Below are 57,671 nucleotides of genomic sequence, written 5' to 3'. Positions count from 1 at the left end.
CATCAGCCATAATGCCGATATCGCGTTTTGGTTCTTTGATGGCAGCTATCTCTTCTTTGCTTTTGCCGGCATCAGATGCATAGTGTCTTAAGCGCTCTACCGATGTTTCTTTCACTTTAGCCTTACCTTCAACCACTACGGTTTTGCCCACAATGTTCTGCGGCATAAAATAAGCGTAATCGGTAAACTGTACCATTATCGGCGTGCCATTCGCTTGCTCTAATTTCATAAAGCAGCCTTTCTTTTTGCAAACCTCAACCACGGTGCCGGTAATTTTACCATTGTAAACAGAATCGGTTGAAAGGGTTTTGTTCAGGTCGGCAGTGCTAACTGCGTTATCGGCAGTTACAGGGTTGCCGTATGTTACACCCGCTTCGGCAGGTTTAATAGTTGATTGAGCAAATGCAATGGCGCTAAAGCCAAAGCAAATGGCAAAAAGGATCAGTTTCTTCATAGCTTTATTGTTTGTAAAACAAATATAGGCCTTTATTTCAAATCTTTAAGTGCCTGCTGATATGCTTGCTCCAACTCATAATCAGCCACCGACTGCATTTTTTTGACGCTCAGCTTTATTTCTTTATCCAGTTTTACACCCTGCCCCTGTTTAAAACTACCATCAGAGCCAACCACTTTTACGGCGGTGTAAGCCGCGCCGATGCCGCCCGGATAATCAGTAAAGAACATATTGCCAGTTGCACCGGCAGTCTGCCTGCCTATTACAATCGTGTTGGGGCGGCTTTTTAACGCTGCTGCTACACTTTCTGCCAGGCTTTGGGTATACTCATTCACTAATACGATTAAACGCCCCTTGTAGCGCGGCAAATTCAACGTGTCTGTTGGTGCAGCGTCATGGTCGGTATGGGCGCGGTAGGTACCGGGGTAAAACAGGTCGGTGTTGTAATTGATCTCCTCGCTGCGTTGGTTGCCAAATATACCCGGGCGGTAGATCTGCGTGGTAGGGAAGTAGGGATAATCGCGCATTTCCCATATCACGGTTTTGGCGTTTTGGATAGAATCGTACATCTGTTTAAGTTGTTTGCCATCGGTTATCTTACAGAAGCGTACGTAGAAAATACCGTTGCCCATATCTTCCCAAAGTTTGGGTTGATGCTTTAAACGGTATTGGTAAAGCTCGCCGTATGAGTAGAGCTTCAGTTGCTGCGTGATGAGCTTTCCGTTACGGCGAACAGTCAGCTGAATGCTATTAGCGGTATCCATCCGGAAGAGGTTACGGCCTATCTCGCGGTGCAATACGGCGTTATTGCTACCGGTACAGTATTGCTTTATATAATCTTCACAAGCCTTTATATTTTTATTGTTTATAGAAATTATCTCATCACCCTGTTTAATACCTTGTTTGTTCATAAGCTCACCATACTGGTCATTCGCGACTATGTATTTCCCATCAATGTAATACAGTAAAAAGGGTGCATTTTGCAAACGGTGAGCATAAAACTCTTCCTGTTTAAAGAACGAGTGGCTGTCTTTTATCCTCGCGGTCAGCTTCAGAAATACGCTACGGTACTCGTCCTTATCAGCTGCGTTGATGAACTGCGGAATAAAATCTGCAAGTACCTTATTCCAGTTTGGCGCAAAACCCTGCTTAAACGGATAGAAGTAGTTGATTATATTCCAGTATCTTACCAGAGCCAGCAAGCGATGAGCCTCGTCAGGGTAATCGGGGTTGGTGTATTCTTCTTCTTTAAAATAAACATAATCCAGCGTGTACTTTCCATAACGATTGTCTACATACCGGTTAGAATCGGGGCGATGATGCAGGTACAGATCTGTAAATTCCTGCTTCATTTGAGCAGGGATAGCAAAGGTTTTAATGTCCCCTTCATCAAACACATGGAAAACAGAATCACCTGATGGCTGGCTTAAACTATAATCAACTTTTTGTTTAGGTAATTGGCTGTACCATCTGGTTATAAAACTTTTAAACTCTTCATTATTTTCAATTTTCTTTATAGTTAATAGCGAATTTAACCACTGTTTATCCCAATTGGCAGTGTCATTGGCTACTGCCGGATGATAGAATTTCAAAAATCCCCACACCCTGGCAAAGGTGGCAAGGTTGTTAACCTGCTGCCGGTTTTGGGCCTGCAAAACTCCGGCAGCAAGGGTTAACGGTATGATGATAAGTAAGGCGCGTTTTTTCATGCTACAAAGATGTTTCGCATCCGGCAACGCAAGAAAAGTTTTCGACGAAGCCCTGCCCCTGCCCGTTAAACAAGCTGCGATCTTATTCAACGTGCAAAAGCGTGCGTTCATCGAAAAACTGATTATCTTCATACCGGCAACCTTACTTTTGTACCTATGCCCCGCTCCTACCCTCAGCTCACATACAATCAAAAAAGCCTCATTGCCGAGGCGGCTTACCTTGTGTTCGTTTGTATCGTTAGTCCGTTTGCAACAGGCATGCAGATCTGGGGAACTTTGCCGTTTACATTGAGTCTTGTGTTTCTTAACATCATAAATGCACCCGTAATTATGCTTTATTACAGGGTATATCTGCCTTACACCATCGGTCAAAAGCGCTACCTACTGTTCGCTTTGCTATTTCCTGTTTATATACTGGTTTATGAGCTATGGGGGCGTATTACTATGCTTACTACGATAAGCTTACCATTTATCCCATCGGGCTACCGCGATAACCTGCGATCCGGTCACCCCGAAGATTTTTCACACGGCTATTTCAATCAAACCCTGGGTTATACCAGTTTGGTTTTACTGGCTGCAACGTCTGTTTATGTGATACGCCTGCTGTTTAAAAATCAGCATAACCTCAGCACTGTTGAAACAGAAAAGCTGCGCCTTGAACTGGACCATCTGAAACAGCAGGTACAGCCCCATTTCTTTTTCAATACGCTCAATAATATGTATGCGCTGAGTGTGCAGGCATCACCCAAAACGCCGCAGATGATAGCCGACCTATCGGCCATTATGCGCTACGTACTTTACGATAGCCGGCACGAACGAGTAAGCCTTGAGCGCGAGGTGAATTTTATAAAAAGCTACATTCACCTGGAGAACGTACGCCATGATAAACCCGAAGCCATTGAGTTTTTGATACAGGGCGACATCAGCAAAACAGAAATAGAACCCCTGCTTTTTTTGCCGCTGATAGAGAACACCTTTAAACATTCGCTGCAAAAGAATCTGCCCGATAAATGGGTACGTATGGTGCTGGCTATTGATGAGGATGAACTGATATTCCAAACCAGTAACCCTGTTGCATGGGATGCCAATGACGAACGGCCCGAGGGCGGTGGCATAGGCCTAAAAAACGTAAATAAACGCCTGGAGTTGTTATACCCAAACCGCCATACTCTATCATTGCAGCAGGCAGACAGAATCTATACCGTAACTTTAACGCTACAGCTTAACAAATGATCAATTGCCTTATAGTTGACGATGAACCACTGGCCCGCCAGTTACTGGAAGGCTACATTAGCCAGTTGCCGGGCCTTAATTGCCTGGCTACCTGCCAAAGCGCGGTAGAGGCCTTCGGGATGCTGCATGAGCATAGGGTGGATGTGATGTTTCTGGATATACAGATGCCCGGCATTACTGGCGTTAACTTTATGCGGTCGTTAAAGAATGCCCCGAAAGTGATATTTACCACTGCCTACAGCGAATATGCGGTGGATGCCTTTGAGCTGGAAGCTGTGGACTACCTGCTTAAGCCCATCACTTTTGAACGTTTCCTGAAAGCCATCCAAAAGATAAAACCCGACAATGGACTACCTGTTGATAAACCCGCCGCACCTGCCCCGCCTGATAACACAGGCCATATCTTCCTGAAGGTTGACCGCCGTTTGGTAAAGCTTGACCTAGCTGATATAATCTACATTGAAGCCTACGGTGATTATCTTAAAGTGCATACCGCTCCACAGACCTACGTTACGTACATGACGTTCAACAAAATTGAGCAGTTACTACCGGCCACGGGCTTTATGCGCATCCACCGCTCTACTATGGTGAACACCGCTTATATCCGCTTTATTGAAGGCAATTTTGTGCGCGTAGGTGAACAGGATCTGGCTATAGGGCAATCGTACAGGGAAAGGTTGCTGGGGAGTTTGAATCAGAAGGATGTATCATAGCAATTACTACCTCTTGTCATTTCGAACGAGCGACAGCGAGGAGAAATCTTCTACGCGCAATACTTACGGTGTAGAAGATTTCTCGTCGCCCTTACGCAACACCCCACCCTTCTGCTCGCTCGAAATGACATAGTTGGTTGTTTCCTTCTCCGTTACTGGTCGAAGTTTTCAACTTCGACCTAAAATGCTTCAAGGATTCTCCTTGAGCGTTAAGCTGAAAGCTTAACGCATTTTTGGTCTAAGTTACGCTTCGCTAAACTTAGACCAGTGTTTGAAATGACAGGTTTATTCCTTCACCCTATCACCCTAAACGTCAAATTAACCCTTTCCTTTAACATCTTGGTTGATTTGGGTACCTGGTGCTCCCAGTTGTGCTGCAGGTCGCCTTTCATGATGAGGAGCGAGCCGTTCTCCAGCTCTACCGAGTGGCGCAGCTTATGATCTTCTTTGTGGCGAATATCAAACCGGCGTGCCTGCCCGAAACTTACCGAGGCGATAACAGGGTTACGCCCAAGTTCAGGCTCATCATCGGCGTGCCAGGCTACCGAATCGTTGCCGTTGCGGTAGTAGTTTAGTAACACGCTGTTGAAACGGATACCGGCAGCTTCGTCCACACGTTGTTTTATCTGCAATAGTTCGGGTGTCCAGGGCATGGGGTGATATTTGTTACCGCTGAAGGCATAGGTTCGTTCATTATCGCCGTACCAGGCAGTGAGGCGGGGCGTGTTCAAGGTTTTGCCATACATCTGGATAGTTTCCTGTTTCCAGTCGATGTCTGTTTTAAGCTTTTGGATGAACGAGGTGCTCTCATCCAACGTAAAAAAATTGGCGCGATAGTCCAGTAACTCCAGCGGGAGATGCCTGGTGCTTTGCAAACCGCCATCAAAAAAGCTTAATTGTTCCATCAAAATAATAACAGCATTTCGGCACGAATAGTGTTGTACCTAAGGCGTAAAAATATAAGATAATGAGTTCAGCATTTGTTAAAGAGGGCGACAGTATATGGCTACACGAGATAGGCCCGTCTATGAACGCCCTGATGGTATTCCTTCAGCGCGAAAACAATGGCATACGTGTGTATGAAAGGCGCAATTATTACAGCAGTGTTGAAGGCCGCGATGTTCACCAGATGAGCGATGGCCTCAGCTACGCTAAAACCGACGAGGGCAAATGGTATATTGTTTGGGACTGATCAGGCGGCGTCAACAGCCACATCTTTTTTTATAGTGAAAGTAAATGCAGAACCTTCACCCAAATTGGATTGAACGCTGATAGTGCCCTGGAGTTTCTCTACCAAAAGTTTCACGGTGTACAAACCCAAACCTTTGCCGGGTTTGTTAAAGCAGTCTACCGTGCTTAGGGTTACGGCCTTCTCAAAAATGCGATCGATATCTTTATTAGCAATCCCTACCCCGTTATCGGTTACGGTGAAACTGTGGTGCTCGCCGGCATCGGTAAAGCTTACTTTTATCTGCCCTCTGTCCTTATCGTTATAACGAACTGCGTTGTTCAGCAGGTTCATAAAGATCTGCTCCAAAGCCACGCCCGACGTGGATATGATATGCGTACCTTCTGGTATGCGGATATCAATATTAGCCGGAAATTCGCTCAGGTCTACTATATTTTTCAGCAAAGTGCTCACGCAGATATCCTGCTGGTTCATCAGCAGCATTGATGGCTCTTTAGAGTAGTCGAGCATCTCGTTAAGCAGGTTAATGAGGCGTTTAGCTGCTTTAGATACCATAAGCGCGAGGGCGGTGCTTTTCTCGTCGCCGATATTTTTCAATCTTGCCTCAAGCGCCTGTGCAGTAAGTAAAATACTGCTCATAGGGTTCTTGATATCATGGGCCGCCATGTGCGCAAACTTCTGGATAAAAGTATTAGCCTCTGTTAAGGCCTCATTGCTACGCTCTAACTGGGCAATTTTGCGGCGCAGTTCCATTTGCGTAAGCACCTGCCTGCCAAGGGTATTTAAAGCCTTCAGTTGGGTTTCAGTAAGCTGTTTAGGCTCATGGTCTATCACACAAAGCGAGCCAAGGGCAAAGCCTTCGTCATTAACCAGCGGAACACCGGCATAAAATATCACCTGCGTATCGCCGGTTACCAGCGGATTGTTTTTAAAACGATCGTCCTTACGGGCGTCATTAACCACAAGCGGCTGCGATTGGTCTACTATGGTATGTGCACAGAAGGCATGCTCGCGCGGGGTTTCGGTAAAATCAGTCCCGTGTGCCGATTTAAACCATTGGCGGCTGCCATCTAAAAGGGTTACAAGGGCAATTGGTGTTTGGGCTATCTCAGATGCAAGTGCAGTAAGTTCATCAAAAGCGGCATCTGCTTCCGTATCCATTATATCATAAGTAACGAGCGATTCAAGTCGACCCGCTTCGTTTTGGGGAACAGGATAGGGCGTATTCAAATTAATAGTTTAAAAAGTATTCTAAAGGTAAACTATTTTATTGGTAAAGTAAACCAGAAAGTGCTGCCTTCTCCCGGGGCACTATTTACCCCTATCTGGCCATGGTGTTTCCTGATGATTTCGGCGCTGATGTACAACCCAAGGCCAAGGCCTGAGTTTTTATAACCCGACGCATCTGTTTGATAATAGCGTTCAAATAAATACTGCTGCTTATCTTTTGGAATGCCGGGGCCGGTATCTGAGATAGAAACCCTTACCTCATTGTTGTTTTTCTCAACGTTTAAGATAATATCTTTCGAGTTTGGCGCGTACTTAACTGCATTATTTACCAGGTTAACCACCACCTGATCTATCCGGTGTTCGTCGGCAAAAACTTCCAAATGCTCTTCGCCGGTTAATACCAGGTTATGCTTACCCGCTGCGCGGATATGGCTACAGCAATCATGCATCAGTTTAACAATATCAAAACTTGTTTCTACCAATTGCAACTGGCCCTCGTTCATGCGGCTAAGATTAAGCAGGTCTTCTATCAGGCTGCTTATCTTCTCCATGCTGCGGTTGCTTTGCTCTATTAAACGCGCCATCATGCCCGGCGATGGATTATCCTTCATCCTATCCAGCAATTGCAAAGCTGCCTTTAAACTGGTTACAGGCGTTTTAAGCTCGTGGCTGGCAATACTTATAAAATCGTCTTTTTGTTGATCATAAGCTTTACTCTCAGTAATATCCATCATGGTACCGGCAATGCTCAGCGCTGTGCCGTTGCCATCATAGTAGGCCTGCCCTGTTGAGCGCAACCAGCGTGGGCTGCTGCCATCCATGGGGTTCATCCTAAACTCTATCTGGAAACTCTCTTGGGTTTCTATCGCTTTTTGAATGCTGTTGCGTACGCCGTCAACATACTCCGGCAATATCATCTTAAAAGAATCATCAAAACTCAACGGATGCCCTTTGGGGATGGATTGCAGGCGCAGGGCCTGGTCAGAGAATTTTACTACGCCTGTTTTAATATCAACAGACCATGTACCAATATCTGCCGAATCAATAGCGAGGCGCAACGTATCGCGCGCCTGCTGCAACTCGCGGCGCGAGTTTACCTTATCGGTAATATCTATCACGGTTGCCAATATGGCCTCTACATTACCTTCAGTATCAAACAAAGGGTCATACGAAAAATCAACCATATAATTTACCATACCCATGGCGGTTGAAACGTCAACAGGTATCTCGGGCAGGGCCAGTTTTTTACCTGTATCAAACACACCCTGCAACATATCAGGAAATGGCTGCCCTATCAGTTCGGGGAAAACATCCAGCAATTTCTTGTTGATGACCTGGCCCGGTGTACGGCCCCATATCTCAAACATTGGTTGGTTGGCCAGTTCTATCACCAGGTCGCGCCCTTTTAGTACCGTCATGGCTATAGGGGCTGTCATCACCATGCTGCTGAGGCGGTTTTGGCTTTGTTGCAGGCGCTTGCGCGAGTTTACCTGCTCGGTAACCTCGGTAGCTACTATCAATATGGCATAAACCCCGTCGTTATTATTTTTTAGCGGATGGTATATAAAATCGTAATAGCCCTGATAAAGCTGCCCCTCATGCATGGTCATGGCAGGTGCCTCAGTACCATAGTATTCAACGCCGGTAGTAAATACATCATCCAACAGGCGCAGAAACTCTTGTCCCTGCAACTCGGGTAATGCCTCAATAAGCGGCATCCCGATGATCTCATCCGTACGGCCCCATATATTTAGCACACGTTCGTTAGCCGCTTCAACTACCAAATTGCGCCCGGTAACCAGAGAGATGGCTACCGGTGCCTGCATGATCATATTCCTGAACCTCGATTCGCTTTCACCAAGGTTAAAGTTGGCTTCGTTAAGTTCCTCGTTGGTTGATAGTAGCTCCTCGTTGCTGGCAGCCATTTCCTCGTTACTGGCGGCTAACTCTTCGTTGGCAGCAGCCAGTTCCTCGTTGGTGGCGCTCAGTTCCTCGTTCATGGCCTGCAGTTCGGTCTCCAGGTTATTTTCGCGCTGCCGGGCAAGCACGCGGTCGGTAACATCGTTTGCGGTGTGCAAAATACAGCGTGTACTGCCATCACTGTGCTTAATACCGCGGTATTCAAAATCGTAATAAAATGTTTGCAGCTGGCCATTACGGGTTAGCATGGCGGGCGTATTCTGGCCGGAAATGGTTTCGCCGGTAAGCCACACATTGCGCAGCATATCTATAAACTCCTGTCCCTTTAACGCCGGTACGGCCTCATCAAGCGGCAAACCGATAACATCCCTGCCCACATCCCAAAAACGGAGCATGGCATCTGATGCAGATTGGATAATAACGTCAGTACCAGTGTAAATGGCTGTCGCATTATCTGATAAAGAAAGTATATCCAGAATATCGTCGCTGCTAAGCCGGCGTGGATCGTTGTTCATTAAAGTAGTATGTTGCCGCTAAACTAATAAACTTTAACGCAAAACATAAACTGTTATAACACCTATTTTTAAACTTTTAAGGAATATAAGGTACCCTTAAGCGGTAACCGCCGCGTTTTGCTCCTGCATCTCTTTATAGGTATAAAAATTAGCCACCGGCAAACTGGTATTGTAGCGGATACGCACACGCAGGGCCTTTAAGCCTGATACGCCTTGCAGGTCTTCTACCTCAAGCATCTCTACCTCATCCTCTAACAGTTTGTTGCTTTGCAGGAAGCGGATATAGTTCAGATACTCTACCTCTTCTTCGTGGTTGGAGTAAACAATGGTGATCTTACCCACAGCAGTTAACCTTTGCTGCGAACCCTTTATAAATGCTTTATCGATACGTTTTTTTACAATCTCGAACCTGGCATTGTAGCTGCCATCCACATCAAAACGTTTTTCATCCATACGGAAACGGATTGACATTTGCTGGCTGTAAACCAAAATCAACGAGGTTACATCCAGCGGATAAGGCAGTTTATCTTTCAGGAAACGGTGCTCCAACTCCATCTGGCACATCACCTGCAGTTGCCATAAACGCAGGTTATACAGCTTATTTACATCATAGGGCTTAGCCGGACTAATTGCCTGCCCTATGTACATGTTATGCTCAATACCATCAGTTTTAAAACGCTCATAGTAGTGCGGATAAGCAGCCTGCGCACCAACCTGTGCAAGGTCTAACACCGAGGCCATTTTTTGATTAATGAGTGCTACCGTCTCTTCATATCTGCGGCGATTCATGTGATAGTCGCCGGTTTTATCTGCCTGGGCAAAATAGTTATCAATGGTGTTGCGCTGGGCAACAGTAAGGTTTTTAGCCGACCTTAACAGTGGGTGTATACGTGTTTCTAAATAGTTCTGTATAAATTGTTCGGTATCTGCTTTTAAAGTACTCTGCACGTCCATGGCCAGCTCCTGCAGGTTTTGGATGTTTTGGGTATAGTCTGCGTCTTTTACGCCTACGTGCAATTCTTCAACCAGTGGTATCAGGGCGCCTAATTGCGCACGCAAATCCAGCTGAACGCTATGGTTACGTGTATCTGATGACCCTTTAATATCTATTTGCCCGTAAAGCGGTGCCACATCAGGGAAGGTAACTTCTCTAAGGGTATACTCTTGTTTTTCGGCGCGGGCTTTAATAGCTTTCAGGGCTTCTTTCCTGAATTTCCAGTAAACGCTTGGGTGTATAGTGGTGTACTCGTTCTGGATAAGTGCCTGCACCTGGTTTTGCATAAAGCTGTACTGCCTGTCAATGGTATCGGTAATGTACGGCATTATGATCTCCAACTGATTAGCATTAATACTGTTGAGGTCGCCGGCTTTTTCTGATATAACTTCGATAACGCCCAGCAAATGGCCGTTCTTTACCACCGGTGCCAATATCACGCTTTGCACGCCCTGGTCTAACAGGCGCTGTGCCATCACATTACCGGGATCGGCCTGCAGAAATTTATACACGTTTGATATGGCAAAATACCTCTGCTGCTGCACCAGCTGCTGCATTGATTTTACGCAGATAGATTCAAAGCATTCTTCTTCATCGCCATCCTTTAGCAAATAGCTTTTTAGTTTTGGATTGAAGGTAGCCAGGCTAAACTTATTCTCGGCCTCGTTAAACGAGGTGAAACCCAGCTGAAGATGAGGTATTTTGTATATGGAACGGAAAACTTCCAGTATTTTGGTTTTCAGGTCATCGCCGTAGGCAGCACCTAATAAAGTACCCTTAAGTGCCGATACTGCATTCTCTACCGTGGCATCAAACAGGTTTACAATGGCAAAACCCTTCAGCAACCAGCTGCCGGCAGGGAAATATTTTTTCCATAGCTCAAGGTCGTCAAAGTTATCGCGCAGCAGGTCAATATCTTTAGGGGCTATCTCAACCGCTTTATCGGTTGGGGTAAGCTCCATAAAATCGGCATTGTACAAAATGCGGTAATGTTTCATAATACCCTGTGCGTTGGGGATATCATAAAACAGCGGACGCGAGAAATTGAAGTTGGTGCCGTAGTGCTCGTTAAGAATAATGCAGCAGGTGTTTACATAAACCTGGTGCTCATCAAAATCGCGTATGGTGATGTCAAACTTGGGTCCTGCCTCTTTCAAAATATTCTGCAAACGCCTGGTTGGGTTAAGCAGCACATCCTGGAAAGGAACGGTGATGGCTTTTATCTCGTTATCGGTTAATATCGCCGGGAAAAGATCGGCCAGTAGCTCGGTAATAATGTCAGTATGTTTTTCAATCCATTTTGCATCAGCAGTGCCCTCGCGCAGTTCGGGATGCTCATCAGCCAGTTGTACCAACTGCTGTGCCCGTTGCGCAGTAAGGCCGTTGCCGCTTGCAGCAACCTGCTCCAGATGCTCTATCACCATGTGAAAGGAGATGCTCATCTGCAATGGACTATCTGTATATCTTTTAAGATTCATGCTCAGTTTAGCGCGCTTAATAGCTTTGCGCCAATAAATTATAATACAAAATTAGATAATATTATATACGATAATATTACGTTTTCGATTTTTGACTTTAATAGGATGAACGATTGAGGCGGACTTATCTTTTAAATTAGTTTGAGCTTCATCAACTCACCCCGACATCGATACGCTTGTCGCCCCTCTCTACGCAAGCGTAAAGAGGGGTTGGAATGTTTAATCTTCGCTCCTCTACCCTCTTTTCGCGCAGCGAAGAGAGGGTCGCGCACGAAGTGCCGCGGGGTGAGTCAAATCTACTTTCTGATAGGTTGCAATAACAATGCCGTGCCGGTTCCCAGGATAGCGCCTGCCGTTACGTCGGTTGGGTAGTGTACACCCAGGTACATGCGCGAGTATGCCACCGACCCCGCCCATAAAAACGAGGGCGCAATAACATACCATTTTGGATAAGCATTAGACAGCGCCATGGCTGTTGAAAATGTACTTGTAGCATGCCCAGATGGGAACGATGTGCTGCTTGCGCGATAAACCGGTACGATATTTATATTCTGCACAAACGGACGGGGGCGTTTAACCAGGTGCTTAATGAGCAACATGGCACCGTAAGAGATAGCTGTGCTGCTGGCAATATACAATGCATTTTGGCGCATTTGTTTATCATTGCTGATGATGCCGCCAACCAGTAGGCCTGCGGGCACGCCTACATCAACGTACTTGTAGCTTTTTGACAGGAACATCATCACATCGGTTTGCCCCGGTGTGCGGCTGGCAGCCAGATCAAGCATTATCTTGTCATCAAATTGTTGAATTTGCGACTGCGCGCGAGCTTTATTTGCCTCAAATACAAGCAAAAAACAGCAAACGAGTGCAATAAGCGTACAGATATATCGGTTGGCGTTCAGCTTCATTAAGCGTTGGCTGATATTATTTTTTATTTTTACCAAAGTAAATAATATTTACACTTTAAAAAGGTCAGTTACGGGTAATAAAGTAGCGGGCCGCATCTGCTTATCTTAAAAATATATGAATTACACAGGCCTGCTTAATAAAATTAAGGATTACGCCCTGCTCTATTACAAAACCCATACCGATGAGCGGTTGGTGTACCACGATATTGAGCATACCCAAAATATGCTGGCGGCCTCTACCCAGATAGGCAATCACTACCAGTTAAACGAGCGCGATTTTTTCATCGTACACGCTGCCGCCTGGTTTCATGATCTGGGATACATGGTTGATATTAAACGCCACGAAGAAGAAAGTGCCAAACTTGCTGAGGTATTCTTAAAGGAATACGAGGCCGACCAGCAGATAATCGACGAGATAAAAGGCTGCATAATGGCCACCCAAATGCCTCAAAACCCTAAAACCGAACTGGAAAAGATAGTTTGCGATGCCGACCTGTTCCACCTGGGTACCGATGATTTCTTTAAGACTGATAAGCAGTTATTAAAAGAGCTGGAAACCGTGCACGGCATTGAAATGAGCAAGAACGAGTGGCGCAAAAAGAGCATTAAGTTTCTGGAGGCCCACCATTACCACACCGATTATTGCCAGGTACTGCTCAACAGTGGCAAGCAAAAGAACATACAGGTACTTAAAGATAAAATAGCCGCTTATGATGCCAAACATGGCACGGAAGTGGTAAACGCCTCTCCCGAACCAGAAACCCAACACAACGTGGAAACAGAAGAACCTAAAAAGAAAAAGAAAGCCGACCGCCCTGATAAAGGTATCGAGACCATGTTCAGGATAAGCAGTGGCAACCACCAGCGCTTAAGTGATATGGCGGATAATAAAGCTCACATTATGATAACGGTGAACTCCATTATCCTATCGGCCATTATCAGTTTGCTGTTGCGGAAGTTAACGGAGTATGAATACCTCATCATCCCAACATTCATCTTATTGGCGGTGAGTTTACTGGCTATGACCTTCTCAATCCTCTCTACCCGCCCATCCATCCCGAGGGGAACTTTCCAGCGCGAAGATGTTGATCAGAAACGCGTTAACCTGCTTTTCTTTGGTAATTTTTACAAGATGGACCTGGAAGAGTACACCTACGGTATGGTGAAAATGATGGAAGATAAAGACTTTTTATACGGAAGTTTAATACGCGATGTGTACGCGCAGGGCGTTGTTTTGGGCAAAAAATACCGTTTACTACGCAATGCCTACAACATTTTCATGTTCGGATTGATTATAGCAGTGGTGGCCTTTATTATTGCCGCTACCATGCATAATAACGCACAGAACAACCATTAACATGCTGAAACCAAAATATTTTAACCGCGATATAAGCTGGCTAACCTTTAACGGCCGCGTGCTTGATGAAGCCGCAGCGCCGGATGTGCCGCTAATTGAACGGATAAAATTCCTGTCGATATATTCATCCAACCTCGATGAGTTTTACCGTGTACGTTTCCCCGTTTTGCAGGCACTTAAACAAATAGGCAAAAAAAGCGAGGATATTGATGCCGATGAACAGCACAGCATACTGCAGCAGGCCAGCGAAATGGTGCTGGCCCAGCAACAGCACTTTGGGCAGATACTTACAAAAGACCTGATACCGGCACTTAAAAACAACGGTATATCGTTAATTTACAACGAAACTTTGCCCGAATCGTTAAAAAAAGAAACAACGGATTATTTCCTCTCAGATATTTTGGCTTTTTTACAGCCCGTTGTTATTAATGAGGATACCACCTTTTTCCCCGAGAATAATCAGTTGTATTTTTTGGTGCAGTTGTATGATGGGGTTGAAAAGGAAAAACTGGTATTGCTTAACATCCCCTCAGATAGTTTACCCCGCTTTTATAATACCAAGGTCTACGGACAGCAGTACATTTGTTTTATAGATGATATTGTAAGAGAGAACCTGCCTAAGCTTTTTAAAGATTGCACTGTTGGCGGCTGTTACAGTATCAAGGTAACCCGCGATGCGGAGCTGGATCTGAAAGATGAATACCCCGGCGAACTATCTGAGCAAATAGAAAAACAACTCCAGAAACGCGACCAGGGCTTTGCCACACGTTTCCTGTACCAGGCAGATACGCCGCTGCGCATTTTAGAGATGCTGAACCAGCATTTAGGTTTAGAGAAAGCCAATGCCGTTGAAGGCGGGCGTTATCATAACATGAAAGACCTGATGGGCTTCCCGGCGGGCAACCCTGCCTTGGTTTATGATAAATGGCCGTCGTTATCTTTACCCATACCAAACGATGAGCCGCTGGCTGATACCATCGCCAAAGGCGACTTATTGATCAACACGCCATATCAATCTTACAATACCGTACTTCGCTTTTTTAACGAGGCGGCGCTTAACCCCGATGTTGAGGAGATAAACGTTACCCTGTACCGCGTGGCCAGCGATTCGCGCATTGTGAATGCATTGATCAGTGCCGCGAAGAATGGCAAAAAGGTAAATGTGGTGGTTGAACTAAAAGCCCGTTTTGATGAGGCCAACAACCTTAAATGGGCCAAAAAGATGAAGAATGCCGGCGTGCAGATCATCTACAGCGTTACTGCCTTAAAGGTGCACGCCAAAATTGCGCTGGTAAAAACCCGCAAAGGCGACCGTATCTCCTACACTGGCCTGTTGGCTACTGGTAACTTTAACGAGGGTACGGCTAAGTTTTATACTGACCATATCCTGTTTACGGCCAACCACAAAATATTACGCGAGGTGGAACTGCTGTTCATATTCCTGGCCAAACGCGAGAAACCAACCAAGGACAACCAGATAGATTTTAAAAACCTGCTGGTTGCGGGCTTTAACCTTCAGCGCGATTTTATGGCGCTGATAGACCGAGAGATAGCCTTTGCCAAAGAGGGCAAAGCGGCAGGCATCACCATAAAACTGAATAACCTTGAGGAGCAGGTGCTCATCAATAAATTATACGAAGCGTCGCAGGCGGGTGTTAAGGTACAATTGATCGTACGTAGTATCTGTTGTTTGGTGCCGGGCGTAAAAGGTTTGAGCGAAAACATCAGCATTAAACGCATTGTTGACCGCTACCTGGAGCATGGCCGTGTATTCATCTTTAATAATGACGGCCAGCACGAAGTGTACATGGGATCGGCAGATTGGATGAACCGGAACATTTATCACCGTATTGAGGCTTGTTTCCCGGTTTATGATGAAGCCATAAAACAACAGATCGAAAAAATAATAGACCTGCAATGGAATGATACCGCACAGGCTGTGATTTTAGATGAGCATTTAAACCAAAGCAAACCGCCGGTTGAAGGCGGACGTATAGCATCGCAGCAGGCCATTTACCAATATTTAAAAGCATCAGAATGAAAAAACTGGGTACGATACTAAGTATGTTGCTTATCTGCATTGCCGGCACATCATGCGGGCAAAATAAAAGTAGCACGGCCGGTAGTCCGGCGGGATATGATCTGAACCATCCGGTTAAGTATGATATGCCTGCAGACTTGTTAGAGATCTCGGGCATTGCTTTCAATAATGGCGATGCAGCCACTATCTATGCCGAACAGGACGAAGAAGGCAAACTGTTCTATTTTAAACTTGGCGATAAAAACATCAGCCACACCAAATTTGGCAAGCGCGGCGATTATGAGGATGTAGCCATCCTTAACAACTACGCCATCCTGATGCGCAGCGATGCCAGCTTTTACACCTTCCCGCTTAGCGGCATCAAAAACAAAGATGCCGCGGGTGTGCAGGAATTTAAGAAGATACTGCCCACCGGCGAGTACGAAGGCATGCATGCCGATGGTGGTAAAATCTACGTGATATGCAAAATTGGCCAGGGTGTAGATCATAATAAGGAATGCGATGGCTATGTGCTTAACCTTTCGGCAGATGGCTCCCTCACCAGCACCGGCACTTTCAGCATCGATGTAAAAAAGATAGCCGGAATGGTGGGTAAAAAGAAGCTGAAGTTTCATCCATCGGCACTGGCAAAAAACCCGCTGACCAAGCAGTGGTTCATCCTGTCGTCAGTAAATAAAATGGTAGTGGTAACCGATGCCGACTGGAATGTGCAGCAGGTTTTCCCTATCGATCCAACAATATTTTTACAGCCCGAAGGCATGGCATTTGACCGCCAGGGCAACCTGTATATTTCAAACGAGGGCAGCAAAACCCAGCCGGGTAATGTGCTGCTATTTAAATATAAACGATAAAGTTAATCCCACAGCTATTATCATGACCGTTAAAAAACTATTGTCCGGCATTATTCTCACCGCTACGGCGATGTCGGCATACGCGCAAAAAGATAAAGAACCTGCCTACCACTTCCGCGATAGCGTTGTGGTTAAAGTGCATCCGCGGTATGATGAGCGCGGCAAAACCCACCGCTGGTTATTCGGTAAAAATTATCGTAAGGAGTGGGCAACATCGGTAAAGTTGCCTATAATTCGCCTGTCTGAAGTGATGGGTGGTTTGGAACCTGAAAAAGAAGGCGGCGGTATGCAGTCAAAATCCCTGCGTTTGAAAGATAAAACAGGCAAAGAGTGGGTGATACGCAGCGTAGAGAAAACCCCCGACAAACTGGTGCCCGAGCAGTTACGCCAAACTTTTGTTATCGATTGGCTGGATGATGCATTGAGTGGTCAGCACCCGTTCTCGGCCCTGGTAGTACCACCGCTGGCCAAAGCGGCAGGCGTACCGCACTCGCACCCTATCATAGGTGTGGTGGTTGCCGATAAGAACCTGGGCGAGTACAACGAGAAGTTTAAGAACATGATATGCCTGTTAGAAGAGCGCGAGCCTATCGGCGACTCTGACAACACCATAAAAATGATGGATAAACTGGTTGACGATAACGACAACCGCTTTGATGGCGACGAGTTTCTGCGTGCCCGCATGCTTGACCTGCTCATAGGCGACTGGGACCGCCACGAAGACCAATGGCGCTGGGCCGACCTGCAAAAAGGCAAAGGCAAAATGTACATTGGCGTACCCCGCGACCGCGACCAGGTTTTTCACTTGCAAGAGGGTGTGTTCCCTACCATTGCGCAATTACCTTATGTTAGTCCGCTGTTGGGCAATTTTAGTGCTGATCTTCCTAAAGCTAAATACAACCTGGCCAAAACCCGTTTCCTGAATCCTTACCCAGATTTCCAGATGACGCATGAGCATTGGATGAAAGTGGTAAATGATTTTGTAGCTGTTGAAACCGATGCCGTATTTGAGGAAGCATTGCGCGAGTTGCCGGGCGATACTTACAAAATGGGGCATGATGTTTTGCTGGCCAAACTAAAATCGCGCCGTGCGGCTTTGCCTGATGCAATGGACAGGTATTATCGTTTTATTTACCGCATTGTTGATCTGCGTTTGAGCGATAAGAACGAGAAGGTAGTGATAACTGGCCTACCCGACAGCAGCCTGCTGATACAGGTAAATAAGATCAACAAAGAGGGCGAAGTGAAGGACACTATCCTGAACATGGTTTACAAGCCTCAATTTACTAACGAGATCCGCTTTTACACCTCAAAAGGCGACGACCAGATAACCGTTGATAACAAGACCTCGCCTATCCATATCCGTTTGATAGGTGCCGGTGGCGATAAGGTTTACAACGTAGTAAACTCCGAAAGTACCCTGCAGGTTTATGCTCACAAGGATGCCAAATTTGAAGGCATGACCAACCGCGTAAGTAAGCATCTGTCAAAAGACACCATGAACACGCGGTTTGTGCAAACTAACTTGTACAACCTTTGGATGCCGCTTGCTACCGCCGGCCTTAACGCCGATGATGGTTTGCTGATAGGTGCGGGTGTTAAATACATCAAGAAAGATGGTTTCCGCAAGGAGCCGTTCACCAGTTCGCAGCAGATAATGGTTACCCATGCCTTTGCTACCGAGGCCTTCCGCATCAAATACAACGGCGAGTGGATAAAAGCTATAGGCAATGCCGATATAACCCTGCAGGCCTTTGCGCAGGCGCCTGATAATACGGCCAACTTTTTTGGTTTAGGTAACGGTACATCGATAAATAAAGATCAGCCCAATTACCGCCGCTTTTACCGCACCCGTTTTGACAGTTACCAGGTTGACGCAGCTTTACGCTGGACCGTAGGTAAGAACCTCACTTTTAGTGCAGGCCCTTCATTGGAGTTTTACCACCTGGACCTAAAGGATAACGTTGGCCGTTTCATCAACAACAAAGCACTCATCGGCTCGTACGACAGCAATATTGTGGATAAGGACAAAGCACACGTAGGTTTAACCCTCAACTTTAACAGCAACCAACGCAAAGGCGGCATACTGCCTACCGGTGGTTACTACTTTAACCTTAACGTACAGGGTTATGAAGGCTTGAACGATTATTCAAAAGCCTACATGCAGATTCGCCCTGAATTTACCTTCTATCAAAAAATAACCAGCAATGGCTCGGTAGTGATATCAGATCGCGTTGGTGGTGGTGTTACCGTTGGCAAGCCTGCCTTTTACCAGTCAATGTTTTTGGGCGGGCAGGGCAATTTACTGGGCTACCTGCAATACCGTTTTGCCGGCAAGCACATGGTGTACAACAATTTCCAGGCAAGGGTTAAGCTGTTCAACGTAAACAGCTACATCGTTCCGGGGCAGATAGGTCTAACCGGATTTTACGATGCCGGTCGTGTTTGGGTTGAGGATGAAGTATCCGACAAGATCCACCAGGGTATCGGCGGCGGCTTGTATTTTTCTCCTGCCGGGTTAACTATTTTCCAGGTATTGGTAGGGCATTCTGAAGAAGGTTTTTATCCGTATGTATCGATGAATTTCAGGATCTGATTCGCCCTCGCGTTATTGCGAGGGAAGCAATCTATTTATTTATTAGAAACCATGTCATTGCGATCCGCCGGCTGGCGGAGTGGCAATCTCATAGTTAGTTCTTCGTTAGGGATGGTTTAAGCGGTATTGAACCGGCAGTGGATGTTACTTTCTTTTTTTCCGCTAAAAAGAAAGTAACCAAAGAAAAAACTCGCGACTTGGTAACGCGCTGCAACGTTTCTGCTACTGCAAGGCCTGTGGTCACCGCACGTTACGCTATGTCGCATTTTTCGAGGGCGTTGGGTTCATCACCCTAATTTCTTACACTAATTGTTATGCTAAGCGTAGCGAAGTATCTATTCTGCGCCATAACGGAACGCGGTTAGATTCTTCGCTAAGTTCAGAATGACAAAAATTATTTATTCTTTTTTCTTCTTCCTTTGTCGGCAAAAAAGCTTCGGACGAAAGCGGGCAGAACAATGGTGGCCGTGTGCGGTGGTAAGGGCATAGCAATACTTGCCTGAAGCAGGCGGTTGTGTGAACGAAGTGGCGGCAAGATTTTGCAGCCCGTGGTTCTGATCGCTTTGCAGGGTAAGGCCCAGCACGAAAAGAAGCCTCGTTGCCGACTTGATTTTTTGCTTCTTTTGTATCAAGACAAAAGAAGTAGCCCCTGCGGCAATGAGCAGACTAACCTTAATTAAAGTATAAGCCCAACCTAAAGAGATTGCTTCGTACCTCGCAATGACGTTTTTCAATCTACCAAAGTGTACATTTAACACACTTTAACATTCTCATTTGTCATCCCACTATCTTCACGCCTGACTTTTGTCAGCCAAAAGTTAAAAACAGTTAAAAATGGTAAATTCAGTTGACGAATATAGTCAACTCGGTTTACATTTGCGCCATATTTAAACGGCACAATGAAAGCGTACAATTTACCATACTCAAACTCAGTCCCTTTCTACCAGGAAGGACAAGAAGTTGCTCAGCCACGTGCTGATGAGGCGGGCGCTGACAAAAAACCCCACCTTACCCCTACCGAATATATGATAGGCGTTTTAAGTGAAGGTTTAAAGCAAAACCTTTTAGGTGCCGATATCAATATGGAATTTTTAACGCTAACTGTACGCAGCTATGCTACGGAATCTGTTAAGGCAGTCCGCAGGTTTATTGGCAAGGCGGCAGGTGGCAAAAACATCAACTCTACCTCGTTCTAATATCTCTTAATACAAGTAATGAAAGTGTTCGCCCCTTATTTTAATAAAGTTCTTTTCACGGTGTTGGTTCTGCTATCGTCGTTCACGGTATTTGCACAAACCAAGGTGAGCGGTGTGGTTACCGATGCAAAAACCAAGCAGCCTATGCCTTATGTAACGGTAACTTTTGCCGGTACAACTATTGGCGCAGGCACCAATGCCGAGGGACGCTACACTATCCTCACCACGCAGGATGTTAAGCAGATCCAGGTATCATTTGTGGGTTTCCGTACCGCAGTGCGTAACATCACTCCTAACCAGGAGCAAACCATCAACGTTGCTTTAAGCGAAGACAACCGCAACCTAAGCGAGGTATTTGTAAAATCGGCAAAGAAGAAAAAATACAGCAACAAAAATAATCCGGCTGTAGAACTGATACGCAAGGTTATTGCCCACAAAGCACAAAACCAGGTGGAGAACTACGATTATGCACAGTACAAACAGTATGAGCGCATGAACGTATCGTTAAGTAACCTGAGCGAAAAATTCAAGAACAAGAAGATCTTTAAGAACTACCAATTCCTTTTCCGTGAGCAGGCCGATTCTACTGCCATGGGTGGCAAAATTTTGCTGCCGGTTTACCAGGAAGAGAAAATGTCTGATAACTATTACCGCAAGGCTCCTTATGCAAAAAAACAGGTAATTACTGCCAGCAAACAGGTTAAATACGATGAGAACTTTGTAGATAATAATGGCCTTAAATCATACTTCGACCGTATGTACCAGGACATTAACATCTATGATAACAACGTTTCGCTGCTGAGCAACCAGTTGTTGAGCCCTATATCAGACAGTGCCCCAACCTTTTATAAATTCTTTATTACCGATACGCTTAAAGATGTAACGCCAAACCTGATAGAATTAAGCTTTACTCCGCGCAACACTACCAATATGCTGTTCGAGGGCCGTATCTATATCACTATGGATGGCAACTATGCAGTGCAGAATGCTTTCCTTACAGTAAACAGAAACATCAACCTCAACTTTGTGCGTAAGATGCAGGCCAATCTTTCTTTCGAGAAAAACCCTGATGGCCGTTTCCACTTAAGCCAAAGCGACCTTAAAATTGAATTTGCTATCAACAAAGAAAAAGGTGGTGGTATGTACGGCGAGCGCCTGGTGAACATCAGTAATTTTGTACTTAACCAGCCATTGGAAAAGAAAACATACGAAGGACCATCACAAGTAGTTGCGCTGAATGCCGAGGAGAAAAATGATGCCTACTGGCAGGAAGCCCGCCCCGATACATTGGATGCAGCATCGGCAAGTATTTACAAGAATATCGATAGCCTGCAAACCATCCCGTCATTTAAAAAGACCATGGATATTGCCACGCTGGTTTTGGCCGGTTACAAAAACTTCGGCAAGTTTGAATTAGGCCCTGCCAATACGTTCTACAGCTTTAACCCGGTTGAGGGTTTCCGCCTGCGTGTGGGTGGCCGTACCACGCCCGAGTTGAGCAAACGCTATTACTTTGAAACTTACGGTGCCTATGGTTTCCGCGATGAGAAGTTTAAATATTTCCTGAGCAGCACCTACTCGCTTAACAATAAGTCTATCTACTCGTTCCCGCAGAACTACATCCGCGCCAGCTTCCAGCACGATACCAAAATACCGGGTCAGGAGTTGCAGTTTGTACAGGAGAGTAACTTCCTGTTATCATTTAAACGTGGCGTGAACGATATATGGTTGTATAACGACATCTTCCGATTGGATTATGTGAAAGAGTACAGCAACCACTTCTCCTACTCGTTAGGTTTTAAAAAGTGGGACCAAACACCTGCCGGTGCATTGCTTTACCAGAACCTGTTGCCAAACGGCGACCTGAACAATGTGAACCGTTTAAAAACTACCGAGCTATCGGCACAGTTGCGCTGGGCCCCGCACGAGCGTTTTTACCAGGGTAAACTTTACCGCGTACCTATCCCTGATAAGTACCCGATATTCACTTTGAACTATACGCAGGGTATTGCAGGTTTCTTTGGCGGCCAGTACAATTACCAGAACGTTGTGGGTAACATCAGCAAACGTTTCTATTTCTCGCAACTGGGCTATACAGACGTGACTACCGAGGGTGGCTACCTGTTTGGTAAAGTGCCGTTCCCGTTACTGGATATTCACCATGCCAACCAAACGTATGCTTTCCAGTTACAATCGTACAACTTAATGAACTTCCAGGAGTTTGTGAGCGACCACTATGCCAGCATATTTGTTGACCACAACTTTAATGGTTTCTTCTTTAACAAAGTGCCATTGCTTAAAAAACTGAAGCTGCGCGAGATCATCGATGTGAAAGCATTATGGGGCGGTATCCGCTCTGAGAACAACCCGGCTAATGACCCGTCGCTGCTGCGCTTCCCTACCAATATTGGCGAAGGTGGCGTAGGTACCTATACTTTGGGCAGCACGCCGTATGTTGAAGGCAGCGTGGGTGTTGGTAACATATTCAAATTACTACGTGTAGATTTGGTTAAACGCTTCACTTATCTGGATAACCCGGGTGCGCCTGAGTGGGGTATCAGGTTCTTTGTAAAGTTTGACTTTTAATATTATATTCGTAAACCAAGTTGACCATTTTTCTGTTAAAGGATTAAAGTTATGGCAGAGCATTGTGTAATTACTGAAGAAAGCAAGAAAGTTGCCCCTAAGCTGGTTTACCTGCTTAAGCGCCTTTTGGATGAGTGGATGGGAAAGAAGCTTTGCCGTATAGATCAGCCGGGCTTTAACAGCGCACACCTGCCCCTGTTTATGACCATTGGAAAAAGCGGCATCTCAAACAACGAGCTGGCTGCCAAAATGAATGTTACCAAACAGGCCACCAGTAAAATTGTAAAAGAGCTGGAAGCCATTAACATGGTTAAGAGTGAGAAAAGCCCTGATGATGCACGCGTAGTAATGTTGCACTACACCCCACAGGGCGAAACCTTTTATCATCACCTTAAAAGCCAGGTAATGGATCTTGAGGCCCAATACAAAAAGGTTGTGGGTACCAAAAATTACGATATCGCTATTGATACCATGCTTAAATTGGTACAATTTCACGAAGAGAACAACTGCACGGAATAAAATTCAAAAAAAAATAAAGCCAAATGACAATTAAATGAAACGGTGTTCATTTTAACGTTGTACATTTGCTTAACACTGTTAAATAATCTAATAGGAGTAGAAGAACTAAAGCGATGGGCAGCAAGGACAGAATTGCGAGACTTAAAGAAGAGACCAGGATAAACATCCTGAAGGCTGCGCTTGAAATTGTACAAACAGAAGGCTGGCAGGCATTAAGCATGCGCAAAATTGCAGATGCTATTGAATACACCGCCCCTATTATATATGAGTACTTTGCCAATAAGGAAGCGATAATATTAGAGCTTACGCGCCAGGGATACTTAAAACTATCCAAGCAGTTAACCGAGGCAAAGGCACAACACACATCGCCGGCCAAACAGCTGGAAGATATGTGGCTTACCTACTGGAGTTTTGCTTTTGCAAACAAAGAGCTATACCAGATCATGTTTGGTATAAACGCCAACTGCAGCTGCGAAATGGTGAACAAACTACCCGAGGCTGATTGCCCCTGGGATATCATAGCCGACTCGATAGGCAAGCTAATGAAAATTGAAGATATGGAGTCTGAGGTGATCTGTACCAAATACTACACCTTTTGGTCGGTGGTACACGGGTTGGTTTCTATCAACTTCTTAGATCGCGGTAACTCTGATGAAGTGAACAGACAAGTACTGAGAGATGCTGTAACAGGTATTATCAGGTCTATCACCCCCTAAAAAAATTTGAAACTACAATAACATCGTAAAAGCATTTAACGGTGTTAAATTAAAACTGATCTTTTTAACTCAACATCAAAGCCATGAAAACGCCATCAATAACTTTTAATAATTACTTAACGCTGTTAAATAATCTATCAATGTTAATAACTTTTTCGCTGAGGCATTATTAGCTACGGTGATATATCCATCGAAAACTTAACATCAGTAAAACCCCAACCGATTTAGCGTCATGTACTACAATAACACAAAAACAACAGAAACTATATATATCAACAGCCTCCGGGCATCCATCACATCAGGTAAATCACAATCAAAACTCATCATCATGAAAATTATCTTAGCCGCTATTATAGCAATATCATTGTTTAGCTGCTCAAGCGGGCCGCAAACACCACAGGCCCCACCTCCACCGGTATTACCGGTAGCAAACGTGGAAACAGGCAACAGAACCACCTACCAGGAATATCCTGCATCAATAGAAGGTACCGTAAACGTTGAAGTACGCCCGCAGGTTAGCGGCGCTTTAGACAAGGTATTTGTTGACGAAGGTGCTTTTGTAAAAGCCGGTCAGCCTATCTTCAAAATTAATGATCAGCCTTACCGTGCTGCTTTAAACAACGCACTGGCTGCACAACACGCTGCCGAAGCTGCTTACGCTAACGCACAGTTAGAGATCGAAAAACTCACCCCTCTTGTTCAAAACAAAGTGGTATCAGATTTTCAATTGAAATCAGCCAAAGCATCACAACAAGTTGCTAAAGCCAATATCGAATCGGCCAAAGCAAACGTATCAACTGCACAGATCAACTTAGGTTACACGCTGATAAAAGCGCCAGTGAGCGGTTACATCGGTCGCCTGATCAAAAAACAAGGTAGCCTGGTAGCACCTCAGGATGTGGATGCATTAACCCAATTATCTGATGTGCACGATGTACATGTTTACTTCTCATTAGGCGAAAAAGATTTCGTAGCCTTTAAAGAGCAGTATGCAGGTGCAAGCATTTCAGAGAAATTGAAACATCTACCAGCAGTTGGTTTATTGTTAGCCGATAACACCGAATACGCAAAAGAAGGCCATATAGATATGATTGACGGCCAGTTTGATAAAACTACCGGCGCTATCAGCGTTAGGGCAAGTTTTCCTAACCCGCAAGGCCTGCTGCGCAGCGGCAACACAGGTAAAGTTCGTTTGAGCTTACCTCACCCAAATACTTTGATCATTCCGCAGGATGCTACGGTTGAAATGCAGGATAAAGTATTTGTGTTTGCCCTTGCAGATAGCAACAAGGTTAAAAAACTACCTATCACCATTGTAGGTACCAGCGGTGCCAACTACCTGGTTAAAGACGGTGTTAAAGCCGGCGACCAGATAGTAACCAGCGGCGTTGATAAACTACAAGAAGGTATGGTGATTAAACCACAGCCAACCGGTAATAAAGTAGCGGCTAATTAATAGAGTCAAGAGACAAGAATCAAGAACCAAGACAAACACAATAGCACAACACAGTCTTGACTCTTAATTCTTGACTCCCTCAACTCAAAACAAGAACCAGGAATTTAAGAACCTCACATACAGTGATCTAAAGATGCAAAAACACATCTCTTAGCCACTGCTTTGCTCAAAAATCCCGCAACAACTAACACAATGTTTAAGAAATTTATAGAAAGGCCGGTACTATCAACCGTTATCTCTATCCTGTTAGTGATAGTAGGTATCCTCGGCCTCACCAAACTGCCCTTAGAGCGTTTCCCTAATATTGCCCCACCGGCAGTATTGGTATCTGCTGTTTACCCGGGCGCTAACGCCGAAACCATTTTGCGTTCGGTAACACCTTCTCTGGAAGAAGCAATTAACGGTGTAGAGAACATGACCTACATGACCTCTACCGCCAGTAACGATGGTACCCTGGGTATTACCGTTTACTTTAAACAAGGCACCGACCCTGACCAGGCTGCTGTAAACGTGCAAAACCGCGTTTCGCAAGCCTCAAGTCAGCTCCCTGCCGAGGTTTTACAATACGGTATCACCACCACCAAACAGCAAAACAGCTTTATTGGTGCCATGGCGATATATACCGACGATCCTAAAAAATACGATGCCACATTTGTTGCCAACTACGCGCAGATCAACATCGTACCGGAGATCAAACGTATCCCGGGTGTAGGTTCGGCACAGGTATTTGGCGGTGTTAAGGATTACAGCATGCGTGTTTGGTTAAACCCGGCACAAATGGCTGCCTACAAAATTACCCCTGCCGAAGTAATGGCCGCTATACAGGATAAAAACGTTGAAGCTGCTCCGGGCCGTTTCGGCGAGCGCAGCGAGCAGGCGTTTGAATACGTTATCAAATACAAAGGTAAACTAACCAAACCTGAAGAATACCAGAACATTGCTATCCGCGCTAATGCAGATGGTTCGGTACTGCACCTTAAAGATGTAGCCCGTGTTGAATTGGGTGCTTACTCATACAACAGCTACAGTAACCTGAACGGTAAAGATGGTGTGATCATTGGTATCATCCAGTTATCTGGCTCAAACGCTAACGAGATACAGATAGCCATTGATAAACTGATGGAGAAAGCGTCAAAAAGCTTCCCTGTGGGTATCAAATACAACCAATTCTATCGTACCAAAACCGACCTTGATGAATCAATCAACCAGGTTGAGCATACGCTGATAGAAGCATTCGTGCTGGTATTTATTGTGGTGTTCTTGTTCTTACAGGATTTCCGCTCAACATTGATCCCGGCCATTGCGGTACCGGTGGCAATTGTGGGTACGTTCTTCTTCATGAGCCTGTTTGGCTTCTCGGTGAACTTGCTTACACTGTTTGCACTCGTCCTCGCGATAGGTATTGTGGTGGATGACGCGATCGTAGTGGTAGAGGCCGTGCACGCCAAGATGGAGCACGACCCAAGCCTTACCCCTAAAAAGGCAACCACCGAAGCGATGCACGAGATAACCGGTGCAATTATATCCATCACCCTGGTAATGGCTGCGGTGTTCCTGCCGGTGAGTTTCATGACGGGTTCTACAGGTATCTTCTACCGCCAGTTTGCGTTGACCATGGCTATCGCCATCATTATATCAGCGGTAAACGCGTTAACGTTGAGTCCGGCCCTTGCAGCATTGTTCCTGAAAAACAAACATACAGCCGATGGCCATGATGCGCCTAAAAAAGGCTTTGTAGATAAATTCTACGCAGGCTTTAACGGCGGTTTTAACTACATGACCAACAAGTATGTTGCCGGTATAAAAGTGTTGATCAAAAATAAATGGGTAAGCGTTGCAGGCCTGGTGCTGATCACTGCTATCACCGTATTTATGGTGAACAAAACCAAAACAGGCTTTATCCCTACCGAAGACCAGGGCTTTGTGGCCATTGCGGTTTCAACTCCATCCGGTACTTCGTTAAGCGGTACTAACAAGATCTTTAAAGATGCTGAGGACCAGTTGAAAACCCTACCATCTGCAAGGTTCGTAACGGCGCTATCAGGTTTCAACTTCCTGACACAATCAAGCAGCCCATCAGCGGGTGTTATATTCCTGCTGTTGAAGCCAACCGAAGAGCGTGGCGAAGTGAAGAACATTGATGAGATCCAGAACATTGTTCGCGGAAAGCTGGGCACTGTTACCGGCGGTACGTTCTTCGTGTTCAGTTTCCCTACCGTGCCCGGTTTCAGTAACGTGGAGGCACTTGACGTGATGCTGCAAGACCGTACCAACGGTAAGCTGGATAAATTCAGTGGTGTAGCAAATAACTTCATTGCTAAGCTAATGCAGAAACCAGCTGTAGCCTACGCCTTTACTTCGTACAAAGCCGACTACCCGCAATTACAATTAGAAATTGACGACGAGAAAGCTAACCAGTTGGGCGTAAATGTGAAAGATATCCTTTCAACCATGCAGGCCTACTTTGGTACCGCGCAGGCATCAGACTTTAACCGCTTTGGTAAATACTACCGCGTGGTGGTGCAAGCTGATATCGCCGATCGCACCGACCCTACAACTATCGACCGTGTGTTTGTGAAAAACAAAGCAGGCGAAACCGTGCCTATCAACACCCTGGTTAAACTAACCCGTGTGTATGGTTCAGAGACTGCCTCTCGTTACAACCTGTTCAACTCTATTGAGGTGAACGCGATACCAAAACCTGGTTATAGCTCTGGTGATGCCATCAAGGCCATTGAGGAAACTGCTAAAGAGCAATTACCTGCAGGTTATGCCTACGAGTTCTCGGGCCAAACCCGTGAGGAGATCTCATCGGGCGGGCAATCAGCCGTGGTATTTATGCTGTGTTTGGTATTCGTTTACTTCCTGCTATCAGCACAGTACGAAAGCTATATCCTGCCATTGGCGGTTATCCTGTCAATCCCTACAGGTATCTTCGGTACGTTTGCTGTATTGGGCTTAACCGGTATCGAGAACAACATTTATGTACAGGTAGCACTCATCATGCTCATCGGTTTACTGGCCAAAAATGCCATCCTGATAGTAGAGTTCGCCGTGCAGAAACGCCGCCAGGGATTAAGCCTGGTTAATGCCGCCATCGAGGCCGCAAGATTAAGGATCCGCCCTATCATCATGACCTCACTGGCATTCGTGTTCGGTTTGTTCCCGATGAGTATCGCAACCGGCCCAAGTGCACAGGGTAACCACTCTATCAGTATAGGTGCTGCCGGCGGTATGGTGAGCGGTGTAGTATTAGGTTTATTCATTATCCCGGTGCTGTTTGTAATATTCCAATATCTGCAAGAGAAAGTTAGTGGTACCCCGATAGAGAAACACCTTGACGGTGCTAACCACGAACAACACGCAAAACAATTGGAACCGGAATTATCATAAATCAACTCACCCCGACGTCGCTACGCTGGTCGACCCTCTCTGCTAAGCAAAGAGGGTGAGAAAAAAGACTAAACCCTCTTTCCGCAAAGCGGAGAGAGGGTGGTCAAGCGGCAGCGACGACCGGGTGAGTCCTCAACACAACAACAAAATGAAAAAGATATTAAGCGGGCTATCCTTATTATTAGTATTGATAATAAGCGCCTGTAACGTCTCTAAAGACGTTAAAACCCCAAAACCTGAACTGCCTGTGGCTTTCAGGAACGCAGATGCTAAAACCACAGCTGATACCAGCAGCATTGCCGATATCCAGTGGAAAAACTTTTTTGCCGATGCTACTTTACAAACGTTGATCGATAGCGCTATCCGTAATAATTACGATATGCAGATAGCTTTGAAAAACATCGAATCGTCTCAGTTGCTGTTCAAACAGATCAAGTTTAACTACACGCCGCAAGTGAACCTGAATGTTACAGCCAACACCAGTCGCCCGAGCGATAACAGCCTGAACGGTTTAAGTTTGGGACAGTTCCTTGGTTCAAAGCATATCGAGGATTACAACGCTAACCTTGGCCTTTCATGGGAAGCAGATATTTGGGGTAAGATCCGCAACCAAAGCAAAGCAGCTTTAGCGCAATACCTGCAAACTACTGAGGCGCGTAAAGCTATCCAAACCAACATTGTAGCGTCGGTATCGCAAGGCTATTACAACCTACTGATGCTGGATGAGCAACTGGCCATAGCTAAACGTAACGTTAATTTGAATGACAGCACTTTGCGTATCATCCGCCTGCAATTCAAATCGGGGCAGGTAACGTCATTGGCTGTACAACAGGCAGAGGCGCAGCAATTGGCTGCAGCTCAACTGGTGCCCGAGTTTGAGCAGAACCTCACCATACAGGAAAATGCCCTGCGCATCCTGACCGGTGCATTGCCTGACAGGGTTGAGCGCAGCACACGTTTAGATCAGTTACCTATTGCAGAAAATATCCCTGCCGGTTTACCATCGGCAGTTGTGAGCCGCAGGCCTGATGTTCGCAGCGCAGAACTGGCTTTGAACATTGCTAATGCCAACGTAGGCATCGCTAAAGCAAGCCTGTACCCATCGCTGAATATTACCGCTACAGGTGGTGTAAACTCGTTTAAGGCTGACAACTGGTTCAATATTCCTGCATCGTTATTTGGTACAGTGGCAGGTAGCCTAACGCAGCCTATCTTCAACCGCAAGAAACTGAAAACCCAATACGAGGTGGCTAAAGTTGAGCGCGAGAAAACCGTGCTGCAGTTCCGCCAGTCGGTACTGAACGCCGTAGGTGAGGTATCAGATGCGTTGGTTAAAATAGAAAAACTAAAAGCACAGCAAACCATTGCGGCCAACAGGGTAAGCACCCTACAACAGGCAACCGGTAACGCCAACCTGCTGTTTAAAAACGGCATGGCCAATTACCTTGAGGTAATTACTGCCCAAAGCAATGTATTGCAAAGCGAATTGGAACTGGCATCCATAAAACGCCAGCAGCTAAGCGCCGTAGCAGAGCTTTACCGCTCGCTTGGTGGTGGCTGGAAATGATCTCTTGTTGATGAGTGATCTGAGGAAGCCGCATCCCAACTTAGGTTGGGGGCGGCTTTTTTGTTTGTCAGAACTCGAATTGAAAGAATTTATGGAATTAACAGAATCCCTGAACTCTTTTTAATAATTCAGCAAATTCTTTTAATTCCTAAAATTCGGGTTCAGACCGTCCCTTCCGAATCTTCAATTATTGCTTGTAAGTCGATATCGTACTTATCAATGGCAGATTGTAGCTCTTCCTTTATCCGCTTGCGTAAATTGCGCGGACCAAGCACTCGTATCTTGCCACCAAAACCTAACAGTTCTCGCTCCAGCTCAAAGTTGGGTATCACGCATATGCTAAAGATCTTGCCGTTCATTTCATCTGTCAGAAACTTTTGGGTATGGTGCAGTGGCTTGGTAATAATGTATGGGGCATTGGCTTCATCTATCCAAAATATCACCTCACAAGCCCGCTGGTTGGGCGTTTTGGTTACGCCCAAACAATCGTTGTAGTAAGTGCTGAGGACTATTTGTGTGTTAGGGATGTACTCGTCGGCATGTTCCTCTATAGTTTCGATACGATCCAACGCCAGGGTAAGCAAAGGTTTATTCCGCGCATGCGATACACCTAAAGCAAACCAACGGTTACGGTATTCTTTCAACAAATACGGACTAAAACAGAAACTATTTGCTTGCCTTGCCTTAAACGAGCGATAGGTAACACAAATGGTTTTGCGGGCAACAATAGCCTTGCGGATGGTCTCTATCCACTCCAAACCTTTCAGGTTCTCGTTCTTCTCAAAATCGATTACGGCGGGGCTGTTGGTTTTTTGGGTATAGATCTTATCTTCCAGCTTGCTCACCATCTCGTTCAGGTCGGCGAAGTGGTTAAAACCTTTAAACTGTTTCAGCAGGTCAGATACTTCGGTAAGCACCTGCATATCCTGGTGATTAAGCGGTATGTTGGTAATACTGTAATCTTTATCGCTGTAAGTGTAATACTTCTTATCTACCACAATAATAGGGGCTTCGTAGCCCAGCTTGTTGCTGCGCATCATCTCAATATCAGCCTGTACGGTGCGGCGGCTCACACCTTTGTCAATCCCCTGGTACTCGTACAAGGCATCAGACACGGCATCTATCAAAGCCTCAAGCGTCCATTTCTTAAAACGGTTGCGCAGGCAGTTATCAATGGTGCGGTAGCGGATAAGGGCGTTGCGGTTAACTGGCATGGTTCTAAACTGTCTGAACTCGAATTTTAAGAATTAGATGAATTTATAGAATTAACATTTGTACAACACTCATTTATAATTCGATCAATTCCAAAAATTCTTTTTATTCAAGTTCAGACAAATTATAAAAATATTTTCTACTGCGCAAAAACACTGCGCACTTGGTGTTTTACTTTGTATCATAATAAAGGAAAGAAAAACAAAAACGTCTCCGCCTAACACGGGGCGGAGACAAAAAAGAGGTTATGGAAAAAGAAAAAATATCAAACGGCGAAATAAGTGCCTTAGGCATTAATGACCTGGAATTGTTAGTTGCTTTTAGTCGCGTAGCAAATGGTTTGTTAAAAAACAGCGTAATGGATAAGGCACAAATACTGGCCAACCTCGAATCGCTGATCGATGACCCGATCCCCTACGCCCTTAAAAAAGGCGGCAAGTTCAAAAACATCGCCGAAAAAGTCATCGACCTGCGTAAAGAGGGTAAGTTTATTAAACAGGCGCGTAGCGTGCACGAGCTGAAGAAAGAAATAGCGGAGTTCCCGGTTTTCGGGCTTGAACATATTGAGGCCGGGGCGCTGGCGCAGATGAGGACGGCTATACAATTGCCAATAGCCGTTGCCGGCGCCCTTATGCCCGATGCACACCAGGGTTATGGCCTGCCCATTGGTGGCGTGTTAGCCACAACAGCTAATACCATTATCCCCTACGCAGTAGGTGTGGACATTGCCTGCCGAATGTGCTTAAGCATTTTCGAGCTGCCTGCCACAACCATCGATACCAAACAGGATAACTTGAAAAGCCTGTTGCTTAACAACACGCATTTTGGTATGGGCAGCGAGAGCAAGGCCCACCACGATACCACTTTGTTTGACCGTGCCGACTGGGGTGCCACCAAACAGATCCGTGCGTTAAAAGATAAAGCTTACCGCCAGTTAGGTACATCGGGCACCGGTAATCACTTTGTGGAGTGGGGCGAGCTGGCCATTGCCGATGGTGCAATAGAGGGTGTACCTGCGGGTAATTATCTGGCGTTGCTGTCGCACTCGGGCTCGCGTGGTTTTGGCGGTAACATTGCGGGTTACTACTCAGATATCGCCATGAAGAAAACCAAACTGCCGCACGAGGCGAAGCATTTGGCATGGTTAGACCTGCATACCGAGGAAGGCCACGAGTACTGGTTAGCCATGAACCTTGCCGGAGAATACGCCAGCGCCAACCATCATGAGATACACAACAAAATAGCTAAAGAAATGAAGCTTGAACCTTTGGCGCGTATTGAAAACCACCACAACTTTGCCTGGAAAGAGCAACTTGCTGATGGTACCGAAGTGATGGTACACCGTAAAGGTGCCACCCCTGCCGGCGAAGGCGTACTGGGTATAATCCCGGGGAGCATGAGCACACCAGGCTTTGTGGTGCGCGGTAAAGGCGAGGCTACTTCTATTAACTCGGCAAGCCATGGTGCTGGCAGGTTAATGAGCCGTAGCGCAGCGTTTAAAACCATCAAAAAAGAGCTGATCACCGCCGAGTTGCTGAATAAAAAAGTAACCCTATTGGGTAGCGATATTGATGAAGCGCCGATGGCTTATAAAGATATCCATACGGTAATGGCCGCTCAGCATGATCTGGTAGATGTGCTGGCAAAATTTCAGCCGAGGATAGTGCGTATGGCCGATCCTAAAGAAAAGCCGGAAGATTAGTTATTATTATGCAGCAGCTATTTGGCTGCTGCTTATTAAATTTACAAAGATGCAAACCGCCTTATCACCATATAATTTGTTGCTGCAAACCTATCGCGATGGACTGGCAATAGGCCTATTTTCTAAAGATGAAGTTGTGGCGTGGGCTGATGAACTGATCATAAAAAGCGATGAGCCGGATCACTCGCTGATAGAAATATCATTAAGCACAGATAAGAACCAGTTGATAAGTGTGCTGAACGAAATCACTAACACAACTGCAGACGAGGATAACGATATCGCTACAAGAGCCCTGTTGGGTGTAATATATAAACGCTATAAAGCAGATGAAGTAGATATCCGTGTAATCCTCGATAGTATAGAAATGCTCCCATGTTATAAACTCTCTGACTATGAGAAATACCAGGCTTTTTTACTGGAAGACCACGAGTTTACTTACGGCCCCGAGCAACAGGTTAACTTAAGATTAGATATTATCCGTTTCCTGGAACCATACCAAAGTTTAAGTCTTGATAAATATCAGTATTGGCAACAGATAAATAACGAGCTGATAGCTGAGATGGCTTACAAGGAGACACAACAATGTATACATCAACCGTATAAATTGGTGATGGCATCGCCCAAAAAAGTTGCGATCAAAAAAATAAGCTTTGTATTCATACTTGTTAGCCTTGTTATATTAACCTTTGGCGTTTTGTTACTTACAGGAAACCTCACAAATAGTGACGGTACTCCACTTTATACTCCCGGGGCTTTACTTATCTGGATGGCCATTACGGTTTACCGCCAATCAACAGGGAAAGAATAACTACGATAGGTATAACAAAGGCCTCTCTGCAAAGCAAAGAGGCCTTTGTTCAAAAATGCCCAATTATAAAATTTTATACGCTTGCCCTGTCTGCGCGCCAAGTACGCTTTTAACATAAGCCTGCGCCACACGGTGCATGCTTACCGGGATATGGCCCGGGAAGAACGGGAAATACGCCGGCGATTCTTCAACCACATCGGGGCCGACTGTGTTGATACGTACACCGTTCTCCAGTTCAATAGCTGCAGCTTTTGCAAAAGCATCTAACGCGCTGTTAATGGTGCTTAATGATGAGCCCAGTACAATGGGGTCTTCGCCCAAACTGCCCGAGGTGAGCGTGAACGAACCTTTTGGGTTGATGTAATGCTGACCTATGAGCACCAGGTTTACCTGCCCCATCAGTTTGCTGTTTATCCCTACGCGGAAATCAGCATCCGTCATTGAGGTTAGCGGGCCAAAGTGGCCGTCGCCGGCTACACTTACAAGGGCATCAAACGGGCCTACCTGTTCAAAAAGGTTTTTGATAGACGCGGTGTCTGTTAAGTTTACCTGGTAGTCGCCGCTTTTTGAGCCGACTTTTACGATCTCATTATTCTCTGCAAGTGCATTTACCACGTGTTTGCCAATGGTGCCGGTAGCACCGATAATTATAATTCTCATGTTCTTTTCAATTGTTTATTTGGCAAAAATATCCCAATACTTTACTTTTGTCAAGTAGTTACCTTTTTGTCAACTAATGACAAGATGGTAGTAAATGAGCCCGATTAATACTATGGCCGAAAAAGATTTGAAAATATATCACGGAGCCGACGAATGCCCCATTACCGCAACCATTGATGTGATTGGCGGCAAGTGGAAAGCACCTATCATCTGGCTGCTCATGAAAAGCCCCACGCGCTTCGGCGAACTGCACAAAACTATCCCAGGCATGGCGCTCAAAGTACTGTCGCGCACGTTGAAAGAATTGGAAGCAGATGGCATCGTGATCCGCAAGGCCTACCCCGAGGTACCGCCGCGGGTAGAATATTCGCTAAGCCCCAAAGGCGAAACCTTAAGGCCGGTCATGGCCCTCATGTCGAACTGGAGCCGCGTGCATATCATGGGTGAAGTAGGTACGGAAGAGGTGTTTTAGAGTATGCAAAAGATTCACGTTTACGCACATGAACACCGCGAATATTCGTTAACGCTTGATAATAAAATACTTATTACTAACAAGATATTATCAGTAGTGCTTGTTTGGGCACATACGGCACGCGTGCGGGCAAATGTCAATTCTAAAAATGCATTGTGTTTTTGCCTTTAATAAGTATCTTTAATAAACCGACAAATTATGGCTAAGGCTTTTTTATCACATAGCTCTACCGACAAAAATTTAATTGAAAAAATTGCTACTCAGTTAGGTAGAAATAATTGCCATTACGACCGTTTTACGTTCGAGGTTGGAAATGTGACGTTAGAAGAAATCATAACAGCACTTGATAATTCAGACATATTTGTGCTATTTATTTCCGAGACCGCGCTTGAATCTAAGTGGGTAAAAGAAGAAATAACAAAAGCGAAAAAGAACTTAGACCGAGGGATTATAGATAGAATATATCCTATAATAATCGACGGAAACATAACTTATAAAGATCCAAGAATTCCAAAATGGATTAGACGTCCTTACAATCTTCAAAAACTTGATAACGAAGTTTTAATCTTGAGAAAGATTAAACAAGCACTTAGAGAAGTAGAATTTAAAAGAAATAGTAAAAATCGAGAGTTGAATGACTTGTTCGTGGGAAGACACGATTTATCAGCAGAATTTGAAAGAAAAATTATTAATATAGATAATAAAAAGCCAACCTGTGTTGTTGCGTACAATTACTTTGAGGGTATGGGTCGAAGAACATTTTTAAAAAATGCTTTAATAAAAACCAACATAGTCAATAAGCTTTACGAACCTGAGATTATCCCTATCGACTCAAAAGAGAGTATTGAAGATTTTATCTACAAGCTTAACCTAATTAATCCTGATGAAGACATTTATAAAAAAGATTTAGCAATCGCGACCGTAAATGAGAAAGTTGAAATTGCCAAAAATTTGGTCAAGACATTTATCGACAATAACGAAATTCTTTTTATAGTAGACGAAGGCAGTTTAATTTTGCCTAATAATAAAATCGTCGACTGGTTTGAAAAGCTGATTGCATCTAAAGAGTTTGAAAATCAGATTTGCTTCTGTATAATATCCAAATTCAAACCAGATGGTTTTCAAATATTGAAATTAGGCAATATTGAAGTTTTCCGAATCCCAGAATTATCAAAGACAGATACCACAACGTTATTTTTGCAATATTTAAACACGTTAGACATTCAAATTACGGCTCAAGACAAAACCTTCTTTTTAGATCATTTAAAGGGATTGCCCGCCCAAGTCATTTACACTGCTCAGCTTATTGCTCACACAAATTTACTGGAAGCAAAAAAGCATATAGAAGACATTGTCGAATACTCAGACTTAATGGCGCTGTCTATATTTGAGTTTTTTAAGAATGATGAGTTTGCCCAACAGTTGCTAATAATACTTTCAAAGTTTGAAATTATTAATATAGAATATATCTATAAAATTTTGGGGGATGAAAACGCAGTAAATGATTCAGTGCAGAGTTTGTACGATTTATCTGTATTTAATTTTATGTTTTCAGGTTTTGAGTATATCAAGCTTAATACGGGCATATCCGACTATATTAGCCGCTCGAGGCTAACTCTGAAAAGCGACTACAATAACAGGTTGAAGCAATTAGTTACAGAATCTTTGTCTAAAGATCTCGATTCTCAAATACAAACTGATTATTCGGAATTTCTTTTCACTCTACAAAACATGATTCATAATGGAATTAATATTCCTTCGAAATATTTTTTACCTTCTTTCGTAATCAAATCCGTAGTAAGAGAGTATGGGAATGGAAAATATGACATTGCAATAAACCTTTCTTCACAACTTCTTGAAACATCCAATCATTTTGACGAACAAATAATTAGAGAAGCACGGTATTGGTTCTGTTTAGCTTGTTCTCGGCTGCAAAACGATAAGTTTTTTGATGAGATCAATTACTTTAAAAACGAATATGGGTCAAACAAAGACTATTATTTTTTATTAGGTTTTTACTATCGAAATGGCAATCAAATGGATGAAGCAGAAGATTTTTATCTAAAAGTCTTAGAGATTGATAAGGATCACTCGAAAACCAAGCGGGAGTTAGTAAACGTTTATTTAAAACAAGGGGATTACATTAAAGCTCTAAATCTTGCTGAGGAAAATTTTTATAGGTTTAGAACTAACATTCTTCATGCTCAAGCTTACTTCACTTGTTTAGTAAAAAAATACAAACTTACATCAAATGATGTAGCGGAATTAGATATGCTTCTCGAGACAGTAAAAAAGAGCTTTAACAAGAAGGCCCAAGATATTCACAGGACAATGCAAGGCGAATATGAGTTTTATGTAAATCACAAACTTGACAAAGCAATTAAACTTTTAACTTTATCGTTGCAACTTGATAAGCATAAAAATTATGCCTTTCGCTCCTTGAAGGAAATCTACCGAAAAATGGACATGCAGAATGCTATTGACAACCTTTACAGAGATTTCGCAAACAAAGTTGACACAGAAGACGACGAATATTGAAGATGCATACAGGGTCAGCCCCCTGCTGGCGCACGTGTGCCGCGTATGCCAAAACAAAAACCACAATTGAAAATAAAGAATTTTCTTTACCAAACACCATACCTTCCCCTACCCGCCTGGCGGCGGGCAAGCCAATAGAACAGCTTTATAAAATCAGTTTTCCTGCGTGGGCTCGAACCACAATTTTCTGAACCAAAATCAGACGTGCTACCATTGCACCACAGGAAAATTTCAACACCAGTGAAAATAGAAGGATTTGAACCTTCAACCGGCACCGTATAAGGGTACTGCTCTAAGCATTAAGCTATATTTCCTTATAAATCAGTAGGGTAACCCGGACTCGAACCGGAAGCCTCCACATCCCAAATGTGGTAATCTAACCAATTGATATACTACCCTGCAATTGTCCCGAAAACAAAAAATCCCCTTAGAAAATGTCTAAGAGGATCTCAAGTATTTCGTTATTTTTTTCAATACATACCCAATCACCTCCGACTAATCGGTTGCGGCAATTGTATTTGTATTGTTGTTGTTTTCATGCTGCAATTATAAGCATTATTTTAATAAATAAAGAAATTTCTGAAATTATTTTTTCTCTTCAGTTTTTTCGTCGGGTGTTGCAGCTTGCTCAGCCCCCGGCTCGGTAACAACTTCGGCTGTTGGCTCGGTTGCAGAGTCATCGGCTGTCCATTCTGTATTTTCTGATGCAGGTGCCGGCTCGGGTACAAAAACAGGCTCGTCCTTTTTACGGCCTTTAAACAACTTACGAAAGAAACTGCCTATTGCCACAAAGCCCAGCATTACCAGCTTCCAAAACTTAAGTATCAATGCAAAAAAGCCCACTTTGGCCAATATCTTACCCGCTACAAGGCCACCTATAGTCCAGGCGGCAACCTTATCTGCGCCAGAATCAAAATCGCCGTATTTATATCCATCGGCAAAGTTCACCACGTTAAGCACATGCGGCACACCGGCTTTTACGGCCTCAACATCCTGCATGGTTGATATTGCATTAAGCACCAATACACCTTTACGGCCAAGCACACGCACGTTATAGTTAAGCGTATTAATGCTATCGGTACCAAACTTTACCTCTTTAGCCCAGTGCAAAATATGGCGGTTGCTATCATAAAATGGCTTAGCAGCCCAGCCAACCAGTTCAATTGGGCGGTAGCCCTCTTTTGTACGCTCCTCGTTTTCCTCAACCGTTTCCTTTTTCAGGTTGGTCATCAGGTCGTCATAGTTGATGTCGTTGGCATCGTTATCTTTTACGTAACCTATGGCATCATACTGTATGTTAAAAACGTAACCGCGTTCGCTCATTATGCCCTGTTTCTCGGGCATGATAAAGCCAAGCGTCATGTTCTCAGTTTTGGGATTGTTCCACAACACGGTAAGTACTTTTAAGGCCTGTACCGAATCAAGGTATTTAAACCCCGGCGGCACGGTGATAGTACCCACTCCGTTACCAATTTTTATGGTACCATGCTGGTAGGTAAACTTTTTTTCGAGCGAATCGATCTGGATCTGGGTGCTGTCTTTTTGGGCTTTTGCCGCGGTAATGGCAAAAAAGCTGAAGCACAGGAGTGCGTAAAGTTTTTTCATGCAATAAGGTTATTTTTAAGCCTACTAATATAATAGATAAGCCCAAACGCACGAAATTAATTTTCTGCGAAGTTTATATTAAGGAACTGGAAAGTAGGAAGTTGAAGGCAAAAAGCTTTTTAATATTTTGAAAAGCAACTTTGGTGTTGCTATATACCGGTAGCCCCGCTTTTACTGCAAGCCGCCGGTAAAAGCGGGCTTTCCGCGCAATCGGGTTTAGGGGTGCCGGGATAGTGCCGATAAATGTGATGACCACACACAAACATCAACCAAATAAGGCACCGGCTATAAACAACACTATAAATAATGCTGCAATTGTAACTACACAACTAATTAAACCGGCCAATACAACGCGCCCCCACCCAAAAACCTTTTCGCCGTTGGCTATATGTTCCGTAAGTTGTGTTCCCTGATAATGCTGTACAAGGTAATAAGCTATCCAACAATACACTATCGGAAAAACAACGTTTGGTATTTTAACATCCTCTGGTATCAAAAATATAATTGCAAATAAGAGTACGGTTGCACCAATTGATATAGCCCAGGCACGTTTTGCTTTTGGCACATCACCAAGAACCTTATAATTCTCTGCCACCATATAACCTGTTATAAGCGGGCCACCTAAAAATGTACCTAATCTTATATGTTCAACTTTGTAAATGGGTGCAGCAGTTGCTATGGCAAGTGTTTCGTGGGGTTGTTCAAGTTCCATTATTGTGAAAGATTTAAATCTAAAAATAGAAAATTATACTTATAAAACTACGCAAGCAAAAAGCAAGGCAACAAAAAAGAAGCCTGCACCTTACCCGGCATGTTCCTGCATCTTTGCTTACATTTGCCACACATCATGCAACTACGCTACATCATCAAACCTTTCAACGAATTAACCACTACCGAATTATACGCCCTGCTGCGTCTGCGTGCTGAAGTTTTTGTGGTTGAACAAAATTGCGTTTATCTTGACCTGGATGGCAAAGATCAGCAGAGCTATCATTTGCTTTATTATGCTGATGATGAACTTGCCGCTTATACCAGGCTGGTGCCAGCAGGTGTGTCTTTCGATGAGATCTCTATCGGCAGAGTTATCACTTCTCCCCGTCACCGCGGTATCGGTTTAGGAAAGCAACTGATTGATGCTTCGATAGAAGGTTGTTACAAAAAATTCGGCAGGCAGCCTATCCGTATAGGAGCACAATTATACCTGCTAAAGTTTTACCAAAGCTTCGGTTTTGTGGAGCAGAGCGAGGTTTATGATGAGGATGGCATCCCGCATATTGAGATGGTGAAGGCCTATTGATGCTTTACGCGGATTCGGGCTTTTTAGATAGGGTTTAATTTATAAGATATGAAAAAGTCCATTTCAGATAAGTTAATTGAGGTTATCAAAAAGGCAACCTTACTGGACAAGGAAATTGTTTTGTACGTTAAAACGGATTGGAGCCCGCAAAGCGATACTGAAGGCTACTTGTTTGATCCGGAAGAAATTGTGCCTCTTGAATTAAATGGCGTCCCTTATTTTTTAGAGATAGATACAGTTATCGAGGTTATAGAAACCTGGAATAACTGGACGGATGGCAATAAATCTGATTTGGATAATATAGTAGAGGCTGTTATTTACTATGCAAAATACGACGCCTATAAGCCTGTGTGATATCAGCTTAGTACTAAAACTATCCCTTAAAATGCCCTATATGCCACAGTATGCCTGATGGATCATGCACAAAGCATTCATCGCCCCAGGTATCTACGCGTACGGGTGATACGCGTGCGCCGGGGTATTTTGATGGCAGATCAAGAGCTTTTAATTCTTCATAATAACGGTGGGCATCATCCACCTCAAGGAAAAGCATGGTGTTATCCACCCATTCTTTTGCATAATATTTCTGCAGATAGAAGCCAAAATCGCCCAGTTTAAAAACAGACATATCAGGCGATATCACAAACTCTTCGAAACCCCAGTCGCGGTAAAACGCGCGTGAAAGGTCAAAATCTTTGGCACCGATGAATGGTCTGATGGATTTGGCGTTGTGCTGCATAGCGGTAAATGTTAGTGATAAACAAACTTAAACATTATAGTTATAAAAGCACAAAGCCTGCTGGTTTCCCAACAGGCTTTGTGCTATAAATTAAAATTGACAGAGTGGCTTATTGTAATACGGCATTTAATCCGTTAACTACGCCGGTACCGCCTTTAAGGTCAAACAATACCACCTGGGCATTTTTACCTGCCGCGTTGGTTAGCTGTAATTTCTTATCGGTAGTGATAGATAGCGTAAGGGTTTGGCCATCAAGCGTATTGATAGTTGCTTTACCTTTACCTGCGCTAAGGGCTTTAATTAAACCCGCTTTGTCATAAGTACCGGTTACAACGTGGCCTTTCAAGATAGTGGCCAGTTTTGCGGGGTCTTTTTTCAAAGCGTCAAGCGTGCCGGCAGGCAGTGCACTAAAAGCATTGTTGTTTGGCGCAAAAATGGTATATGGGCCACCAACAGCCAATGTAGAATCCAGTTTGGCAGTTTTCACCAAATCGAAAGCGGTAGAGTAATCTGCGTTACTTTGTAAAGCCTGTACAACGTTAGCGGCATCTGCTTGCGCCGGGGCCGGTGTTGTGGTGGTTGTAGTAGTTGTAGTGGTTGTTTTTTTTGTAGTATCTGGCGTGGTTTGTGCAGATGCATGGTTAGCAGCAACACCTAAAAATAATACCGCACCTAAAGCTAAAATTGATCTTTTCACGTAATTCATAAATAATCCTAATGTTTGGTTAAATGCGTATATTTCTGTCTATAGGCTTTGTGTTTGTTCTGTTTTAATAACTGTATAAACGTTAAAAATGTTTACATCATTGCCTTGCAAACAGCGTACCAATCCAACTTCGCCTTTTAAAAACTGGCTTACAGCGGTTTAAAATGAAGTTTTTTTGGTACAAAAGAACCCGATCAGGAGATTTTTATATCTTTCTGAAATGAAAAACCACCTTATCCTTATCTTCCTATTCATCATTGGCCTGGCTATCTCGGCCATCCATCCGCACGATTACTTTACATGGATACTGGAAGTTTCGCCAGCTATTGTGGGTGCCATTGCACTTGTATTAACCTACAAAAATTTCAAGTTTACTACCCTCACCTATTGGTTCATCCTTATCCATTGCTACATTCTCGTTATAGGTGGACATTATACGTATGCCGAAGTGCCGGCTTTTAACTGGCTTCGCGAGGTTTTGCATCAATCGCGCAATAATTACGATAAGCTGGGCCATTTTGCACAGGGCTTTGTGCCTGCTATGATAGTACGCGAGATACTTATCCGCAAGCAGGTTTTGGCTAAACGCGGCTGGATGCCTTTTTTAACCGTATGTGTTTGCATGGCCATCAGCGTAACTTATGAATTTATTGAGTGGCTGATATCTGTGCTATCTGGCGACTCGGGCGATGCCTTCCTGGGTACCCAGGGATATATCTGGGATACGCAATCTGATATGTTATTTGCCACCATCGGCGCAATATGCATGGTAACACTGATGAGCCGGGTGCAGGACAAGGCAATTAGGAAGTTAGGTTAGCAATATTGAACACCCAATTTTGAATGATGAATAATGAAGTAAGTAAAAAACAAGTTCGACATTCATTATTCAATATTCATTATTCGATATTATCTCTACTGAATTACATAAAAAAATTGCATACCCTGTCCTGCCTCGCGCAAAACGTTCCGGATATGCAATTTCAAACAATAAACTAAGCACTCACTACACCTATCCGTTTTAATAATTTACGGTTTTCGCGGCGGTGGATCAAACGGTGAACCATTGCGTAGATCACCGGTAATATTAAGAGGGTAAGTATAGTTGATGTTACTAAACCGCCTATCACCACAATGGCAAGGGGTTTTTGGGTTTCGCTGCCTATACCTGTTGATATAGCAGCAGGCATTAAGCCAATGGCGGCCATCAGCGCGGTCATCACCACAGGGCGAACGCGCGATATAACGCCTTCCATTATCGCTTCGTTAAGCGGCATCTTGTCTTCCAGGTTCTTACGGAACACCGAGATAAGGATCACACCATTTTGGATACACACACCAAACAAGGCTATGAAACCAATGCCTGCAGATATACTGAAGTTGATCTGCGTAATGTGCAGCGCCAATATACCGCCTATCAGTGCAAATGGCACGTTAAGGATAACCAGAATAGCGTCTTTAGCGTTACCAAAAGTCATGTACAGGATAAGGAAGATAACCAGTAAACAGATAGGCACTACATGCGATAGTGTGTTCGATGCACGTATCTGGTTCTCAAACTCGCCGTTCCAGGTAAAAGTATAGCCTTTATCTAATTTAACGGCTTTGCCAACTTTCTGTTGGGCTTCGGCTATGGTACTCCCCAGGTCGCGGCCACGCACACTAAATTTGACTGCTATGTAGCGCGTGTTATTATCCCTGTAGATAAACGCCGGACCGGTGAGTTGTTTTATAGTTGAGATCTCTTTGATAGAGATCTTTGAACCGTTCATGGTAGGCACCATCAGGCCTTCAATTTTTTCCTCGGTATCGCGATATTGTTTCTGGTAGCGGATACGGATATCAAACTTGCGCTCGCCCTCGTAAAGCTGGGTAGCAGCTTTACCGCCAATCGCCATTTCAATCACCGAGTTTGCATCGGCAGTAGCAACACCGTAGCGGGCCATTTTCTGCTGATCCAGCTCTATCCTAAACTCCGGCTGCCCCAAATTACGTAGTACGCCCAGGTCTTCAACACCTTTTATCTGTTTCAATGTAGCCATTACCTGGTTGGCTTTCTGATCCAGGGTTTCAAAGTCGGGACCAAATATTTTTACCGCCATTGATGCAGGCACACCGGCAACAGCCTCGGCCACGTTATCGATAATAGGCTGCGAGTAGTTGAATACAATACCCGGGAACTGGCTCAGCTTTTTATCCATTTCTGATATCAGCTCTTCCTGGGTAATGTTGCGTTTCCATTGTTTCTTAGGCAGCAGGTCAACCTGTATTTGCACGTTAAAGAAACCTTTAGGGTCGGTACCGTCATTGGTACGGCCCACCTGCGACATGGTTTGCTTTACCTCGGGGAACGAGCCCAAAATATCCCTCATCTTATTGGTCAAATCAACAGATGCCTCAAGCGAGGTGCTCATTGGCAGTTGTGCGGTAACCCAAAGTGCACCCTCATTTAACTGAGGCAAGAACTCTGTACCTAAAAACTTGGCCGATACAAAGGTTAGCGCCATAAAGGCGGTAGCGCATATCAAACTCAGTTTTTGGTTTTTATAAGTGAAGGTGAACATTTTGCGGATGCCGTTCTCAAAGAAGAGTACTACCGGGTTATGTTTCTCTTTTACGTTTTTCCTGAGCAATATGCTTGATAGCGCCGGCACCAGCGTAAGTGTAAAGATCAAAGCACCTAACAAGGCAAACGCAAGCGTGTAAGCTAAAGGCGAGAACATTTTACCTTCTACCTTCTGGAATGCGAAGATCGGGATCAGACAGGTGATGATGATGAGTTTAGAGAAGAAGATAGCTTTACCCATCTCAGCACCTACGTTTTTGAACAGGCCCAGCTTGGCTATCTTGTTAAATTTCTCCATACCCAGCTCCTTCGCACGATGATCCAGCGCCACAAATATCCCTTCAACCATCACCACGGCACCATCTATGATGATACCAAAATCTACCGCCCCCATTGATAGCAGGTTGGCCGTCATGCCCTTAATGCGCATACACATAAAGGCAAACAGCAAGGCCAGCGGGATAATGATGGCCACGGTAAGCGTTGTGCGCCAGTCGGCCATAAACAGGAATACGATAACGGTTACCAGTACTATACCTTCCAGCAGGTTATGAATAACCGTTTCGGTACAAAAATCCATCAGCGTGGTACGGTCATAAAACGTATCTATCTTAACGCCTTTTGGCAGCACGTTATCATTAAGCTCAACCACCTTGGCACGGATGCGTTTCAAAACATCGGCAGGGTTTTCGCCTTTGCGCATTACCACAATACCTTCAAGTACGTCGTTATTCTTATCGCGCCCCACCTGGCCTAAACGCGGCAAACCACTTTCCTGAACATCGGCAACATTTTTTACCAGGATAGGCACGTTGTTTACGTTCTTAACAATGATGTTCTCTATCTCGGGAATGTTATTGATCAAACCTATACCACGTACCACAAAGGCCTGGTTATTTTTCTCTATCACATCACCACCTACATTGATGTTGCTGCGGTTAACCGCGTTGTAAATATCAAGCGAGGTTAATTCATATTTGCGCAGCAAAGCCGGGTTCACTGCTACCTCGTAAGTTTTTTCTTCGCCACCAAAGCTGTTCACATCGGCAACGCCGGGGATGGCTTTAAACTGGCGGTCTAATACCCAATCCTGTATGGCAGTAAGCTCGTGCAGGGATGCTGTTTTGCTTTTCAAGGTATAACGATAGATCTCGCCGGTTGGGCCATAAGGTGGCTCAATTTCGGGCTTTACACCATCGGGCAGTTCCGCATTCATAATGCGGCTCATTACCTGCTGGCGGGCAAAGGCATCATCTACATCATCATCAAAAATGATACGCACGTATGAAAGGCCGAATGATGAAGTGGTACGCAGGTTTGCTTTCTTTTGTACCGAGTTTAAAACGGTTTCCATTGGTATGGTCACCATTTTTTCTACCTCTTCGGCGCTGCGGCCGGGCCACTGGGCTATGATGATAATTTGCGTATTGGTAACGTCCGGAAACGTCTCTATAGGGGTATTCAAGTAGCTCCAGACGCCCAATACAGCCAGCACAGCAGTCATAAAGAACACCATCGCCCGGTTCCTGAGCGAAAAGTATATGATATTTTTAATTAGCTTATTCATTTTGCAGAGAATCAGGAGTCAAGAGACAAGAATCAAGACATCAATTGTACTGTATCTTAATTCTTATATCTTGACTCTATTCTTTAATATTTTTATTTACCTAAACTTCTTCTGTCTTGACTCTTGATTCTTGTCTCTTGAATCTATTCCTGCGTCAATGCGTTATAAAGCAGCAATTGGCTCTTAGATATTACCTTATCGCCCGGCTTAAGGCCCGATGATACGTAGGTGGTATTATCAATGGTTTTAATGATAGTTACGGCACGCACCTGCAGGTCGCACTTACTGTTATAGATCACCACAAAGAACCTGCTGTTATCAAATATTACAGCAGATGCCGGAACGGCTACCGATGCCGTTGCTTCTTTGTTAGTAACCACTACGTTGGTAAACATTTCGGGTTTAAGAAGCAGGTCCTGGTTGTTTAATGCTATACGCACTTTCATCACCTTATTATCAGGGTCGAGCACCGAGCTTACTTCGTCTATTTTGCCTTTAAATACTTTATCGGGGTAAGCCAGCGTGGTTATTTTGGCATCGTAACCCTTTTTAACTTTGGCTATATCAGTTTCAAAAACGTTGGCCCATATCCATACATCTTTCATATCAGATATAGTGAACAGGCTATTGCTGTTATCCGGGCGGATAAAGTTACCTGCCGAGATGTTTTTCTCAACCACATAACCACTACCCGGCGCCGTAATGATCATGGTACCGCTTGCATTGGTATTACCGCCGCCATTAATGGCTATCTGCTGTTTAACCTTGCTGTTGGCTGCAACGGCTTTATTGTAGTTTTCTTTAGCTTCTGTATAATCGCGCTCGCTTGAGATGCCATTCTTGTATAAGTAATCTGCCTGGTCAAGCTGGCGTTTTGCTATGGATAGGTCTGACTTTGTTGCTGAGAGATCGGTGTAGTTACCGGCAACATCCGCACTACGCAAAACGGCAAGCGTTTGGCCTTTTACTACTTTATCGCCTAATGATACCTTCACTTCCATTACCTGCCCGCTGGTTATCGGGAATACCTTTACTACCTTATTCTCATCAAACGATACCTCGCCCGAGAGAGTAAGCTCATCGGCCATCGGCGTGCTTTTAGCCGTATCTATCTCAACCATTTTAGCCAGCGAATCGCTTATGCAAACCTGTTTGGTTTCCATGGTGCCGGTTTTCTTTTCCTGGCAGGCGGTAAGGCCCAATAACGCGAGGCCTATGTATATGAATTGCTTTTTCATGTATGTATTAGGGAAGTAGTGTTATTGTTTGAACTGAGCTTATTGTTGTATTGCTCTTTTGTTTTATTGTTGATTGGCCTGTCTTTTGACTTTTTAATTTTGACTTTTGACTTAAAGTGGCGTTACCACCGTTGTACCTACTGCAAAGTTCAGGTCGGCAATTGCCTTTTGCAGGTTAAGTTGCTGGGCCAGTATCTTTACCTTGGTATCGCGGTACGAATCAAAGAAGTCCACAAACTCCTGCAGGCTTATCTGCTTCATCTGAAAAGCTTTGGCCATGCCGCGGTAAAGCTGATCGTACTTGTCGTAAAAATCCGTTTCCTGTTTACTCAGCAATTGCTGGCTTAAACCGTACTGCGTTACTGCCGAGTGCACATCGTTATTCAGTTGCAGTTCGGCATTTTTAACCGTGTACTCCTGGCTTTGGGCAGTAAGTTTAGCGCTTTTGATATTGCCCTGGTTACGGTTCCATAAAGGCAGTGGCAGGCTTATCTCTAAACCAACATAATTGCGTGCGTAACTACTGTTTTGGTCAAACGTGCTACCTATTGTAACATCGGGCACAGCTATGGCTTTTTGCAAAGCAAGGTTGTGCTGGTTTTGGTTTAACTGATAAACATTAGCCAGATAATCGCCACGGTTGGCTTTGGCCTGCTCTATCAGCGCATTTACATCTAAGGATGCCTGCGTATTGTTAAACGTTATCTGCGGAGAAATAAATTTAGCGGGATCGGTTACCAGCAGAGTTTTCAGTTCGGCCTGCAGATCATTTATCTGGCGGTCTATTTCAACAAGATCGTTTTGCAAGCCAAATAAAAGGGCTTTTAAACGGATAAGATCTTTAAGTGAGTTATTACCGTTCTGGTATGATTTATCAATAGCGTTAACCATTGCCGTGGCCGAGTTGATCTCGGTTTGGTAAACCTTCCGTTGCTCTATCAGGTTGTTTACCTGCGTAAAATCAAGCAGCAGGTTATAGCGCAGGTTACGCATCAGATCATTAAACTGGGCCTGCTGGATCTGCGCACCATCTTGTGCTATTTGTACCTGTTTGCCACGCTTGCCGGCAGTAGTAAAAACCTGGCTAAGCTGAACCATTATTTGCCCGTCGCCGTTGCGGTGGTTAAAAAACTTCTTGCTGGCATCGGTAATGTTCTGGTCGGTGCTTAGTACAGGGTTATCCCAAAGTTTTGCCTGTTTGATAAGGGCCTGCGATGCATCAACATTATACTTCTGCGCAATAAGCTGCAGGTTGTTGGTGAGGAAGAGTTTCTCGGCATCCTGAAAGTTGATACGAAGCGTATCGGTTTGTGCCGATGCCCGCTGGCCAATAAAAACAGCGGAGAATGCAATAGCGGATATTCTTAAATATCTGAGTACCATTTTTGCGATTGTTTGATGAAACAAATCTATCTCAGCTGTATTAGAGCAGCATTAAACGTGCATTAGAAAGTAATTAGAGTTGTCTGAACCCGAATTTGGGAAATTTTAAGAATGAGCAGAAGGCGGGCTACTGTCAAAAAGGCTCTTTTGCCTCTTTTAAAAACTCCACCACAAAAGTACTACCCACCACACCGTCAGATTCTACACGGATAGTGCCGTTAAACAGCTCGATGATCTTACTGGTGATGTACAAACCTATGCCGCTGCCGCTTACAGCTTTATCGACATTTACCCGCACAAATGGCTGAAAGATCCGCTCAATATTCTCTCTGCTAATACCCGGCCCCTCATCGGTAACTGCTATCCGGATACCACTTTCACCGGCTTCAAAAGCAAGTTTAACGGGTTTGGAATCGGAGTATTTAAAGGCGTTATCTATCAAATTATTGAGGGCGATGTAGAGCATCTGCTTATTGGCGGGTATGGTAAGCAGTTCCTCATCATCGGGCAGATTGGCCAATTGGATGCGTAGCTTACCAGGGCCTTTGCGGGTAGCCCATTGCTCATCAAGCTCCCATATCAGTTCATCAACCCTAACCGGCGATAGCTTTGCACGGGTGTAGTTCAGATCAACCTGGGCCAGCTCCATTAAACTGGTAATAGTTTCCTGCAGGCGTGCGCCGTCATTTACAATGGATGATAAAATGCGTTGATATTCTTTTGGTTCGCGGTCTTTCTCTAAAGCCACTTCTACCTCTCCCATTATACTGGTAAGCGGCGTGCGCAACTCATGCGATGCATTGGCCACAAAGGTTTGCTGCAATTCAAAAGCGTTTTGCAGGTGCTCTAAAAGGCGGTTAAAATTGTCTATCAATTCGGCAATCTCATCCTTGTTTTTTACCTGGTTTACCCGCATGTGCAGGTTGCTTGATCGTATACGCCGTATCTGCTCAACTATACTATCAACCGGCGATAGCGCCCGCTGGGCAAACCATCGCCCCACAAAAAAAAGCAGCACCCCAAAAACAACAAACAAGGTTCCTGCTATTTTACCCAGCACCATCATGCGCCTGGGGGTATTATGATCAACCGCCGATGCCAGTATCACAAAATCGCCCTGGTTATCATGAAAAAACTTACCTACCACCTTTCGGTTACCTTCCTGGTACTCCAGCATACCATCGCGGCGCACCTGTTCTATAATATTCTTATTCCAGTAAATATTATGGTTCACCTTAAAGGCCGACATATTATCTTTATCGTATACCCTTATCACCTCATCGGGTAGTTTCTCCAAATACTCTTCCTGTATTTGGATCATCGAGTCGGCAGCCAGCTCATCAGCCTTCAGATACACCTGCGATGCCAGGTTAGTGCGATCGCCAAGGCGGTTATAAAAATCGGCCACAAAAAATGAGTACACCGCAATATACAGCGCAACCAGCACCAGCAGCAGCGCACCCGAACTGAGCAGTGTAAAATTGAGCGATAAACGGGTTTTTATTTTCACGTTTTTGATTGTTGACTTGTTGGATTGTTTTATTGCTGGATTGCTTTAACACGTTGTCATTTCGAACGAGGTACGAGGAGAAATCTTCTTCAAGTGATACTTACGGCGTAGAAGATTTCTCCTTGCTGTCGCTCGTTCGAAATGACAAACACTTACTGTCTTAAAGCCCCTCTCCCTCGAAGAGGGGTTTGGGGAGAGGCCTTCTCCGCTTAATCCTTCAAAATATACCCCATCCCTATTACGGTATGGATCAGCTTTTTATCAAAACCTTTCTGGATCTTATTGCGCAGGTAATTCACATATACATCAACCATGTTGGTGCCGGTATCAAAATTAATACCCCACACACGCTCCATGATATGCTCGCGCGAGAGGAGTTTGTTGGGGTTCTTGATAAATAGCTCCAGCAAACTATACTCTTTGGCCGTAAGGTTTATCTGTTTGCCGTCGCGCTCGGCAGTTTTGTCCCATGTATTCAGGCGCAGGTCGCCAAAGCTAAGCACATGGTTATCTGCATCAGCTGTTTTACGGCGGCGAAGCATAGCCTCAATACGCGCCAGCAACTCATTAAAGTGGAAAGGTTTTACCAGGTAGTCATCAGCACCCGAGTGCAGGCCGTTCACCTTGTCATCAATAGTACCCAAAGCGCTCAGCATCAGCACCGGCATTGATGGTTCATCCATGCGCAACTGCCGGCAGATCTCGATGCCCGTCATATCTGGCAGCATAACGTCCAATATCACCAGATCATAATCATTGCTGTCAAAAAGTTGAAAGGCAGCTTCGCCGGTTGAGGCAATATCTACTTCGTAATTGTGTTCGGCAAGGCCCTTTTTAATAAAGGACGATACTTTTTCCTCGTCTTCAACTACACATATTTTGGCCATAGGGATTGCTTTTGTCAGTTTACTCTCACAAATATACGTGTTAGCCGCACATAAGTTTAGCTTAGGTTGGTTAGCACTACCCATTTGTTTAGGTTTGCCCTGCAAAATGACTACAACCACAACTACCGGAACAGAAAAACTACACCCTGCCGTTATCCCCATTATGGCTATTGCCGCGGGCGTAACCGTTGCAAATATCTATTACAACCAACCTATACTAAAAGACATCGGCGAATCGGTACATGCAACCGGTGCCGAAATTGGCAAGGTATCAATGTTTGCGCAACTGGGTTACGGGTTGGGTATGTTCTTTTTGATCCCGCTGGGCGATAAGGTGAACCGCAAAAACCTTATCCTGTTGTTAAGTACTTTACTTATTGTAGCGTTAACCGGTTTCAGCGTTGCTACCAAGCTATACCAGGTTTATGCTTTAAGCCTTTTGGTAGGTTTATTAGCCACATCCGCGCAAATTTTAATGCCGATGGCCGCCACATTGGACAGCGTAAACCGAGGTAAAACCGTAGGCCGGGTTTTCGCAGGCATATTGGTAGGAATCCTGGGCGCACGTGTGATCAGCGGTCTTATTGCCGACTGGCTGGGCTGGCGCTGGGTTTACGGCGTATCGGCCATGATGGTATTTGTTGTTGCCATACTGCTTAAATTCTTTTTGCCTAATGTACCACCTAAGTTTAAAGGTAATTACGGTAGCTTGTTAAAATCGGCTTTGGCGTTAATACCTCAGTTTAAAATATTGCGCCAGGCAGCATTCTTAGGTTTTTTCACTTTCGGGATCTTCTGCTCATTCTGGACAACGCTTACTTTTCACCTCAGCGCTGCGCCGCTTAATTACTCAACCGGCACCATTGGTTTATTCGGTTTTGTGGCTATTGGCGGCGCACTGGTTGCCCCATGGTTTGGCAAGTTGGCGGATAAAGGAAATACGCATCACTCACTATTGATTTCCGTTGGGATGATCATTGCCAGCGTGCTATTGATAAAAATATTGCCTTACTCAATAGTGGCGCTTATTATTGCCATCTTCTTCTTAGACATTGGCGTACAGGCCGCGCAGATCACCAACTTTGCACGCATTTACAGCCTGGACGAGCATTCGCACAGCCGTTTAAACACCATCTACATGACCATGTATTTCATAGGTGGCTCGGCAGGTACTTACTTCGGCCTGCTATCATGGAAACTGGGTGGCTGGGACATGAGTACCTGGCAAATGCTGCTTTGGGGCGTTATTGCTATCGGGATAGTATTGGGGAGTAGAGCCCCCCAGCCCCCGCCAACTGGTGGGGAAGCAGAATAGCGCTCTCTCAAAATCAATTTAGGGTAGCTCCTACTGAGCAAAAGAGAACACACCTTTTTTCTACAAAGCGGTAGCCTCTAACGAGGCAACAAGAGTCTCATATTGCGCCTTACAATTATGTCCCGTAGGGACAACCGCTTTGTAGCGACGAATAAGAAGAGACTTTGTGCTCCGTAGGAGCTACCCGCAACCAGCTAAAACTCATTACCCCTCACCCTGGTTATTCCAGCATCCACACCTTTTTTAATCATATCGCCATAGCCATCCTGCGGAAGAAACGCTGTGTACTGCTTCGCAGTGGAATAATTCTCAAAGGCCAACTTAAAGTCGCCCATATCTTCATGGCATTTGGCTACGTTTAGATATAACGACGGGTAGAGCGCTTTTACTTCTGATGTATCGATACTTAATGCCAGATCCAACGCGGTTTTATCCCAATGTAGTTTACCGGATACATCAGCCTGATGGCGGGCTACATAATGCGCGGCGGTAAAGCGTTCAAAATCATTTTGGGCAATGTCCCAGGCGCGGGTAAAGCATTTCAATGCTTCCTGTGATTTAGCCTCGCCTTCAAGCATCATGCCTTCGGCGCAGAGTTTGTTTACAGGATTTTCTGAGTCAAACATTTCAAAATATCATTTAAATCAGGGTAGCTCCCACGGAGCAACAGAGAACAAATTCATTTTTCTACAAAGCGGTAGCCTCTAACGAGGCAAGCCAAAAATCTTACACTAAACTTGATAAATATGTTCCCGTAGGGACAACCGCTTTGTAGAATCAAATCGATAGAAGGGCTTTTGCTCCGTAGGAGCTACCCCCGCCAAAGAGAAAAATCAAACATCAAACCGCCTTCATCCTTTCCATTAAATGTTCTGCCAGGCGTATGCTGAGCGCTGTTACCGTAAGCGTTGGGTTCGGCGCAGCAGCCGTTGCGTAGCAAGCTGCCCCTGCCACGTATAGGTTGGCAATGCCGTGCACTTTACAATGCTTATCAACCACGCCTTTTTTGGGGTCATCTGCCATGCGGGTGGTGCCCATGTGGTGCCAGCCACCGCCGGTGAAGGCAGGCCAGCTACTGTCATTCTCATCGCGCAGGTATTCCATCAGCTTAACACGGCCTGCGTTGCTTATACCCACCTGCTCGCCAATTATCTGGTATATCTTACGCAGGCTGTGCTTTTCAAGATCGGTAAACTCCCAGTGCAGGTTAGCACGAGGAACGCCTAAAGCATCTTTCTCCTTATCCAGCGTTACTCGGCTGTTTGGGTTGGGCGCTTGTTCTATCCGCGTAAACAACTCAAACGAATTGTATGATTTTAATTTAGGCCCCTCTTTGAGTGCTTTTTTAGCGCCACTCATCAGGGCGTTGGTTTTAGCCGTATCTGCCGTCCAGGTCTCTATCATGGGTTTCCAGTTTTTGGCCACTGCCAGCGGGTTTAATGATGCTGTTCCGTTTAGGATCTTGTGCTTACGCTGCATCTCCTCACTTATGGCCAGTTCGGCGCGGGCTTTTACGCCCCACTCCCACTGGTATAGCTTCATCAAGTCTGGCTTGGGCAGCCACATCTCGGCAGATTTTATCTCAATATGCTCCATAAAATAACGGCCCACATTATCATTCTGGTTACCCAGGCCATTTGGTGCCTGTTTGTTTGATGCCAGCAACATGCGGGCGTTTTGGATAGAGCAGCAGGCCAGTACAAAATGCTTTGCCCGCACGGTGTGTTGTTTGCCCGCAAGGTTCTTTACGGTTACTTCTTTTACGTTTGAGGCAGCCTCATTAGCCGTAATATCTGTAACGTTGGCATAGGTGTACAAATGAACATTCGGCGCCTTTACAATGGTGGCTTTATATTTTTCGCCGAAGCGGGTTGGCTTGCTAAACTGCCACATTTTATTGAACACTGCCTTATCATCCAGCGGCAGCGGGATGCGTTCAGGATCTTGCTTTTGCCAGTACTCCAGGCTATAATCGTACGGACCAAGATCAAGGTTCTTTTGCGCGCGGGCGTAGTATGGATCAAGGTCTTCGCGGGTGATAGGCCATCCGCTATGCGGGATCCAGTCGCGCTGTTTAAAATCTATGGGATCAAAGGGCGAGCAGAAACCGGCCCAATGCCCTGTTGTACCGCCAAAATAATGCAACCTTGCCGACTGCAGCGGGAAATATTTTTGCCCGGTAGTTTTGCCTTTGTACAGGTCCTGCATTTCGGCCTCATACTCAAAACCGCCGCCCTCAAGCAATATCACTTTAAAGGGCGTACCAATCATCTCCAAAGCCATGCTGATGCCTGCCGCGCCGGCACCAATTATACATATATCGCCCTCTATGAGGCTGTTATTGTCGATCTTTCTTGCGTCAGTATGCATAAGGTTCAGGCTTTTAGGAGTGAATAAAGAGCACACTGGCGTGCCTCGGTTACAGAAAGGATCCAACCGTTCAACTGAACGATTTTACCTGCGGCAAAATCGGCACTTACCTGTTTATCCAGCGCGCGTTTCAGCTCCACGCTATCGGTATTATCAGGCTTGCCGTTTAGCAATAACATTCGCAACTTTTGCTGGTCGGCTTCTGTTTTTACCTGCTGGCGATAAGCTGTGCCTACTGCCTTTATCTCTTTCTCATCAACCAGTTGCATCAGCAGGTCGGGTTTGCTCAGGGCATCTTCTTCTGATAGTGTGTTGCAGCTTTGCATCATGGGCAACGTTAGCGCCGCCGCTGTAAATGCCGATAAACGTATAAATGAGCGCCTTTCCATAGGCTTAATTTTTTACGGTTTCTTTCTTCATACTTGCCAGGCCTTTCTCTTTAATAAGTTGGGTGTAGTTGGTGAGTATAAACTTCTTGTTCACCATTGCCCTAAACTCCGGCGAGAGCATCATGTTCAACTCGGTTTGGCGGTGCAGGCTGGTGAGCGGTTTACCATCTTTGCCGTTCATCATATCGCTGTTCATATCAAACAGGGCGTTCATCTCGGGCTGCATCAGGCCAACGTGTATCACCACCATATTTGGGCGGGCGGGATTCAGTTTGGTGCTTACATAGTTCAGGAAGGCCGATTTTTTGGTAGCTACCGGCTCGCCCCACATCTCGTGGTAAGTTTCGCCGAAGTAGACTACCTCACTCAAAGTCGAGATAGCTAAATGATATTTGGCGGCGAGTTTTTCGGTAAGGGCACGCAGTTCGGGCGTTGATAGCGCAATGCCCATGTGCGGGTCTATATAATCTATTTTTAAGCCTGATGACTGCGCACGTTCTATCTGCGCCGATAGTTCTTTCTCTACATCTTCCAATTTGTAACCGCTTTTGGCAAAAGCACCGGTCGACTGGTAGAAATAGCCATCCTTAGCTACCAGGCTCGGCACCGCTTCGCGACCGGTGATGGGCCCCCAGCGGTAATTCTTCCACTCAGATGTTAGCGTTAAATGCACGCCTACGCTTATCTGCGGGTTCTTTTTTAATATCTCTACTGCTTCCTGGTACCAGGGGCAGGCAAACTGCACCGAGGCAGAGAAGGGCATTTTGGTATCGGCCATTTTTTGCATGGCCATATTTACGGCATGGCACATGCCAATATCATCCAAACGGAGCATCAGCTTTGGTAATTTTTGCTGCGCAGACGCCGTTTCGGTAATAAATAAAGTAACTAAGCCCAACAGGCAAATGAGTTTTTTCATGGGTGGATAATTATACTTTTAAGAATGCTTTTTTACGATACAGGAAATACAGCAGCGCCCATTTCACCATCACAAAACAGATGGCCATTACCACGATATTCCATGGGTCGCCAACCAGTTGGCCCAGCCAGCCGAAGAAACCATTGGTAGCGTAAGGCCAGTTAATGAATTTGCTGGAGATGTAAATTAAGATAGAGTTCATGCCGATGACCTTGAAGAAAAAGGCCCAGCTTTTATACCCCAGTACATCAATAACATAATAAAACAACGCCAGCAACAACAGGCTTAAACCGCCAACATGCATCACAAACGAGCTTGTCCACAGGTTTTTATTGATTGGAAAATCGAGATTCCAGATCTGGGCGATGATCAAAAATATCACACCTGCCACAGCCAGTATAAACGCTTTACGCCCTTTATGCTGATGGCCTGTTTTTAATAAACTACCTGCCAGTATGCCTAACAAACCGGTGCTGATAGCAGGGATGGTTGAAAACAAACCCTCGGGATCGTGAATTTTGAGGTAGAGTTTACCTGGCAGTATCAGCCTATCCATATATGATGCAAAATTGCCTTCCATGGTAAGGTCGCCGGGGTTAAAGCCAGGTGCAGAAGTGAATTTAAGCAGTAGCCAATAACCGACAATAAAGACCCAGAACCAGGCGAACTGCCATTTGCGATTGGCATACAAATAAATGATATTGGCAAACATGTAAGCTATACCAATGCGGCCCAATACTGAGGCAAAGCGGATCTCCTCATAGGGCTTCAGCTCTTTCAAACTATTATTAACCAACAAGCCTAACAACACCAGTATAGCGGCCCGTTTAATTACCCGTAAAACCAACTGGCCTTTGGTAGCGCCTTTCTCCAGCTCGCGCCCTACCGAGTACGGTGTTGCCACGCCAGCCAGGAACAGGAACAAAGGGAAGATAAGGTCATACACATGAAAACCGTTCCAATCCGGGTGGGTGAACTGGGTGGAAAGTGCCTGCCAGAACGGCGAGCCGGTGACTTTTGCAAGGGTATGGAAAATTTCTTCACCGCCGATGATCCAGAACATATCGAAACCGCGCAGGGCATCTAAGGAATAAAGGCGTTCATAAGTAAAGGGCGAGGTGTTAACATCCGAAGATGCAGGTACATCAGTTTTGGTTGCAGCCA

46 protein-coding genes and 2 tRNA genes (2 of these 48 only partly in view) are annotated in these 57,671 nt (G+C 44.9%); 22 read left to right on the top strand and 26 right to left on the bottom strand.

Annotated features, from left to right (window positions below; all coding sequences use genetic code 11):
* Together D0C36_RS17595 and D0C36_RS17590 are read right to left on the bottom strand one after the other, a co-directional pair.
* Positions 1–454 carry the 5' portion of a DUF4920 domain-containing protein gene (locus D0C36_RS17595; protein ID WP_117392975.1) on the bottom strand. Its footprint begins 20 nt before the window's first position, so 454 of the gene's 474 nt are visible here — the first part of the coding sequence; the start codon lies at positions 452–454; the stop codon falls past the left edge of the window.
* A 32-nt stretch (positions 455–486) separates the two neighbouring features.
* Positions 487–2,163 carry a S41 family peptidase gene (locus tag D0C36_RS17590; RefSeq protein ID WP_158557141.1) on the bottom strand — a complete coding sequence of 559 codons (1,677 nt, stop codon included), beginning with the start codon at positions 2,161–2,163 and terminating at the stop codon, positions 487–489.
* Positions 2,164–2,319: 156 nt separating this feature from the next.
* On the opposite strand from D0C36_RS17590, the gene D0C36_RS17585 reads away from it, so the two are divergent.
* Together D0C36_RS17585 and D0C36_RS17580 are read left to right on the top strand one after the other, a co-directional pair.
* Entirely contained in the window at positions 2,320–3,396 is a 1,077-nt protein-coding gene (locus tag D0C36_RS17585) for a sensor histidine kinase (RefSeq protein WP_117392973.1), read from the top strand.
* Entirely contained in the window at positions 3,393–4,109 is a 717-nt protein-coding gene (locus tag D0C36_RS17580; RefSeq protein WP_117392972.1) for a LytR/AlgR family response regulator transcription factor, read from the top strand. The genes D0C36_RS17585 and D0C36_RS17580 overlap by 4 nt, the downstream gene beginning before the upstream one ends.
* A gap of 293 nt (positions 4,110–4,402) precedes the next feature.
* Here D0C36_RS17580 and D0C36_RS17575 read toward each other — a convergent pair whose 3' ends face one another.
* A complete protein-coding gene (locus tag D0C36_RS17575; protein WP_117392971.1) occupies positions 4,403–5,014 on the bottom strand; it encodes an alpha-ketoglutarate-dependent dioxygenase AlkB family protein in 612 nt (203 codons plus the stop codon).
* A 62-nt stretch (positions 5,015–5,076) separates the two neighbouring features.
* Here D0C36_RS17575 and D0C36_RS17570 point away from each other — a divergent pair, with 62 nt between their 5' ends.
* Positions 5,077–5,301, top strand: coding sequence for a hypothetical protein (locus D0C36_RS17570; RefSeq protein WP_117392970.1), 225 nt, complete (start codon positions 5,077–5,079; stop codon positions 5,299–5,301).
* Here the strand turns inward: D0C36_RS17570 and D0C36_RS17565 are convergent, their stop codons facing one another.
* The 4 genes from D0C36_RS17565 to D0C36_RS17550 all read right to left on the bottom strand — a co-directional run bounded on the left by D0C36_RS17565 (position 5,302) and on the right by D0C36_RS17550 (position 12,346).
* A complete protein-coding gene (locus D0C36_RS17565; protein ID WP_117392969.1) occupies positions 5,302–6,459 on the bottom strand; it encodes a sensor histidine kinase in 1,158 nt (385 codons plus the stop codon).
* Between the two features lie 101 nt (positions 6,460–6,560).
* Complete coding sequence (locus D0C36_RS17560; protein WP_117392968.1) at positions 6,561–8,963, bottom strand: PAS domain-containing protein; 2,403 nt, start codon at positions 8,961–8,963, stop codon at positions 6,561–6,563.
* Between the two features lie 96 nt (positions 8,964–9,059).
* Complete coding sequence (locus D0C36_RS17555; protein ID WP_117392967.1) at positions 9,060–11,435, bottom strand: GAF domain-containing protein; 2,376 nt, start codon at positions 11,433–11,435, stop codon at positions 9,060–9,062.
* Positions 11,436–11,731: 296 nt separating this feature from the next.
* Positions 11,732–12,346, bottom strand: coding sequence for a phosphatase PAP2 family protein (locus D0C36_RS17550; protein ID WP_199502055.1), 615 nt, complete (start codon positions 12,344–12,346; stop codon positions 11,732–11,734).
* Between the two features lie 115 nt (positions 12,347–12,461).
* Between D0C36_RS17550 and D0C36_RS17545 the strand changes: the two genes are divergently transcribed.
* Genes D0C36_RS17545 through D0C36_RS17535 form a run of 4 tightly spaced genes read left to right on the top strand, consistent with a single transcriptional unit; the run spans position 12,462 to position 19,191 of the window.
* A complete protein-coding gene (locus D0C36_RS17545; RefSeq protein WP_117392966.1) occupies positions 12,462–13,703 on the top strand; it encodes a Pycsar system effector family protein in 1,242 nt (413 codons plus the stop codon).
* A 1-nt stretch (position 13,704) separates the two neighbouring features.
* The gene (gene ppk1, locus D0C36_RS17540) at positions 13,705–15,744 is read left to right on the top strand and encodes a polyphosphate kinase 1 (RefSeq protein ID WP_117392965.1); all 2,040 of its coding nucleotides are present in this window, start codon (positions 13,705–13,707) and stop codon (positions 15,742–15,744) included.
* The gene (locus tag D0C36_RS24580; RefSeq protein WP_158557140.1) at positions 15,741–16,595 is read left to right on the top strand and encodes an SdiA-regulated family protein; all 855 of its coding nucleotides are present in this window, start codon (positions 15,741–15,743) and stop codon (positions 16,593–16,595) included. Before ppk1 ends, D0C36_RS24580 begins: the two co-directional genes overlap by 4 nt.
* 22 nt (positions 16,596–16,617) lie before the next feature.
* Positions 16,618–19,191 carry a BamA/TamA family outer membrane protein gene (locus D0C36_RS17535; protein ID WP_158557139.1) on the top strand — a complete coding sequence of 858 codons (2,574 nt, stop codon included), beginning with the start codon at positions 16,618–16,620 and terminating at the stop codon, positions 19,189–19,191.
* Between the two features lie 398 nt (positions 19,192–19,589).
* Here D0C36_RS17535 and D0C36_RS17530 read toward each other — a convergent pair whose 3' ends face one another.
* Complete coding sequence (locus D0C36_RS17530) at positions 19,590–19,925, bottom strand: hypothetical protein (RefSeq protein WP_117392963.1); 336 nt, start codon at positions 19,923–19,925, stop codon at positions 19,590–19,592.
* Positions 19,926–20,090: 165 nt separating this feature from the next.
* Between D0C36_RS17530 and D0C36_RS17525 the strand changes: the two genes are divergently transcribed.
* The 7 genes from D0C36_RS17525 to D0C36_RS17495 all read left to right on the top strand — a co-directional run bounded on the left by D0C36_RS17525 (position 20,091) and on the right by D0C36_RS17495 (position 30,624).
* A complete protein-coding gene (locus D0C36_RS17525) occupies positions 20,091–20,387 on the top strand; it encodes a hypothetical protein (RefSeq protein ID WP_117392962.1) in 297 nt (98 codons plus the stop codon).
* A gap of 18 nt (positions 20,388–20,405) precedes the next feature.
* The gene (locus D0C36_RS17520; RefSeq protein WP_117392961.1) at positions 20,406–22,973 is read left to right on the top strand and encodes a DUF5686 and carboxypeptidase-like regulatory domain-containing protein; all 2,568 of its coding nucleotides are present in this window, start codon (positions 20,406–20,408) and stop codon (positions 22,971–22,973) included.
* A gap of 51 nt (positions 22,974–23,024) precedes the next feature.
* Positions 23,025–23,492 (top strand): MarR family winged helix-turn-helix transcriptional regulator, encoded by a 468-nt coding sequence (locus D0C36_RS17515; RefSeq protein WP_117392960.1) that lies wholly within the window; start codon positions 23,025–23,027, stop codon positions 23,490–23,492.
* Positions 23,493–23,605: 113 nt separating this feature from the next.
* Positions 23,606–24,208 (top strand): TetR/AcrR family transcriptional regulator, encoded by a 603-nt coding sequence (locus D0C36_RS17510; protein WP_117392959.1) that lies wholly within the window; start codon positions 23,606–23,608, stop codon positions 24,206–24,208.
* A 328-nt stretch (positions 24,209–24,536) separates the two neighbouring features.
* Positions 24,537–25,664, top strand: coding sequence for an efflux RND transporter periplasmic adaptor subunit (locus D0C36_RS17505; protein ID WP_117393602.1), 1,128 nt, complete (start codon positions 24,537–24,539; stop codon positions 25,662–25,664).
* Positions 25,665–25,856: 192 nt separating this feature from the next.
* Positions 25,857–29,057: an efflux RND transporter permease subunit gene (locus D0C36_RS17500; protein WP_117392958.1), complete on the top strand. Its 3,201-nt coding sequence runs from the start codon at positions 25,857–25,859 to the stop codon at positions 29,055–29,057.
* A 148-nt stretch (positions 29,058–29,205) separates the two neighbouring features.
* On the top strand, positions 29,206–30,624 hold the full coding sequence (locus tag D0C36_RS17495; RefSeq protein ID WP_117392957.1) for a TolC family protein: 1,419 nt from the start codon (positions 29,206–29,208) through the stop codon (positions 30,622–30,624).
* A gap of 161 nt (positions 30,625–30,785) precedes the next feature.
* Here the strand turns inward: D0C36_RS17495 and D0C36_RS17490 are convergent, their stop codons facing one another.
* Positions 30,786–31,838 (bottom strand): helix-turn-helix transcriptional regulator, encoded by a 1,053-nt coding sequence (locus D0C36_RS17490; protein WP_117392956.1) that lies wholly within the window; start codon positions 31,836–31,838, stop codon positions 30,786–30,788.
* 245 nt (positions 31,839–32,083) lie between these two features.
* Here D0C36_RS17490 and D0C36_RS17485 point away from each other — a divergent pair, with 245 nt between their 5' ends.
* Positions 32,084–33,538 (top strand): RtcB family protein, encoded by a 1,455-nt coding sequence (locus D0C36_RS17485; RefSeq protein WP_117392955.1) that lies wholly within the window; start codon positions 32,084–32,086, stop codon positions 33,536–33,538.
* Between the two features lie 49 nt (positions 33,539–33,587).
* Entirely contained in the window at positions 33,588–34,346 is a 759-nt protein-coding gene (locus tag D0C36_RS17480; RefSeq protein ID WP_117392954.1) for a hypothetical protein, read from the top strand.
* Between the two features lie 63 nt (positions 34,347–34,409).
* Here the strand turns inward: D0C36_RS17480 and D0C36_RS17475 are convergent, their stop codons facing one another.
* A complete protein-coding gene (locus tag D0C36_RS17475; RefSeq protein WP_117392953.1) occupies positions 34,410–35,006 on the bottom strand; it encodes a short chain dehydrogenase in 597 nt (198 codons plus the stop codon).
* A 94-nt stretch (positions 35,007–35,100) separates the two neighbouring features.
* On the opposite strand from D0C36_RS17475, the gene D0C36_RS17470 reads away from it, so the two are divergent.
* Both D0C36_RS17470 and D0C36_RS17465 read left to right on the top strand, forming a co-directional pair.
* Positions 35,101–35,478, top strand: coding sequence for a winged helix-turn-helix transcriptional regulator (locus D0C36_RS17470; RefSeq protein WP_199502054.1), 378 nt, complete (start codon positions 35,101–35,103; stop codon positions 35,476–35,478).
* 198 nt (positions 35,479–35,676) lie between these two features.
* Entirely contained in the window at positions 35,677–38,016 is a 2,340-nt protein-coding gene (locus tag D0C36_RS17465; protein ID WP_117392952.1) for a toll/interleukin-1 receptor domain-containing protein, read from the top strand.
* Positions 38,017–38,257: 241 nt separating this feature from the next.
* Here the strand turns inward: D0C36_RS17465 and D0C36_RS17450 are convergent.
* From D0C36_RS17450 to D0C36_RS17435, 4 genes are all read right to left on the bottom strand, one after another.
* Positions 38,258–38,330, bottom strand: a tRNA-Ile gene (locus D0C36_RS17450).
* Positions 38,331–38,341: 11 nt separating this feature from the next.
* Positions 38,342–38,415 (bottom strand) — tRNA-Pro (locus tag D0C36_RS17445).
* A gap of 186 nt (positions 38,416–38,601) precedes the next feature.
* Positions 38,602–39,621 (bottom strand): DUF2167 domain-containing protein, encoded by a 1,020-nt coding sequence (locus D0C36_RS17440; RefSeq protein WP_117392950.1) that lies wholly within the window; start codon positions 39,619–39,621, stop codon positions 38,602–38,604.
* A 265-nt stretch (positions 39,622–39,886) separates the two neighbouring features.
* Positions 39,887–40,333 carry a hypothetical protein gene (locus D0C36_RS17435; RefSeq protein WP_117392949.1) on the bottom strand — a complete coding sequence of 149 codons (447 nt, stop codon included), beginning with the start codon at positions 40,331–40,333 and terminating at the stop codon, positions 39,887–39,889.
* Positions 40,334–40,468: 135 nt separating this feature from the next.
* Here D0C36_RS17435 and D0C36_RS17430 point away from each other — a divergent pair, with 135 nt between their 5' ends.
* Both D0C36_RS17430 and D0C36_RS17425 read left to right on the top strand, forming a co-directional pair.
* Positions 40,469–40,918: a GNAT family N-acetyltransferase gene (locus D0C36_RS17430; RefSeq protein WP_117392948.1), complete on the top strand. Its 450-nt coding sequence runs from the start codon at positions 40,469–40,471 to the stop codon at positions 40,916–40,918.
* A 48-nt stretch (positions 40,919–40,966) separates the two neighbouring features.
* Positions 40,967–41,272, top strand: coding sequence for a hypothetical protein (locus tag D0C36_RS17425; protein WP_117392947.1), 306 nt, complete (start codon positions 40,967–40,969; stop codon positions 41,270–41,272).
* Between the two features lie 19 nt (positions 41,273–41,291).
* On the opposite strand, the gene D0C36_RS17420 is transcribed toward D0C36_RS17425, so the two are convergent.
* Positions 41,292–41,657 (bottom strand): VOC family protein, encoded by a 366-nt coding sequence (locus D0C36_RS17420; RefSeq protein WP_117392946.1) that lies wholly within the window; start codon positions 41,655–41,657, stop codon positions 41,292–41,294.
* Positions 41,658–41,766: 109 nt separating this feature from the next.
* Positions 41,767–42,363 carry a fasciclin domain-containing protein gene (locus tag D0C36_RS17415; RefSeq protein WP_117392945.1) on the bottom strand — a complete coding sequence of 199 codons (597 nt, stop codon included), beginning with the start codon at positions 42,361–42,363 and terminating at the stop codon, positions 41,767–41,769.
* 220 nt (positions 42,364–42,583) lie between these two features.
* Between D0C36_RS17415 and D0C36_RS17410 the strand changes: the two genes are divergently transcribed.
* Complete coding sequence (locus D0C36_RS17410) at positions 42,584–43,183, top strand: DUF2238 domain-containing protein (RefSeq protein WP_117392944.1); 600 nt, start codon at positions 42,584–42,586, stop codon at positions 43,181–43,183.
* A 175-nt stretch (positions 43,184–43,358) separates the two neighbouring features.
* Here D0C36_RS17410 and D0C36_RS17405 read toward each other — a convergent pair whose 3' ends face one another.
* The 5 genes from D0C36_RS17405 to D0C36_RS17385 all read right to left on the bottom strand — a co-directional run bounded on the left by D0C36_RS17405 (position 43,359) and on the right by D0C36_RS17385 (position 51,514).
* Positions 43,359–46,496 (bottom strand): efflux RND transporter permease subunit, encoded by a 3,138-nt coding sequence (locus D0C36_RS17405; protein ID WP_117392943.1) that lies wholly within the window; start codon positions 46,494–46,496, stop codon positions 43,359–43,361.
* A 143-nt stretch (positions 46,497–46,639) separates the two neighbouring features.
* Entirely contained in the window at positions 46,640–47,734 is a 1,095-nt protein-coding gene (locus D0C36_RS17400; protein WP_117392942.1) for an efflux RND transporter periplasmic adaptor subunit, read from the bottom strand.
* Positions 47,735–47,845: 111 nt separating this feature from the next.
* Positions 47,846–49,117 (bottom strand): TolC family protein, encoded by a 1,272-nt coding sequence (locus D0C36_RS17395; protein ID WP_117392941.1) that lies wholly within the window; start codon positions 49,115–49,117, stop codon positions 47,846–47,848.
* Positions 49,118–49,250: 133 nt separating this feature from the next.
* Positions 49,251–50,627: a HAMP domain-containing sensor histidine kinase gene (locus tag D0C36_RS17390; RefSeq protein ID WP_117392940.1), complete on the bottom strand. Its 1,377-nt coding sequence runs from the start codon at positions 50,625–50,627 to the stop codon at positions 49,251–49,253.
* A gap of 209 nt (positions 50,628–50,836) precedes the next feature.
* Positions 50,837–51,514, bottom strand: coding sequence for a response regulator transcription factor (locus D0C36_RS17385; protein WP_117393600.1), 678 nt, complete (start codon positions 51,512–51,514; stop codon positions 50,837–50,839).
* Between the two features lie 106 nt (positions 51,515–51,620).
* Between D0C36_RS17385 and D0C36_RS17380 the strand changes: the two genes are divergently transcribed.
* A complete protein-coding gene (locus D0C36_RS17380; protein ID WP_117392939.1) occupies positions 51,621–52,829 on the top strand; it encodes an MFS transporter in 1,209 nt (402 codons plus the stop codon).
* Between the two features lie 194 nt (positions 52,830–53,023).
* On the opposite strand, the gene D0C36_RS17375 is transcribed toward D0C36_RS17380, so the two are convergent.
* The 5 genes from D0C36_RS17375 to D0C36_RS17355 form a co-directional block, all read right to left on the bottom strand.
* Positions 53,024–53,455: an rRNA adenine methyltransferase gene (locus D0C36_RS17375; protein WP_117392938.1), complete on the bottom strand. Its 432-nt coding sequence runs from the start codon at positions 53,453–53,455 to the stop codon at positions 53,024–53,026.
* 214 nt (positions 53,456–53,669) lie between these two features.
* Complete coding sequence (locus D0C36_RS17370; protein WP_117392937.1) at positions 53,670–55,199, bottom strand: FAD-dependent oxidoreductase; 1,530 nt, start codon at positions 55,197–55,199, stop codon at positions 53,670–53,672.
* A gap of 5 nt (positions 55,200–55,204) precedes the next feature.
* Complete coding sequence (locus D0C36_RS17365) at positions 55,205–55,588, bottom strand: hypothetical protein (RefSeq protein ID WP_117392936.1); 384 nt, start codon at positions 55,586–55,588, stop codon at positions 55,205–55,207.
* 4 nt (positions 55,589–55,592) lie between these two features.
* The gene (locus tag D0C36_RS17360) at positions 55,593–56,507 is read right to left on the bottom strand and encodes a ChbG/HpnK family deacetylase (protein WP_117392935.1); all 915 of its coding nucleotides are present in this window, start codon (positions 56,505–56,507) and stop codon (positions 55,593–55,595) included.
* Between the two features lie 10 nt (positions 56,508–56,517).
* On the bottom strand, positions 56,518–57,671 hold the 3' portion of the coding sequence (locus D0C36_RS17355) for an acyltransferase family protein (RefSeq protein WP_117392934.1). 1 nt of this gene lie beyond the right edge of the window; 1,154 of the gene's 1,155 nt are visible here — the last part of the coding sequence; only part of the start codon is in view: it crosses the right edge, with 2 bases visible at positions 57,670–57,671; the stop codon is at positions 56,518–56,520.

This window comes from Mucilaginibacter conchicola, from assembly GCF_003432115.1.
GTDB classification, from domain to species: domain Bacteria; phylum Bacteroidota; class Bacteroidia; order Sphingobacteriales; family Sphingobacteriaceae; genus Mucilaginibacter; species Mucilaginibacter conchicola.
The sequence above is the reverse complement of the archived record's forward strand: the minus strand, read 5'-3'. Positions and strand labels throughout refer to the sequence as shown.

Coding starts and splice junctions, on each gene's coding strand:
- D0C36_RS17590 (WP_158557141.1), bottom strand. CDS start 2,163: ATGAAAAAACGCGCCTTACTTATCATCATACCGTTAACCCTTGCTGCC.
- D0C36_RS17585 (WP_117392973.1), top strand. CDS start 2,320: ATGCCCCGCTCCTACCCTCAGCTCACATACAATCAAAAAAGCCTCATT.
- D0C36_RS17580 (WP_117392972.1), top strand. CDS start 3,393: ATGATCAATTGCCTTATAGTTGACGATGAACCACTGGCCCGCCAGTTA.
- D0C36_RS17575 (WP_117392971.1), bottom strand. CDS start 5,014: ATGGAACAATTAAGCTTTTTTGATGGCGGTTTGCAAAGCACCAGGCAT.
- D0C36_RS17570 (WP_117392970.1), top strand. CDS start 5,077: ATGAGTTCAGCATTTGTTAAAGAGGGCGACAGTATATGGCTACACGAG.
- D0C36_RS17565 (WP_117392969.1), bottom strand. CDS start 6,459: ATGGATACGGAAGCAGATGCCGCTTTTGATGAACTTACTGCACTTGCA.
- D0C36_RS17560 (WP_117392968.1), bottom strand. CDS start 8,963: ATGAACAACGATCCACGCCGGCTTAGCAGCGACGATATTCTGGATATA.
- D0C36_RS17555 (WP_117392967.1), bottom strand. CDS start 11,435: ATGAATCTTAAAAGATATACAGATAGTCCATTGCAGATGAGCATCTCC.
- D0C36_RS17550 (WP_199502055.1), bottom strand. CDS start 12,346: ATGAAGCTGAACGCCAACCGATATATCTGTACGCTTATTGCACTCGTT.
- D0C36_RS17545 (WP_117392966.1), top strand. CDS start 12,462: ATGAATTACACAGGCCTGCTTAATAAAATTAAGGATTACGCCCTGCTC.
- ppk1 (WP_117392965.1), top strand. CDS start 13,705: ATGCTGAAACCAAAATATTTTAACCGCGATATAAGCTGGCTAACCTTT.
- D0C36_RS24580 (WP_158557140.1), top strand. CDS start 15,741: ATGAAAAAACTGGGTACGATACTAAGTATGTTGCTTATCTGCATTGCC.
- D0C36_RS17535 (WP_158557139.1), top strand. CDS start 16,618: ATGACCGTTAAAAAACTATTGTCCGGCATTATTCTCACCGCTACGGCG.
- D0C36_RS17525 (WP_117392962.1), top strand. CDS start 20,091: ATGAAAGCGTACAATTTACCATACTCAAACTCAGTCCCTTTCTACCAG.
- D0C36_RS17520 (WP_117392961.1), top strand. CDS start 20,406: ATGAAAGTGTTCGCCCCTTATTTTAATAAAGTTCTTTTCACGGTGTTG.
- D0C36_RS17515 (WP_117392960.1), top strand. CDS start 23,025: ATGGCAGAGCATTGTGTAATTACTGAAGAAAGCAAGAAAGTTGCCCCT.
- D0C36_RS17510 (WP_117392959.1), top strand. CDS start 23,606: ATGGGCAGCAAGGACAGAATTGCGAGACTTAAAGAAGAGACCAGGATA.
- D0C36_RS17505 (WP_117393602.1), top strand. CDS start 24,537: ATGAAAATTATCTTAGCCGCTATTATAGCAATATCATTGTTTAGCTGC.
- D0C36_RS17500 (WP_117392958.1), top strand. CDS start 25,857: ATGTTTAAGAAATTTATAGAAAGGCCGGTACTATCAACCGTTATCTCT.
- D0C36_RS17495 (WP_117392957.1), top strand. CDS start 29,206: ATGAAAAAGATATTAAGCGGGCTATCCTTATTATTAGTATTGATAATA.
- D0C36_RS17490 (WP_117392956.1), bottom strand. CDS start 31,838: ATGCCAGTTAACCGCAACGCCCTTATCCGCTACCGCACCATTGATAAC.
- D0C36_RS17485 (WP_117392955.1), top strand. CDS start 32,084: ATGGAAAAAGAAAAAATATCAAACGGCGAAATAAGTGCCTTAGGCATT.
- D0C36_RS17480 (WP_117392954.1), top strand. CDS start 33,588: ATGCAAACCGCCTTATCACCATATAATTTGTTGCTGCAAACCTATCGC.
- D0C36_RS17475 (WP_117392953.1), bottom strand. CDS start 35,006: ATGAGAATTATAATTATCGGTGCTACCGGCACCATTGGCAAACACGTG.
- D0C36_RS17470 (WP_199502054.1), top strand. CDS start 35,101: ATGAGCCCGATTAATACTATGGCCGAAAAAGATTTGAAAATATATCAC.
- D0C36_RS17465 (WP_117392952.1), top strand. CDS start 35,677: ATGGCTAAGGCTTTTTTATCACATAGCTCTACCGACAAAAATTTAATT.
- D0C36_RS17440 (WP_117392950.1), bottom strand. CDS start 39,621: ATGAAAAAACTTTACGCACTCCTGTGCTTCAGCTTTTTTGCCATTACC.
- D0C36_RS17435 (WP_117392949.1), bottom strand. CDS start 40,333: ATGGAACTTGAACAACCCCACGAAACACTTGCCATAGCAACTGCTGCA.
- D0C36_RS17430 (WP_117392948.1), top strand. CDS start 40,469: ATGCAACTACGCTACATCATCAAACCTTTCAACGAATTAACCACTACC.
- D0C36_RS17425 (WP_117392947.1), top strand. CDS start 40,967: ATGAAAAAGTCCATTTCAGATAAGTTAATTGAGGTTATCAAAAAGGCA.
- D0C36_RS17420 (WP_117392946.1), bottom strand. CDS start 41,657: ATGCAGCACAACGCCAAATCCATCAGACCATTCATCGGTGCCAAAGAT.
- D0C36_RS17415 (WP_117392945.1), bottom strand. CDS start 42,363: ATGAATTACGTGAAAAGATCAATTTTAGCTTTAGGTGCGGTATTATTT.
- D0C36_RS17410 (WP_117392944.1), top strand. CDS start 42,584: ATGAAAAACCACCTTATCCTTATCTTCCTATTCATCATTGGCCTGGCT.
- D0C36_RS17405 (WP_117392943.1), bottom strand. CDS start 46,496: ATGAATAAGCTAATTAAAAATATCATATACTTTTCGCTCAGGAACCGG.
- D0C36_RS17400 (WP_117392942.1), bottom strand. CDS start 47,734: ATGAAAAAGCAATTCATATACATAGGCCTCGCGTTATTGGGCCTTACC.
- D0C36_RS17395 (WP_117392941.1), bottom strand. CDS start 49,117: ATGGTACTCAGATATTTAAGAATATCCGCTATTGCATTCTCCGCTGTT.
- D0C36_RS17385 (WP_117393600.1), bottom strand. CDS start 51,514: ATGGCCAAAATATGTGTAGTTGAAGACGAGGAAAAAGTATCGTCCTTT.
- D0C36_RS17380 (WP_117392939.1), top strand. CDS start 51,621: ATGACTACAACCACAACTACCGGAACAGAAAAACTACACCCTGCCGTT.
- D0C36_RS17375 (WP_117392938.1), bottom strand. CDS start 53,455: ATGTTTGACTCAGAAAATCCTGTAAACAAACTCTGCGCCGAAGGCATG.
- D0C36_RS17370 (WP_117392937.1), bottom strand. CDS start 55,199: ATGCATACTGACGCAAGAAAGATCGACAATAACAGCCTCATAGAGGGC.
- D0C36_RS17365 (WP_117392936.1), bottom strand. CDS start 55,588: ATGGAAAGGCGCTCATTTATACGTTTATCGGCATTTACAGCGGCGGCG.
- D0C36_RS17360 (WP_117392935.1), bottom strand. CDS start 56,507: ATGAAAAAACTCATTTGCCTGTTGGGCTTAGTTACTTTATTTATTACC.